Consider the following 57,671-nt stretch of genomic DNA (forward strand, 5'->3'; position numbering starts at 1 on the left):
GTTCAGACGCATCACTCATTGATAGAGGCATCGCCGCAGCTTCGATAATTCCGGTTGGGAAGGTATTAAAGCTAAGGAAAGTAGATGATATACTTAAGGTAGATGCGGATGGAGTAAAGGCGAAGAAGGTTGGTAAGGTTGAAGGTAAGGGTACGGATAAGGATATACAGATTCCTTCAGTTAGAAATAATGAACTTAATAAGTGGTTTGATAATTTATCAACTGATAAATTTGAGGAAATGTGGAGTGTTCCACATTTGAGAAGTAAGATTGAAGATAGGATAAGACGTCCAGGAGGATATCATGAATGGCATCTCGTAGCAAGAACACCCAAATTTAAGCAGTGGGGTGTAAGCATGGATGATATAAAAGAAATGAGAACCCTAACTAAAGATGTTGAATTTGTAAATCCTCCCGGACGTCATGGGAGACGTGGCTCTACAAAAGCACATAATGAGATTTGGAAAATTATTGATTCTGCTCCTGATTATGAAAGCTTTGTTAGAGAGTTAAATGAATGGGATAGTAAAAGAATGAAAAATGGAGTTCTGAATTTACCAGAAGGTCTAAGGAGGTAAATACATTGAAAAATGATGTTTCTTTGTGGTTAGGAAACTTCAACAATTTTGATGAGGTCGAAAAATACACTGAAATAATTTATGATGAAGATGGAGATAGTACTCCTTCTGTTTTTGAGAGAGAATTTAAATTGGGTTATTATGACAGAGACTTAATTGAAAAGGATTGGATACCGGATACTGAAGATGATATAAAAGAGCTTTTAGTGGATTTTTCATATGATGATCAGTTAATAAAGCAGTTTATCGATGTTAAGTTAAACTCTAAATATAATACCATTATTTTAATTTATAATTATAATTATGATATAGATGGAAAGTCTGTATCTTCAGTAAATAAGAATGCATACAAATTAGATTTTATAGGTACAGCAGAGTATATAGACTAAATTGTTACAGTGTAGAGTAGGGCACTTGATTGTCAAAAAGGCAACAGGTGCTTTTGTTTTTTGTTAGAAATTTAAACTTTGGATGACATTGATGATACTTAATGGAAATTCATACTTCATGAAGGTTGTACCATCATGAAGTATTGATTTAGCACTTTAAGGAACGGAATAATACGGACAGGTACCCTGTCCATGGGTGTCGGGGCAACTTTCTGTTTATTACAGTTTTGTGAAACTTCTGAAAAACTATTTTTATTTTCCGAGATTAGTAGAATGTTTCGAAGTGGCGACCTGAGTATTGGGGATTATTCTGTTCGCAGCTTAAGAGAGCACGAGTTTCATCAGGACCTTATGGATGCAGTAAAGAGTAAAGCCTGGAATAACACGTTATCACTAGACGTACTACTTGGGACAGCTGGAAAGTATATTCTATCCCAATTTGTGTCATTTCACGTTCTGATTCATTATCTTCAGGAAAAATATGAAATGCGAACCGTGAATTACACCGTTCGCTCCCTTAAAGTCATTTCGGCGGCAAGTGGTGATTCGATAACAGTTCGGGAGTTTGCAACAATCCGCAAGCAAATCGTAAACAGTGTCGAAGTGACACATTACAAAAATGAATGGCAAGGTGAGTATTTCACCTTGCTCGATGGTAGGAAGGCTAGAGAGTTCACCGATGCAGATGGCAATGTGAGTTACGAGTTTGTAAGTGAGATTCCAGAGGATCGGTTTCAGCCAGAGGAGAAAATTTTCTTAAAAAAAATAAAAAAACATGGGACGGTATGAAGGATGTTGGTTCAACCGTAGCCAGCGGAGCCAAAGAAGTAGCAGACTTTATACTTTTAGACGATGTAAATACGCTTACCAGTTCAGATGCTTCTCTTGTTGATAAAGGTATCGCCGCAGCATCGATTTTTCCTTTCGGGAAGGTATTAAAGCTAAGGAAAGTGGATGATATACTTAAGGTAGATGTGGATGGAGTGGCGGCTAAGAAGGAGAAATGATTATGTTAAAAAAGTAACGGAATATAAAGAAAGTCAATCTGTAAATATTGAATATGATGTGTATACACCGATTAATATAGAATTCGGTTCTTGGAATATATCAAAGGAGCCAACGATATATTGGAGAACTGGGGATTTCAAGAAAACTTTAATAGAAATAGGCTTAGGGAAATATACAGGTAATATTCGTTCTATTACACTAACTTTAAGTGAGAATGTACACAACATGGAAAGTTTTAACCTGGATAAGAAGAATATAACTTTGATTAAAGGTGTACCTAATTTTCAGGTTGAAGAATATAATGATAAGACGTATATAGACGAAAATGGTGAATTGAACGTTTATATAGGAATGGATAAGGTGTTCATTTCGTTTTCGAAAAGTGATACTGTGTCTATTGTACAAAATGATAATTTGGGATTTGCTTTAGATAAAAATAAAATGGTTTGTGGAATTATAGTAAGTAGAATGTTAGAACATGAAAAGAAAACATTAGAAGAGGCATTGAAATAAAGTATTATGAATTACAAAAATACTAAACCTTGTTTGGCTAAATGCCTTTCGAGGTTTTTATTTTTAAGGGACGTGGGGTCAGGTTCCTCGTCTATGGGTGTCGAGGTAACTTTCTATTTATAAAAGTTTTGTAGAGAATTTCTGCAAGACTTTTTTTATTTCCGAGATTAGTAGAATGTTTCGAAGTGGCGACCTGAGTATTGGGGATTATTCTGTTCGCAGCTTAAGAAATCACGAGTTTCATCAGGACCTTATGGATGCAGTAGAGTAAAGCCTGGAATAACACGTTATCACTAGACATACTACTTGGGACAGCTGGAAAGTATATTCTATCCCAATTTGTGTCATCTGACGTTCTGATTCATTATCTTCAGGAAAAATATGAAATGCGAACCGTGAATTACACCGTTCGCTCCCTTAAAGCCATTTCGGCGGCAAGTGGTGATTCGATAACAGCTCGGGAGTTTGCAACAATCCGCGGGCAAGTCGTTAACAGTGTCGAAGTGACAGATTACAAAAAATACGCTAACTAGTTCAGACGCATCACTCATTGATAGAGGTATCGCCGCAGCTTCGATAATTCCGGTTGGGAAGGTATTAAAGCTAAGGAAAGTCGATGATATACTGAAGGTAGATGCGGATGGAGTGAAGGTAGATTATTTTACAAGTAAGAAAGATAATGCTTCTGTAATTAATAAAAATAATATATATAGAGGTGATAGTTTACTTAACTCTTCAACCAGACCAAATGGAGTTGGTAAACCCTATATATTAAGTTTAGGTGATTTAGTTCCATCTAATAAACATGGTTTCTATAAAGGGCGGCAAGTGACTGTTACAGAGCATATTCTAGGGGGTACAGAAGAGGGGCTAAATCAAATAGTCCTTATACTAGTTTTACGATTAACAAAAATGTTATTGGACGTTATGGAGAAAATGTTATTGAACTAGATATATCAGCTTTAAGGAAAGATATACAGTCTGGGAAGATAGAGGATGTTGCTATACTTTCTCCAAAACAAGTTAAAAAGTTAATAGAAAGGGATGTTGTTTCTACTGACTTTTGGAAGAAAAGAGCAATGAGTTGGACAAAGAGAGATAATGAATATTTGATTAAAGGGAAAGTTCCGAGTCAATATATTAAAGTTTTGTCTAAGGAGTGATCATTTTGAAATTATACTTTTTAGATGAGTTTTTAGGAGATATACAAAATATTAATGTTGAAGGAATGTGGATAAATGCTGAGTTTACCCCTTCAAAAAATATGGAGAAATTTAACGATTTTTTTGCTGCAATTGTTGACGAAGGAAATAATTTTGACGAAGTATATTATAGTGAAGAATGGTTAGATGATAGCAATTGGTTTGTTATTGATGATGAAAATAGGAAAAAGTCTATATACATACCTGCAATTTATCCTGATGGGGAAATTAACTGGAGGTGGAGATAATTTATTAGCGGGGGTTGCCCACAAAGCTAGAGTGATAGAGAATAGGCAAGAGGGATGGTTCTCCCTTCATGAAAAGAAACATCCTTGGATTCCTTGGCCACGTATATGAAACGTCACACAGTTTATTCCGTGTGGCTTTTTGTTTGTACATCCATTTCCCACATTTTCCTCTTTTCTTGTAATAAAGGACGCATGGACAGGTACCTTGTCAATGGGTGTCAGAGTAACTTTCTATTTAAAAAGTTTTGTAGAAAATTTCTGCAAAACTTTTTTATTTTCCGATATTAGTAGAATGCTTCGAAGTGGCGACCTGAGTATTGGAGATTATTCTGTTCGCAGCTTAAGAGAGCATGAGTTTCATCAGGACCTTAAAGAGTAAAGCCTGGAATAACACGTTATCCCTAGAGGTACTACTTGGGACAGCTGAAAAACATATTCTATCCCAATTTGTGTTATCTGACGTTCTGATTTATTATCTTCAGGAAAAATATGAAATGCGAACCATGGATTACACCGTTCGCCCTTAAAGCCTAGGAACGCCAGTAACCCATAGAACATTTATACCTGGTGGCAAAGTTACAGGAAAAATAAATCAGTGGGGGAAATTGAATATTGTATAAAATTGAAATAGTAGAGAAAATGGATTTAATTGTAACTGGACTACGTTGTTTATTGGTAGACAGTTTAAGTTAATATCTTCCTTAGAAGGAACAAATTCCGCTGTTGAATATCTAAAGAATAATCCTAATGTTAATAATGAGTTCATCCAATAAAATATTTTTTCAATGTTTCATACGCCCCAAAATATGTATGACTTTTTTAGAAAAGTATCGGATGCATTTTATTATCCATCTGATCCAAAACATACAATTAAAGAACTTGTTGAGGAGTTTTTGGATGCTGAGAAGCAATTCATATTAAAATAACTAGAGAGTGTAAAGAGAACGATGGATTAATAAGCCATCGTTTTCTTTTAAGGAAGGTGAGAGAATGATAACGCCAGAGGAATTTATTGATAGGTGGGATGTTAATAAGTATGGGTCACTAAATAAATTGAAAAGACTTAGAATTTATAAAAGAAAATAATGGTGTAGAGGTTGAGGAAGTAACACTTGAGTGTAACAACTCGATGAAAAAACTTATAGATTTAAAGGAAATGAATAAGAAATATTCGGTTGGTACCAAAATACGTTCTAATGCTTATCCTGAGTTAGATGGTAAGCCATTGGAAGGAAAACTGATATTGGAAATTCCAGCGACAAATAAAAATATTTCGGATATTGAAAGATACAAACAAATAGCAAAAGATTCTGGAATAGAATTAAGGTTTATGGAGGAGTAGAAAATGAGCTTTGAGATGAAACCTGAAATAAAGTCAGTTTTAGAAAAAATTGAATTTGTTAATAGGTATAAAGAATTATCTAAACAATTTAGTGGTAATCCTAATGATATAAATGATAGATTAGAAAATTACGATATAGAAAAGGTTAATGAAATATTTACAAAGTTAGGTTATGATGCAGCCTTTGATAACGAGGAGAAATTTTTCAAAGTAGGAGTTGTAGATAATTCACCTAATTATACGATATGGTTTAATATAATTTTAGAATATGGAATGACTGAGTTTATTTGGGTGGTTTATTATAATAATAAGGTAAGATTAGGAAGTCCTTGGAGTGTTTACTCTAGATTATTAATTGATCCAAGTGAAAGAATAAAAAAGCCAGTGTATCGAAGTTATGAAGAATTAGAAAAGATACTAAAAGAGGCCTTTTTAATGTATGAAGATTTTAAATTTAATTTAATTAATTTGTATAGTGAACAATAATAGATAGACCAAATTTGATATAGGATTTTGGGGTCAGATCCCCAAAATTAATGTGCTAAAGTGCACAAAGAGGGAACTGTGTTATTGATGGTTCTGTCGTAATGTGTCGAAGGTTAGTAGATTGTAATAAATATAGTATGTGTATGATAAAATAAAGCCGCAACTGAATATTGTGAGGGTGGTTGGTTGTCGCTCTTCTTTCCGTTTGAGGAAAGGGGGTGATAATTATGGAAACATTTCTTGAAATCATTCGTGAAATTTGGAAGGGTATTGTGCGTGAAGTTGCTGCACACGTCTTTCGAAAAAACGTATTAGATAACAAGAAAACCACCCCGCGCCGTAGGAAGCATAAGGGTGGTTCTCGAAAGAAATAAATTTACTTAGACAACCACCACCCTGACGGTAGAGGTTGCATTGACTGGGCGCTGGTAACGCTCAGTCCTTTTTATTCTACGTTGATTATGTCTATATTATACTTGATTTGCTGTTATTGTTACAAGTGGAGAAGCCCAATATATGGCTATTACGCCATGAATAAAGGTATTAAGATTGATTTTGGTGATGAAGTACCGTGGAAGTATAAATTGTTGGAGAACTGAAAAAGACATTAAGTGAGAATAATGATTTGCAGCCTTTTTTTGAAGAAATAAATAAGTATACGGAAAATGTACATTCACTAAACCCTGGAGTAGATAGTTATTATATTGAACAAATCGAAAAGGAATTAAACATTACATTACCCCAGAACTTATTGAGGAGTTTTTGGATGCAGAGAAGCAAGTAATATTAAAATAACTAGAGAGTGTAAAGAGAACGATGGACTAATAAGACATCGTTTTCTTTTTAGGAAGGTGAGAGAATGATAACGCCAGAGGAATTTATTGAATGGTACCTAACGCTCTCAAAGGAGGGCAACTTAAAGGGGAATTAATATTAAAAGTACCAGTTCAAAATAAACAAATTCCGCAAACAATTCTTGATGAGGCAACAAAAAACAGGATTATTATTAGGGATATTAAGGGGGAAGGTGTATAATTGACTATGAAAGTTTATTATTGTGACGAATGGTCGGACATCAAAAAGAAGCCTTGGAACATTCTTGATGACCGTACTGCATACACACACCATCAAAAACATGAACCATATACGGCGATATTATTAGAAGGTGAGAAACCTAAGTATATTGTAAATGTTACAAATGAATGGGTTTCGGTGGGGTTTTATGATGACCTGATTCGTAAGTATTTAAATTATGATTTTGAAGTTATGAGTGATGGTAAGATTTTTTTAAGAACAGCCATGTATTGGGAATATGATGATGAAACTGACACGGAAGTAAGCAGCTTGATTTTGGGCTTCCGAGAAGATGGCTATATAGCAATGGAAAAGAGAGATTTAAAAACCGATTCAGTCGAGGAGCGCGAGACTAGTGATACCCTTGAAAGAAACTGGGATGTATTTCCTGAGTTTGGTCATTACATTCATTTGTGCAGAGAGGAAAGGTAACTAGTATAGAGCGCTATCGAGTGCCTAAACTAGTTATACGAAAGGTTGTTATGTATAGGCACATAAAGCAAGTGAACTAAAATACAATTAAAATATTTGATTTTGACAAACACAACAATGATACGTTTGAAAGTAAAACTCCATGAGGGTATTGCCATCATGGAGTTTTATTTTGTATAGGGATAATAAGAAAAGTACGATAATTAGGTAAGATGGCATCTTACATGGCAGAGATGAACGTTGTCGGGTATATACGAGTCTCTACACAAGTATAAGCGAAAGAAGGATACAGCTTGAATATCAAGAAGATGAAATTAAGGCGTATTGAGAATAGAATAACTTGAAATAGTACTTAGGGGCAGTTGCCTTGTGCAATGAAACCATGAAAGATATGGATGCCTATGCATTTGCCGTAGAAAGAGGACAAACGGAAATTGCTGAATATTTAAAGCGAAAAATGGATGAAAAATAATAAAGGGACGTGGGCAGGTTCCTCGTCCAAGGACGTAGGGATAGGTACCTGTCTATTCGATAATTCTTGTTGGAAAGGTATTAAAGCTCAGGAAAGTGGATGATATACTTAAGGTAGATAAGGATGGCGTGGCGGCGAAAAGGGTAGATAATTTAGTAGAAAATAAAGTGAATGTTAATTCAGATGATATTAGATCTTACCGTGATATAGATATTGAAAAAGTACCAATTGAATACAGGGCCGATCCTAGACTTGTTTCTGAGATGAACTACAAGGGAAAGAAAAAAAGTGGAACTAATGTAGAAGGATGGGAAAGAAATGCTTCGAAACATTTTAATGAATGATTGGATAAGCATCCCGAATTTTTCAGTGAAGCAAATGTTGAAAGAATTGAGAATGGGTTAGTCCCATTAGTTGATGACGAATCTATTAAGCATTTTCCAAATATAAAAATTGTAAGGATAATAAACTAATTCATCACCATATTGGCGGCCGAGGTTAAGCAGCAGTTCCACAATCACTTCATAGAGGATTTGGTGGGATACATAATTTTGAGAAAGAGACAATATTAGGAATAACGATCCTTTGACTGAAATCGGGGAAGTATTTACGTCATCTGAAAAAAAACCATAACTAGAGTAAAAATATAAAGTGGAGGTAAAAATATGATTTCACCACAGGAGTTTTTGGATAGATGGAACAGTGACATTTATGGTTTCGTTCATTATGATGAATCTAGTATTGATTCCTATAACTTATCGGATGAAACGAAGGAATTTTTAATTAAGGCAGGGTTACCAGAATCTGCCCCACCTTTTTTAACCTTTGAGTCTTCAACTGACGGAGGTGGAGTTAGACTAACTGAAAAAAATAATACATTAGGAGAAATGTATAAAAAGTTTATATATATCGGATATAATGGTAGTGGCAATCCAGTGTGTATTGATGAAACTAATTCTAAACTTGTTTATATTGATTATGACAATGAAAATAATAATGTATTCATTAATTCCTCCATTTCAAGTTTTGTAGAGTCTTTACTAGTATACGTAGATTTTATAAAAAAGGTAAAAGCAACGAATGGAAGAAGAGCTTACCTACAAAAAAATGCAACGAAGGAATTGTTAGATTGGATTAAACATTCTCTTTATCAAATTGACGCCATATCTTCTTCACAAGGTAGTTTTTGGAAAGAGGAACTTGATAGCTTTTATGAATAAACACAAAGATTGAATGTTAAATTTATTCTTATTTTTGATTTTACCATGCATACATCCAAACATACTAATTAGAGAATAAATGATGGGTCACAGCAATAGAAGAAGGAAAGCATGTTTCAGTTAACGTAAATATGAATTAAGAGGAGGATAAGGGTAATTTCTCCCTTCCCAATATATAATGACATGTTGATCAAAGAGGCACTGCTCAGAGTTTTTTCTGTTTAGGTGTCTTTTTTTTATTTAATTATTATTAGGTTTCGGGTTCACAGACCCCACTGCCTTAAAGCGCTAAAGTGAAATGTTTAGAAGCGCTGCAAGAATGGAGAGTAGAAAATGAAGTGCAAGATTATGTTTTTAATAACCTTGCACTTATTTAGTTAGGACCAGAAGTGAAAATGACAGTAAAACTTTTAGACGATGTACATACGCTAACTAGTGTAGACGCGTCACTCATTAATAAAGGCATCGCCGCAGCATCAATTTTTCCTGTTGGGAAGGTATTAAAGCTAAGGAAAGTGGATGATATACTCAAGGTAGATAAGGATGGCGTGGCGGCGAAGAGGGTAGATAAGGTAGAGGATGTTGCGAGTAAAAGTAACCCTCTACTACCAGGGGAAAGAAAAGTAGGAACATATGAAGAATTAATAGATGCAGGAACACGTGGAGACAATATAACTCCTCACCATATACCGTCTGCAAAATACATCAAAACAAAAGCAGACGTACATAAAAATGATGGGGTGAGCATGAATATGGAACAACCTCATCCAGGTGGGAGACACCTAAAGTATCCAAATATGTTTGACAAGTAATAGGCGGTCTGGAGATAAGAGAATAAATTCATCAATAGGTAGTCAATAGCGGTATAGGATTGATATTTTTGATAAAAATCAAGGAATCGCAAAAGTATGACACCAGAACAACCAAAGAATACTTATCTGAATGTAAAATTAACACATTAGCGGGAGGAGTTTAAATGGAAAAATATCTAAAGGATTTTAAATTGCATAATAAAGTTCCGAGTGAAATTATTGAAAAATATACGAAACTGGTACCAAATGAAATTATAGATTTATGGAGTAATTATGGATTTGGTACTTTTATGCAAGGGTATTTTAAAAGTGTAAATCCAGAGGAATTTAAAGAGATTTTGGGGGAGAGTAGCCAAAGATACAAGGATTCCGTTGTGTTGTTTGCTACAGGTATGGGTGACCTAGTTATTTGGTCAGATGGATATGTTAGATTACTAAATTACAGGTATGGTGTGGTAAAGACAATTATGTTTACATTTGAATTTTTCTTTCAAAATATTAATGATTTGGAATTTAAAGATGAAGATTTGTCTTGGCAACCTTATCCTGAAGCCCTTAAACAATACGGTGAGTTGGATTATGATGAGTGTTTCGGCTATACCCCACTATTAGGTTTAGGTGGAACAGAAAAGGTTGAGAACCTCAAGAAAGTAAAATTGAAGGAACATATTCTTATTATTACTGAATTTATGGGACCAATTCAGTAATGTTCCTATTTAATGGATCAATTCTCCCACTGATTTGATAGAAGTCTTCAATGATTAGAAGGATACACTTCCAAAAAAGATAATTCCATTTGCCTTTGATCCGTCTGGAAACTTAATATGCTTTGAAGGGTTAACGAAAGAACAGGTTGAAGAACGTGCAAGAGAAAATATATTTTACGTTGCAGCAACATTTACGGAATTTCTTGATAAGTTACATGACTAAGGAATTAAAGCGCTTGATTGCCTGATGAGGAGGGTATAAAAAATGGAACAATTTAAAAAAAGGTTAGAAACAATAATTGATTTCGATGTAAAAGAGATTAACATTAGATGGACTGAAGACCATTTAAATTATCTAGAAAGAAAATATAATATAAAGTTACCTCAAGATTATACATTTTATCTGCAACATTATGGTAATGATTATATCAAGGAAGATTATCACTTTATTCCTCCAGAAGGTTTATCAAATAAAATTAAGCTTACACCATTTGGAGTAGACTCATTTTATGGATTATATAACGATGAAAATAATATGGAGGACAAGATAAACTTTTATAAAGATTTATTACCAGCTGATTTAATTCCTATTGCAGATTTACCAGGAGGAGATTTAGTTTGCATTGGAATAAAAGATGACACACAAAATAAAATTTATATTTGGTTTCACGAAATGGATGGAGAGAATTTATATTTAGTATCTGACTCTTTCAAAAGCTTTATTATGAACTTTAAAAGAATAAATGTCGAAGGAAATAATCTAGAAAATGTTAATTTAAATATGAGTGATAAGTTAAATGCATTTCTAACTAATGCATCAAAAAAAATGAAATGATGATAAGTTGCTTAAGTATCATATCCAGAAACCTTGGTCGGCTTATGCCTCTCAAGGTTTCTTTTTGGCGGAGCTGCCTAGTGCCGAATAAACTGCATTTTACCTACAAGTAAGAGATAACCCATATAAGCCCTCTGTAATGTATCCATCAGGTAAACTATTTCCAAGGAGGTAAAATAGCATATGGCTGATTTTGATTTTATTAATGAACTAGAAAATAAAACTTATAAGGTACCTGAAGATGATATTTTAAAAGCTGAACAAAGAATGGACATCAGTTTTCCAAATGATTTAAAACAGCTATATTCAGAAGTTGGTTATGGTTTTATTAAAGGTCAAAGTGCTAATGCAATAAATAGAATATTGGGACCAGGGGCTGTAGCAGATATTAGATTAAGAGAAGGTATTTTTGAATCTGACCCAGATATAGAAGAACTTTTTGATGATGAAGATAAACTTATTTTTTTTGAAGTAAACGAAGGTGTTTATATTTCATTAGATTTACAATTAGTTAATAATCCAATATATTATTTCGATATTCAAATAGCTGAATCGTTAGAGGATTTTTTTAGAAAGTTTCTCGATAATAATGAATATTATATAGATTTAATTGAGGATTAGGCTTAATTGGTAGAAGAAGTAAAAATCAATTGACCTTGATTGGGTATGAACTGCCTTTCAAGGTTTTTTACCTTGCCTTATATTAAACAGTGATATTTGAGTTGGAGAAAAAGAAAATGACTAAAAGTATTTTACGTTACTCGATGGTAGGAAGGCTAGAGAGTTTACGGGTGTAGATGGCATTGTGAGTTACGGATTTGTAAGTGAGATTCCAGAGTATCGGTTTCAGCCAGAGGAGAAGAGCTTCCTAGAAAAAGCATGGGATGGCGTGAAGGATGTAGGTTCAACCGTAGCCAGCGGAGCCAAAGAAGTAGCCGACTTTATGCTTTTAGACGATGTAAATACACTTACCAGTTTAGATGCTTCTCTTGTTGATAAAGGCATCGCCGCAGTTTCGATAATTCCGGTTGGGAAGGTATTTTAAAGCTTAGGAAAGTGGATGATATACTTAAGGTAGATGCGGATGGGGTGGTTGCTAAGAAGGTAGATAATGGTGTGGGGTTAAGGACAAGGGGGGATTACATGAAGGAATTTGAAGATTACTTTTCAGAATTACAAGCAGACATGGTCGCTATTTGTTTAGAATATGTTGAAAATGAAGTAGAGGATATTTACATTTACTGTTCCTATGAGCCAGAAATGTATGTTTTTGACGTATTTTTTAAGATAAATAATCAATTTGTTTTTAAGCATAACTTAAATGATGCAGTAACTAGCAGAAGCAAGATTGGTAAGAAAGAATTGATTTATGACACCTCTGAACAAAGGCAAGAAGCTGTTTTAGATATTGGACTTGAAAATTTAGAAAAGATACATGAAAAATGTAAAGAATATGAGAAAGAAATGCCTACAGAGATAAAGTTACATTATAATGTGAAGAAAAATAGTTTAAAAGGAAAATATAGATATGATTTAGTTTATTCAAATGACGAAGAGCTTTTACCAGATGATATCTTTAATTTATGGCTTGATGAAGTAAAAAACGGAAATTACTGAATCGGAAATGTCGTAGGGTCAGGTTCCTTGTCCATAGGTATCGAAGTAACTTTAAAAAGTTTTGTAGAGAAATTTCTGCAAGACTTTTTTATTTTCCGAGATTAGTAGGATGTTTGCGAATAGGGGTGGAAAAAACGTCATGATAAATCATCTCAGTTAATTCTTTCTCAAAGAACCAAGAGGAAATTAAAGAGCATTATAAAGAAAGAGGAAAAGAGTATATACTACCAGGAGAAGGGATTTAAAAAGGAGGAATAGTAAGTGACAAGAGATGAGATTGCTCATTTATTAGATGGAATATTAGATAAAGAATTAGGAGATTTAGATATTCCTTAGGGACAAAGGAACCTTATTACGACAAGATTTATTTTTGGGATCATGAACAAGAACCGGAAGACCCTAACGATATGAGTAACATGTACTTTTTAGTAAACGGTATGGATGAATTCTTAAATCATCTATACGAGAAGAAGTATGAACCATTGCGAGGAGATAAAGATTAATGAGTTATCATTCTATAAACATAAACCAAGGTAATAGTTTTTATCCAGTGACTGAAAACGAAATAAAAGAGGTTGAAATGGAACTTGATTTAACACTTCCTAAGGAGTTAGTTCATTTTTATATGGAGGTTGGCTACGGATTTATGAAAGGTTCAGCGTTTAATATTAATCGTATTATGGACCCATATTCAGTAAGAGATTTTCGATTAAGAGTTAATGATTTTGAGTTTTATCCCGACATAGAAATCTATGATGAATTTGAGAATAACAAACTAATATTTTTTGAAGGCAGTGAATCAGCCTTCATGTCAATCGAATTAAATGAAAATAATAGAAGTCCAGTTTACTATTATGATATTCAAATTGCCACTTCTCTTGAAGAATTTTTAAGGAAGGTAGAGAAAAATGATAAATATTACTTGGAGTTACTAGCTGATTAAATATTGATAAAACATACCTTGAATGATTACGCCTTTCAAGGTTTTTTCAAATTTATTATTTAAAGGAGGAAAGTAATTTATGAGATTTGATTTTATTAAAAATCAAGTTGGTAATCAGTTTTTCCCTGTAAGTGAAAAAGAAATAGAGAAAGTTGAATCAACCTTAGGATTAAAATTTCCTTATGATTTAAGGGAATTCCTTATAGAAGTTGGTTATGGTTTTCTTAGGAGGTCTGAATATAACGTCAATCGGATTATGGGACCTACTTCTATAAGAGATGCCAGATTAAAAGGTAATGATTTTGAATTTTATCCCGATATAGAGGTATATGAAGAACTTGAAGAGGATAAATTAATATTTTTTGAAGCAAATGAGAGTGCATTGTTACTAATTGATCTGAGTGAGGAAAAAAATAATTCTATTTATTATGACGAGATAAAAATAGCTGATTCTTTAGAAGAATTCTTAAGGAAAGTAATGGACGACGACAACTATTATATTGATATAGAATAAAATATAGCTAAACTAAGGCTGATTACTTTTAAGGAGTAGATTCGTTGCAAAGTATAGATAAATCGAAAAGGAATATGGTTATGGAGAGATGTTGTCAAGCTGAAGAACGTACAAGAGAAAATATAGTTTACGTTGCAGCATTCTCATCACATTTATTACAATAGATAAAGAGGTCATTGTAATGTCATATGAAAATGAAAAAATACTAAAGAAAATAGCATGGATGAATGCTAAAAAAACTTTAACTCAATTATCATATATAGAGTTAATTTTCTAAAATATTTTAATAGATTTACTGAGTGAAAATTGATAATATATTAATGACAACTACATAAAGCGGATGGGCGGTTGGCACTCCCTAAAGGAAGGGGGTGTTAAATATGGTGACATACGATGCAATATATATGCTCTTTCAATTCGGAATTTTCCTACTATCAGGATTAACAACTGTAGTGGCAATTATCGCTCTTGTCACCAATAGAAAAAAGAAGTAATCTCCCTCCGCTCTTGGCCAGAGTAGGGTAATTACTTCTTTTGACAAACATAAATTTAATTGGTCAGCCGCTTTTCTTGCGGCATGTATGTTGCTTAGGTCAGGTGTTCGCAGCACTTGACCTTTATTTTTATTATAATTACTTTTATTAATTATTATACATAACTTATGCCAGTTTTTCCAATATTAAAGTGTCCATTTTAGTTCAGGGTCAAGAAGGGACGGTATGGGAGGATGATAGGGGAAGACTTAATATCTTTCGCAAAATCATCACTCGTGTACCGGGAACCTAAATCCGAATGGAAGATTAATCCCCCCTTTGGCTGTTGCGGTCAAAAGCATTTTTTAAAGCCTTTGAAATCAAATCTGTTGTTATAAAACGTGAGAAAGAATATCCAACTATTTTTTTCGTGTGTAAATCCATAACGGATGCCAGATAGCACCAACCATCTTTTAACGTATTGATATAAGTAATGTCACCAACCCACTTTTCATTAACAGTAGTTGTCGAAAAGTCTCTTTTTAATAGGTTTTCTCGTTCAATTACTTTTTCTTTAGATCGAATATTTTCCTGTTTCATCAAGCGTTGAACACGCTTTATACTAACTCGGTAACCTTCTTTTTCAAGAACTTTATGGATTTTAGGTGCACCGTAACGCTGTTTACTTTCTGCATGAATCCGTTTAATTTGTTGGAATAACTCTTTATTTTCCCGTTCACGATTCGATTCTGTTTTATTTAATGTATCGTAATACGTACTCCTTGGAATATCTAAAACATTACAAAGCATTTGGATAGAGTGGTGATCTGTATTCTTTTCTATAACAGCAGTTAGCTCAGTAAGACTTACTTTTTCGCGAATATGGCCATAGCCTTTTTTAAGATTTCATTTTCCTCCTGAAGACGGAGCATTTGCTTTTTCATTTTAGCAATTTCGTCAGCAGTTACAGTTGACCCATCCTCCGTGTTAATTGGAGAAAATCTCTTAACCCAAGCATAAATAGTAACTTCAGAAACACCATATTCGTTGCTTAAATCTCTAGCTGAGCTACCAGAGTTATAAAGATTAACTATCATCTTTTTAAAGTCTTCATTGTATTTTTTGCTATTATTTTTGTTTCCCATATGGACACAACCTTTCATTATTAGTGTTGTCAATTTCCCGAAAAACTTAACTAAATTGTGTCCATGAAAATATGCTAGTTAATCGGATTGATTCTAGTAGCTTCTATTTTTCATAAATAAGGCGACTGTCATTCAATCTTTGTCATTATTTGTCGAAAACTAGTAGAAAATAAGGATTTAACCATATGGTAAAATGAAGTAGCAACTGAATAAATCGTGAGGGTGGTTGGTTGTCACTCTTCTTTCCTTTTTGGAAAGGAGGTGATAATTATGGAAACGTTTCTTGAATTTCTTCGTGTAGTTTTGAAAGGAATCATGCGTGAGATAAGCGCTTATTTCTTTCGCAAAAACTTTTTAGAAAGCTAGAAAACCACCCTGCGCCGTCGCAATCAGAAGGGTGGTTCGCGAAAAACTATCGAGTAATTTGACAACCACCACCCTGACGGTAGAGGCTGTAGGGAGAAGTGTAGTAACGCTTCTCTCTTTATCTATATCCATTATACATAAGATTATTCCAAACTTCTAGGTAAAAGTAATAATTGAAGGCTAGTGTATCAGGCCCCAATCGCATTAAGCAGGACATGAGGTTAGTGAACCCCTACCCTTAAAATGGGCATTATAAAAATGGGACTTATGCAGCTAGTAAATGACTCTGGTATTGAACCGGGGTCATTTCGTTTAAGCCCCATTGATAACGTCGAAAATTGTATTCTTCGATATACGAATCAACAACTTGCTGTAATTCATTAAAATTCACACAATCTTTGTACTCTACTTCATCTTTAAAATGACTCCATTGGTGCGTTATCCCAACAATTTCTTTTTCGTGACATGGATTGTGTTAATTGTAATTCTTTAACTTTTTTCTGAAAGTCTGGATGAGTGAAATGTACACCTTGATCGGAGTGTAATATATTTTGGTTCAATATTACCCATGTTTTGTTTGAGAATCGAGAGCTTGTGAAGGTTGACCATCAAGGAGTTTCGGTTTGATACTTTACATAGAGCGGCATTTCAAAAAAAATACGAGGAGAAGAAGCTTTAGGAGGAAAATAATATGAGTATTTTACCTGAGAGACTAGATGAAGTTCTGGGAGAAGAAATATATAAACGTGAAGATAGCAATCTAGTACAGGAGGCTTTAATAAGGCTAGGAGTAAACGCATCAGATACTTTCCAAGAATTTTATATCCAATATGCAGGACCTTTTTGGGAAGAACATGTACCCTATGAATTACTAGATATAGCAGATGAAGAAAATAATATTGAATCATGCACACTCATTTCTAGAAAAGAACATGGTTTCCCGAAGTAATATCTTGTTTTAAGTGAAATGTCAGCAAATGCTGTATTAGTGCTGGGTAACAGATAAAGTTTATATCGTTCATTTTGAGGGTGGAGATGAATTGCTTTTAAAAGGAGAGTTACAAGAAACTTGGTCATCGTTTTTTGATTTTTTGAAGGCATATTTTAATTGTTAATTATTGTTCAATAAAAGATATTCATAGATACTTAAGTGCTTGTTCTTTCGTCCTTCCAAATGTTTATTGATAAAAAGTCAGGTAAAATAATCTCAGCTTTCCCTGTATATTAATTAATAATGTTACAAAGGTGATGTAAATGGCAGAAATCATTGGGTATAAATTTGATGAAATGGTATTTAAAAGTGGTAATAAGTCATTAATTATAAAAATGGAGGATCCAGATAAGTATTTAGTTGCAACTTTTCTAATGTCGGATATTCAGGGAGGGGATCCTTCCTATGCAATTAATGAAATGGATGAGGTGATAAAGGGTAAAAAGGAATACGGTGAACTTCATGGTAATGTATGTGGGCTAGAAATTCAGAAGGAAAAAACCAGGGTTTATGATAACGTAGCTGATGATGGTATTGGGGATTGGTGCGAAATAGATACACAGGAACTCAGAGATTTGATTATTATATGGTCGAATAAGTTAAAAGAATTTAGACAAAAGCACCCTTATGGTTAGGTTTAAAAGGAGGTTGTGAACCCCTGTATGGAAAAGAGAAAGAGGGGCAACAGCTGACCTTTGGGAAAGGGGGATAATAAGTAATGGACTTTGGTGTATTTAATAATTTAGTTGAAGAGGTAATTCAGTTCTCGAAAAGTTTCCAGAGCGAACTTACTAATAATATTTCTGATAAATTTGTTATTATTAATGATATAAAAAAAGCGGAGCATTTAGCTTATGATGAGACTTTTGGCGAGGATGAGTATAATTGGAAAGATATAAAAGAATTGGAAATGAGTGAAGTTTGAAGTATTTATTACGCAACGAGAATGGATGGAAGTTTTACATTACAGAATTTTAAATCATGAACAAGTAAGAAAAATATACGGTAGTGTACTATCTAAGCTAGATAACAAGACAAAAAAGATAATTAGAAGCTTATTAGAAAACATAAAAAGAGAAGACCCAAATATGTTTAGCCATTCTGTAGATGAAGTATTAAAAGCAATATAGTTCAACCCACCTTAATTTTTAGAACCCTATGATACAAAATGACGCGGGGACAGTTTCATCGTCCAAGTTACCCATATCCTGACCCATTGAATGGTATAACACATCGAAGGTTTATAAAGGGAGTTTGAATAACTGGTAAGCCAAATTCAAGGCTAAAAAGGTGATAGACTATGAATGATTTAAAAATTTTTGAAAGATATAAGGTAGACTATAATTGGGCTACATTGTTAGTTGGATTAGAGTTAGAACGGTTGAATGTAAAAGAAGTAGCTAAATATGCTGAAATGCTGATTTGTAGTAATCCACAAATAACGAATGAGAACATGATAGAGCTTGCGTGGACAAAGACTGACAGAAAAGAGGTTGTAGGACTACTACAGCAACTACTGAAGAATATTAATGTTGAATATGATTTTCAGAATGAGAAGAGAAAATGGAGATATTGTTTATTAATGAAATTGAAAGAAGTGGAAGAAGATAAAAAGATTCTTTTAGAAAAAGTTGCTCAAATTTATAGTGATTTTCATTATCCAGAGGACATGGAAGGTTTTATATATTATCTTGAACCTAAGGAAGAACTCTCCCAGGAAAAGAAAGCACAGACGGAATATCTTGAAAACTTGATAGAGAATCTACATAAATTTCTTGAAAATGAACAGATATTTATTAACCATTTGAAATAACCCTTTATTAAACTAGAATCAGGTGTTGGTCCAAGGGGATCTGTGTCGCCCAAGCTATGAAAGTATGGAGCGATGGGAACAGTTCCAATGATAGAAAGATTCGTAGTGATAGTCGTTCAAGGGATTGAAATTTAAAATGGAAAAAATAAGTTTTGCTATTAAGTATAATGGGAGGAAGAGCATTGGAACATTGGGAAAGATGGATACCGATAAACGGATTACCTTTAAAGTTATACAATGATACGTTTATAGATAATAAAGAAGGTATAATAGTAGGGTTTAGCGATGAAAAAGAAAAATTAAAAGTTGTAGTTAAGTTTGAAGAAGGTGTATTATCCTATAGAAATACAGATGAAGGCTCATTATTGAAAAGACTAAATGATATAGACCAACAATACGGTACAGCTTTTATAGCGAGTGGTCCTTATTTAAAGTAAAAAACTCTGAGAATATAAATTGGTTTCTTGAAGAAAGTTCAGGTATCTATGATCCACATGAATTAGAGCATTACGTGTTTTTAACACCAAATGATGTAATTGAAATACTAACAACATATACTCCAAGTTTCGTCATAAAGTAGCGGCTGCTTATAAATATAGATAAAACGACCAGAAAGTTAAACCTTGCTAAAAAGAGCATTAAAGGCCCAAAACCTTAATGCTTTTTTAATATTTTGAGTTCCTTCATCATAATCATTTCCGTTTAAATATTGGAAGTGGAGAGCAAAAGAAATGGATAATCAATAAAATGGTGGAAAGGTGATGAAACCATTGTGTAAAGATGATTTAGAAAAACTAATTACTGATAATATGGAAACAGGATATTTTACTGGTGGTATAGAAAAGAAACTTGTAGATAAAATAGAAGAAGATTTGGATATTTTACTTCCAAATAGTTATAAACATTTCCTAATGAAATATGGAAGTGGTGGAATTTTTGGTGTCGATATTCTAGGTGCCGGTAAGACTGACCAACCCTTTGTAGTAACTGAAACGGAAAAATATAGACAAAAAGGTTTAGAAAAGGATTTAGTACTAATTGAAGACTGTGATGAATTTCTCTATTGTTTAGATACTAGTGAAATGGTTAACGAAGAATGCCCAGTAGTTTCATGGGATCAACATGAGGGGATAGATAGTATTGAATCGGCTAATTTTTGTAAGTTCTTATTAGAGAGATTTATAGACTCAAAGGAAGCTTGGGAAGAAGACTTTTAATCACTTGAAGAAGGAATTTTGATGACTTTGAAACCTATCCTACCTTTGGACGTAGGGATAGGTTTCTTGTATACCATATTGGCCATTGTGCTAGTCCCCTCACTGCTTTAAGGCGCTAAAGTGAAATGTTTAGAAACCACAAGAATGGAGAGTAGAAAATGAAGTGCAAGGTTAGAGGGACGTGGGGGCAGGTTTATCTTCCAAGGGTGTCGGGATAACTTTCTATTTATAAAAGTTTTGTAGAGAAATTTCTGCAAGACTTTTTTTGTTTTCCGAGATTAGTAGAATGTTTAGAAATGGTGAACCCATCAGGAATTTACGACAATCAAGGGGCAAGTCGTTAACAGTGTCGAAGTGAAAAATGACAAAAATGAATGGCAAGGTAAGTATTTCACTCTGCTCGATGGTAAGAAGGATAGAGAGTTCACCGATTCAGATGGCAATGTGAGTTACGAGTTTGTGAGTGAGATACCTGAGGATCGGTTTCAGCCAGGGGAGAAGAGCTTCCTAGAAAAAACATGTGATGGCGTGGCGATCATCGCACTTGTCACCAAAAGAAAAAAGAAGTAAACTGCCCTGTCCCTTCCAAAGATTTGAGTAGCTAACTTCTTTAATCAAGACATCTGTACTTTGACCATCCGCAATGGGAGCGGCATGTATGTTGCTTAGGTCAGGTGTTCAAAGCACTTGACTTTTGTTTTATTGTATTTACTTTTATTAATTATTATATATAATACATACTAGTTTTTCCAATATTAAAGTATTATGCAGTCCTATTATAAATTGCCAAAAGACGCGGGGACAGGTTCCTTGTCCACAGAAAAGTGGTCAGTTTCCCACCGCATTAATGCGCTACATACACATATTCATCAGTAGGATTTTCCTCTACAATTTAATAATCTACAGCATAACCTCTCAGAACATGTATAAATAAGCTAACTAGGCACTTAGAAGAGTCTATGATGACATACCGAATTCTGCTTTAAAAGATTGTTCATTAAAACCTAAGTTACTGCTCGATTCTATTGATACGGAAGGAGAACTACAGGATTCGTTTTTAGAATTCATAGAAGAAAGAGATAGTAACAGCTAATTGGATTTTTTATCACAGAGGTTTTCATAAAGCACAGTTAAATATATAAATAATTTAAATGAATTCGATTACCTTGATTGGCTATGCCTTTCAAGTTTTCTTTTTTATGAGGGACTACCTAGTTTCTATAAGATTCTAGTTGATAGGGATAAGACAACGTCGTCATGGATTGGGAGTATCTTTATGTTTCCCACAGAAGCGAAAAACCGCATAGCTAAGTACTTTTTCATATTTATTTATCTGATGAAGTGATGATTGAATCTGAAGGTGGACTATTACCCTCATGCATATGGACCGTGGAAAAGAATTTAGATCATGAGGTACTTGTTCTCTTGGTAATTGAAGTTACTGATAGGCAATTAGAGAATAAAAGATTTAGATAAAACAAACAGCCATAAGAACAACCCCTGTTCTAGTGGCTCTCTTTTCCGCACTTACTGGGTCAATCATCTGCAGCACTTATGAACTTCGGTTCCTTTCAAAATGAATTCCATATATTGGAGAAATTAAAAATCGATTTAATATATATTTTTTTGCAAAAAGTACTTTTATTCTGAAAATTTATATGATAATATATAACTTGTATACAACATATATATATCTAAGGGAGGAAGTTATTTATGCAAATTTTAAATCGTATTGGGAATAGGCAATTAAGTCCAAAAATGAAGGAACGCTTTAATAAGGTAGAACCAGCTACTATTGGTCATCATTTACATTATGGTTTCATGGATCCACGAGTTAAATCGATGTTACAAAATGTGAACGTTGTCGGTACCGCTTTTACTGTGAGAACAAATGTAAACGATTCCACGATGGTTCATAAAGCAGTTAGTTTAGCGGAAGAAGGCGATGTAATTGTTATCGATAGAACAGGTGATAACAAACATGCTCCTGTAGGTGAAATAGTAGCATATGCAGCGAATTCTCGTAAAATTGCTGGGATTATTATTGATGGTCCATGTACAGATATTCAAGCAATTCGAGAAATTGGTCTCCCTGTTTTTGCCACTGGGCTATCTCCGATTACAACAAAGCTTTATGGTGACAGCGGAGAGATTAATACGACTGTTCAATGTGGAGGGGTCACAGTAAATCCTGGAGACCTCATAGTGGCAGATGATAACGGCGTCTTAGTTCTTTCTCAAGATTTGGATTATGAAAAGGTATTAGAAAAAGCAGAAGCAAGTGAAAGAAGAGAGCCCGAAACGAAGAAACTTTTAGATAGTGGTAGAACTTTGAGTAGCATATCAAGGGCTGATCAACTAATAGAGGAATTTTACGCTAAACAATAGGGGGGGAGTATCTGTGAAGAAGCTAATTTTATTGACGGTAGGTTTATTGATGCTAGCAATTGTAAGTGCTTGTTCAAGTTCTAGCTCAAGCTCTAATAGTGGAGATGGTCCGATTGAACTTAAGTTAGGTACAAAAATGCCAAATGAATCATCTGAAGGAGAGGCGTTTAACCGCTTTGCAGAAATCGTTGAAGAAAAGAGTGGGGGAGAACTTATTGTTAACGTTTTTCCCGCTGAACAATTAGGAAAAGGAACGACCCAGATTGACAATATGTTACTAGGTACACAGGATATGTATGCGGAATCAATTACTTATTTTAGTGACTACGATCCCAGGGCTGAGATAGGTACGGTTCCGTTCCTTTTCAGGGACTTTGAACATTTCCAGAAGTTTAATACCGGTGAAATGGGACAAGAAATTTACGATACATTGGTTTCTGAAGGTATTCGTATTCTAAACACAGAAAGGAATTTTAGAAGAGGGCCTTATCGTGTACTTGTATCTAATACACCAGTTAAAACAGTTGAAGACCTCGAAGGATTAAAAATTCGTTCATTCGAATCTGAATTTTATTCTGGTGCATATGAGTCTGTAGGTGCTAATCCGACTGTTATTGCTTGGACAGAAACATATTTGGGAATCAATCAGAACTTAGTAAATGCAGCCACTTCCCCAATTTCATTAGTATGGCCAATGAAGTTTACAGAAGTCGCACCACATGTAACGCTTATCGATGAATATCCACAAGAGGTGGTAATTGCGATGAACGAAGAAAAGTTTTCCTCATTATCAGAAGAACATCAACAAATATTAATGGATGCGGCTAACCAAGCTGGTGAAGAGGCAACAAAAAAACTTGATGAAGAGGTAGAAGAACATCTTCAATTGATGAAAGATGAGCATGAAATCAAGATTCATGAAATTGATAAAGAAGTTTGGATAGAAGCATTTTCTGATTACCATTATCAGTTAGAGGAAGAAGGAAGAATTCCTGAAGGCTATATCGATCAGATTAAATCTATTGAGTAAGGAAGGTGATGATATATGAAAAAATTAATTCATAGAATCGCTAATATTTACTTAGTCATCTCCCTTTTAGGATTACTGGTCTTTATCAGCATATTATCTGTTGAAATCGTATTACGATACTTTTTTAGTAATTCGATTATTTGGTCACAGGAGTTCTTTTCTATATTAATTTGTTGGATTACATTCTTAGGGTTTGGCAAGATTTTAGTTGATCAGGAAGACATTATGATTACGTTTCTGATGAAAAAGATTTCTGAATCCAAACAAAGAATAGTATCTATTTTTAATAGCATTTTAATGGTATTTACCTCAAGTGTATTACTCTATTATTCTACCATGCTAACTATTAGACATATGGAAAACACAACAACCATTATGAAATGGCCATCAGCTCTTTTTTATATACCTATTGTGTTATTGATGATACTAGTCGTTTTAACTTCCATTTATAATACGTACTTGGCTTATAAATCTGAGCTTAATCTATTTACTGGGGAAGAGGAGGAATAGATATGATACTTGGTATTACATTGTTCCTCGTATTCTTACTATTACTAGCTATTGGTTTTCCTGTTTCTTTTGCAATGATTTTATCAACTCTTGTTGCATTAGTAATGGGTGGGTATACGCTAGAAGTTTTGACCCTACAGATAGTAGAAGGAATCAAAGGATATACACTACTTGCTATTCCACTATTCATACTAGCTGGTAATTTAATGAATTCTGCAGGGATTACCCAACGGATTTTTGATTTTGCAACAGCTCTTGTTGGTCACGTACGAGGCGGCCTAGCTCAAGTAAATATCTTTGCAAGTGTTATCTTCTCCGGTATTTCAGGGACAGCCGTCGGGGACCAGGCAGGCCTTGGAGCTATTGAAATGAAGGCAATGGTTGAAAAAGGCTATAAGAAACCCTTTAGTGCAGCACTTACCCTAGCATCATCTGTTATTGGTGCGATTATTCCACCAAGTGTACCGTTCATTATTTATGCCTATTTAGCAGAAGTTTCAGTTGAAAAGTTATTTATAGCTGGTGTATTACCAGGATTATTAATTGCGACGATACTATCCGTTTATGTCTACTTTGGAGTATCTCGTGGCATTATTACAGCTCCACCTGCTGAACCGTTTGAAATGAAGTCTTTACTGCAAACTATTAAAGATGGTTTTTTTGCCTTACTTGCACCTTTAGTTATATTAGGTGGAATGCTTGGGGGAATTGTAACACCTACAGAAGCAGGGGCAATAGCTGTTGTTTATTCACTATTCTGTGCAGTCATTTATAAAGAATTTAACTGGGAAAATTTAAAGAGTGGCTTTATTGCAAGCTTAGGTTCAACAGCCTTAATTATGTTCCTAATTGGTGTTGGAACAGCAATGGGGTGGATTATCTCTGCTGAGCAATTACCAATTCTATTATCAGATTTCTTATTGGATTTAACGGAGAATAAATATGTAATGTTGCTGATTATTAACTTCTTACTTTTATTCTTGGGAAGTATCATGGAAGGTATACCAATCAAGTTAATTATGATTCCAATTTTATTACCAATTATGGATAGCCTTGGAATTGATCGAATTCACTTTGGAGTTGTTATGTCGTATAACCTATTATTAGGTATGATTACACCACCAGTAGGATTAGGTTTATACGTAATAAGTCGCGTTGGGAAGGTATCGTTTGAAAAGGTTGTTAGGAATGTACTTCCATTATATATACCATTAATACTAGCGTTAATTATTTTGACGTACTTCCCACAAATTTCATTATGGTTACCGAATTTGTTAACAAAATAGTAGTGAGGACTTGAATTTATTACGAGGAGGAATTAAATATGAAAATTGCTGCGATTCAATTAAATTCAAAATCTAATAAACAAGAAAACTTGGATAAAGCAAGAAGCTTTATTACGAAGGCCGCTGTAGATGGAGCAGAACTTGTATCCTTACCAGAGTATTTTAATTTCATGGGTCAAGATACGAAAAAGAGAGAGAACGCAGAAAATATCCCAAATGGGGAAACAACAGAATTACTTTCACAACTAGCAAAAAAATATTCTATTTTTATCCATGCTGGTAGTATTGTAGAAAAATATAACGATGAAAAGTCTTATAACTCAAGTTTCGTTATTAATCCAGAGGGAAATATCATAGCAAAGTACCATAAGATTCACTTGTTTGATATTGGAATTGAAGGAATGCCAACTTATAAAGAGTCCGATAGAATTCAAGGTGGAAATGAGCCTGTAATGGTAGATTTACCATTTGGAAAAGCGGGTTTAAGTATTTGTTATGATTTGCGATTCCCTGAACTATTTAGAAGTTACGCACTAAATGGGGCAAAAATCCTATTTATTCCAGCAGCATTTACTAGATATACTGGTATGCTACATTGGGAAGCACTTCTTAGAGCACGTGCGATTGAAAACCAATGCTATGTAGTTGCTGCTGCTCAATTTGGTAGTCACTTGCCAGGAAAAGAATGCTATGGAAACAGTTTAATTATTGATCCGTGGGGTACGGTGATTGCTAGGGCTTCTGAAGGTGAAGGTGTTATTATGGCAGAAATTGATGATGAACTCGTGAAAGGTGCAAGAGAAAGTATTCCTTGCTTAAATCATCGAAAACCAGAAGTTTATCAGAATAACTCAGTCGTAAAAAGTATGTATTAGTAAGCTTTAAAAGTACGTGTTGACAGGTAGAGGGCGATGGAATGGAACTTTCAGACATTTTTCAATCAATCATAATGATTACCTTTATGATTGCAATCGGTGCAATTATTTCAAGGACATTTATTTTTAATCATGATACTCAAAAGCTCTTTATTACCCTTATTGTGAATGTTGCCATGCCATGTATTATACTATCTAGTATTTTTCATGTTAATATGGAAGATGATATCTTCAAAAAAATACTAATAGTATTTTTACTTTCAATATTAATTAATCTTTTGGGTATCCTGATTGGTTGGATTTTAGCACGTATTTTCTTTAAAGACAACAAAGTAAAAAGTGAATTAGCCATCATGTCTGGACTGGGAAATACAGCGTTTATTGGGATTCCTTTATGCGCTGTACTTTTCGGTACAGAAGGTGCTTTATATGCGGCAATTTTCGACGCTGGGGTTGATTTTGTTATTTGGACGATTTGTGTTTTACTTCTCCAAAAGGATATGAACTTTTCTTTTCAGATGTTTAAATCAATGATAAATACCCCAATTATTGCTATCGTTGCCGGATTAACATTGGCATACTTCAATCTAAAACCGCCAACACTCTTTATAGATTTAACAGATCAGCTTTCGGTTTTAGCTGCACCTTTAGCTATGTTTTATATTGGAGTTTTACTAATGAATATTTACCGACGGAAGAAGTTCCATGGTGCAAAACCAATTATTTTACTTCCGATTACGGTGAAATTAATTATTTTACCGATTATAGTTGCTCTGGTTATTCCTATTTTTCCGGTAGATAAGGTCATAAGTCAAGTTATCATTGTTCAATCCATGATGCCAACATTACACTTGGCTTCAATCCTATTCGCGAAATACTCAGCAGACGAGGAATTGGGCGCTACAACAACAGTGGTTTCTACCATTGTTAGCTTTTCTACCATTCCCCTAATTATATTGCTGGTGAATACATTTTTTTAAGTTAGGTAAAAGAGGGAGAGGTACCGTGTACTTCCCGCATTTTATCAAATGATCAGGATAAATTATCATTTTATGCATGAAAGTAGGTGAAACGATTGTACTTAAAAGATATTGCCTACGAGAAGATAAAAAAAATGATTATTCTAGAAGAGATTACAGGCCCTACAGTTTCAGAGCAAGAATTAGTGAAGAAATTAGGAATGAGTAGAACTCCAATACGAGAAGCTTTACAAAGACTTCAAAATGATGATAAATTCCTTGAAATATCTCCCAAAAGAGGTATTTATATAAGAGAAATTACGATAAGTGAAGTTAGGGATTTGATGGATATCAGGCTGGCAATTGAATTATATTCAATGAATCATATATCGGATCTTTTCACAGATGAACACTTATCCATTTTAGAAGAACATGTAAAGTATCAAGAAGAAATGGAAAAAAAGTGGGATATCTATGAATTTTTGAAGTCAGACTTAGAATATCATGAAGCACTATTAAATGTTTTTGGTAATGAAGAATTCATTAAGGTACTAAATAATATTAGTGACCGCTTGCTTCGAAATGGTATGAAAGTATTTACAAGGGAAAAGGAAAGAATTCGAAAATCTTTTGAAGCTCATAAATTGATTAATAACTATCTACGAGATAAAAATTTCGAAGCAGCTGCAAAGGCAATGGAGGAGCATATTATTATGGGGAAGAGAATGCATTTGTCCTAGGTTATGAAATTATTACTAGTGTTACATACGGGTTTAGGCCAATGGCTCACAGCCCCCACTCGTTAATGTGCTAAAGTTCACAGTTTAAAGAGGGGAAGTTTCACTTTTCTCCATATTCTATGAAATACTAATTTAAGAGGCCCTACCCAGAGTTCCTTTCTGTGGGGGTCTCTTTTTTACGCTATATGATTTAATAGAATTGGAGAACGAGTTCGGAATAAAATTTCACAACTCGATAGTTGAGTATTTTAATTCTTATTGGTTTGCAGAGTTGGACGGGTTTATCAAAAACTATTATGTCAAATTAGAACCTGTTTTACCAGATTATGAATTAAATTCATTTAGTGATCTATTAAATGGATATAGGAATAATCATCAGAATAAATTAAATTATATTCCTTTAGGTATGGAGGGGAACGGTTTATTGGTAGTAATCGACAATAGCTCTGGTAAGGTTTATTTAGAGGATTTTGAAAGGAAAAACTTTGAATATATGATAGATGACATAGCTGCATTAATAAATAATCTTAGGCTATGGAAGGGGAACCTGGATTCTTAGTGACGCACACTTATAATCGGGTGTAAGAAACTGTTCTTCAAACTATAATAATTGAACAGGTAGTAACAGCTATCATTATGACAAAAGGAGCATAGGGACAGCATAGGTACCCCGTTCGGTATAACATATCTACTTTTCAATGAAGCTTTGAAAAGTAGATACGTATAATGAGGGAAACCTATAAGGACGGTTCTTTAACGGGGGACATCGACCGCTTTGTTGCAAAAGTTGAGGTGCTGAAATCCCTTATATTTTCATTGCTTTGAAAGTCACCATGTTATGAACCCCCACTCTGACAAGGGTATCTACTTTATAATTCACATAGTAGATCTATGAATCAGAATATCTAAATAGTTTCGAAGAGCCAATCAGTAAAAACGGATGGTGTACCTGTTCCCCCCTGTTCTGTAGTATAATTATAAATATGAATATAAAAATAAATCTGAACAAACCTAGAAGGAGTGAAGCATCGTGAAATTAGTGATGAACTGGAATGAATGGTCTAGGCTTGATGCGATAGGCCTTGCCGAATTAGTACATAATGGTGAAATTACCCCGCAAGAAGTGGCTCAACAGGCAGCGAGTGGCATCAACGCCTTAAATCCTGAAATCAATTCCGTAATTGAGGTTTTTGATGATGTAGTCGATGACCCAACCAAGGATGGGATGAACACTGAGGGAGTCTTTGCAGGGGTGCCATATTTAATGAAGGACTTAGGACCTACCCTCAAAGGGCGTCTACAAGAAATGGGTTCTCTATTGATGAAGGGAAATCGTTCTACATCTGATAGTTTCCTAACAAAAAAGATTCGGAATTCTGGCCTTAATATCATCGGTCGGACGACAACACCAGAGTTTGGGCTCTGTAGTTCTGCTGAAAATCCGGACGTTTACATTACACGAAATCCGTGGGATCTTGACTATACAACTTGTGGTTCCTCAGCTGGAACGGCAGCTTCGGTTGCAGCCGGGATCGTTCCTATCTCGCATGCAACGGATGGCGGTGGTTCCATTCGAATTCCTGCAGGTGTCAACGGCAACATTGGCCTGAAACCGTCTCGGGGCGTTTTTTCACCAGCTCCCAACAGTTCGGACTTGATGAATGTGGTTTCTGCACAGGGGTGCCACACTCGAACTATTCGTGATACAGCTGCCTTTGTAGATAGTTGTAGAGGTGGAGCATCTGGTGAGTTCATGCCTTATTGGATGCCGAAGCAACCATACTCAGAGCTAATCCAACGTGATCCAGGAAAGCTTCGTATTGCTGTCTCACACGAATGGGGTGATTACCGTGCCACTCCGCATATTGTTTCAGAATTGGAAAAGGCAGCAAGGTTCCTTGAGGGACTTGGCCATCATGTTGAGTGGGTAATTCCGGATGTTAATTTACATGCATCCTATGAAGCACAAACCGCAGCCTATATCATGAAATTTGCGCAAACGATTTCTACTATACTAGAGCAAAAAGGATTGGAACAGCCGCCTGCTGACCTTATTGAACCGATGTGTATTCGCGTCTGGGAGGAAGGGCGTGATGCCTCCTATACGGAGCGTGCCAAGATGCAAGCACTGTTTAACGAAACTTCTCGTCAGCTTGGAACCTTCTTTCAGGATTGGGATATTATCCTTACCCCGACAATGGCCAAACCTACGCCATTGATTGGTACGAAGGAGTACTTGACTATAAGTGATAACCCATCAGTTTTAGACTGGTTCGAAAACCTTTGGAGCATATTCTCTTATACGCCGATTGCTAATCTGTGTGGCCTTCCAGGCATTTCATTGCCAATGGCTGAGCTGGAGAATGGGATGCCACTTGGAATTCATGCGCTAACCCGGCAAGGAGACGATGGATTGCTTCTTCAACTCGGTGCCCAGATTGAGCGCGCACTAAACGGAAAATGGAATCACGGCAAGAAACCTGCTGTACATGTATCAAATATTTAATTCATAATTTGAATCTATTTGTTGGAAAGGTATTAGCTAACGAAGCGGACACCTTATTTCAATCATTTATATCTTATCGTATAAAAAACAGATTGTTGATAAATTGTCGACAATCTGTTTTTATTTTGGAGGAAAAGGGGTGAAAACCGCGTATCACCTAAGAATGATACACCGCTTTTTATTACTAATGTTCACAGTTTTTACAAAACTTATAATTCTATTAATGTCCCTTTTAATGAAATGATAACAGGAGCCATAGCCGCTGTAGGATTGATGATTAAGATGCCCGTTGCCCAATACTGCTTGTGATAAAGTGGTAGTGAGGAACGGACATCTTTTTAGAACGAGAAAATGTAAAAAGATAAAGCTATGAATGAAAGTAGGTGTATGATGATAGAAGTGGGAAATCTTATGAATAGTATATGGTTTGGAGAAAAACCAACGCATTCCCAATTTGAAATGAAAGAAAATATTTTGAAGGCAAGCTCAGAGAAAGAGGTTTTATTGGATTTAATAGAAATATATAAAACAGGGGACTTTTCGCAAAAAGACGTATTGATGTAACCGTCAAGTATAATTAAACAATTTTCCACAATTAAGGTTCAACAGTTTCCCACAATTAAGATTCAACACCTGTTTCTTCAAATAAGGCTCGTCTGTATTTCATTCTAATACTGTCTTGATTTTCATCGAATGTAATGATTTCACTTCTATGAAGGAGGCGATCTAAGATCGCCGTTGTTAATGTTGTATCTCCCAAAAATTTCCCCCATTCACTTGGACCTTTATTAGACGTTAAAATGAACGCTGTCTTGTCATACATATCATAGATAAATTGAAAGAATAGTTGGGCATCCTGTGCCTCATAAGCCATATACATGACGTCGTCAATGATAATTAAATCCGATGCAGTAATCCGTTTGTACCTTGTTCTTGATTTGCTTATATACTCTCTTGTCTTTAATATATAGATTAAGTGATCCATAGATACAAAAGAAACTTGATACCCTTGGTTAACCGCGTAGATGCCTAACCCTGTTGATAAATGGGTTTTACCAACCCCAGGTGGCCCCATCATGATTAATGTGAAATTTTCTTCTACCCATGATAGTTCTTTAAGTACATTTAACTGTTTGTCACCAATTGCCGATTGCTCTTCCAAATTAAATTGTTCTAGTGTTAATGGTTGTGGAAATTCTGCCCATTTCATTAACTTACTACGATTTTTCTCTTCACGACAAGAAAGTTCATATCCTAGTAACTGATTAATGAATTCATAGTAGGTCCACCCCTTCGATTCAGCTTCCCTAAGCATATTTGGGAGTTCCTTTGCGGTTTCTGCTAGTCTAAGCGTTCTGCACTTTTGTTGAAGTTCGTTATAAGAATCTGTCATTTTATTTACCTCCTTGCAGTACTTGAAGGTAGATATCCTGATTACGCTCAGGGGCTGTGATATCTTTATACTTCTCATTGATTAGTTCTTTTTTGGGCAATTGCTTACTATTTTGAATCTCCAATGAAATTGCGATATCCCTTAAGTCATTGGCACTAGTTAGTCCTAGTCTTTTCATTTCTTTTACGGCATTATCGATATGAAGTGGGTATTGTTCTACAGCTTTAAGGACTACTTTTAATTGATCAATCGTGTGCCTTGGATATTGCTTATGCAAAGTCTTGATGAGCCAATTTGAATCTTCCATATCAGCTAACTTTTTCATCACCTGTTCCGCTAATTTTTCTCTTTTTGTTTGAGATCTCTGTCGATGCGTAGGGTCTGTAATGACTTTTCCTTTTTCCTTAGACAATTTATGTGTGCCAATGGGATTACCATTGGGGTGGAGGGAGATGCTTAAAGCCTCTCCAGCTAAAGATACGTAAGCAATATTTTCTCCACCATTTTGAAATGTTCCGAGCGGAACACTATACCTATTTCCTTCAAAACGGATAACATTGTCTTTATGAATCTTTCTTGTTATATTAATAGATGAGATATTTTCAAAAATATAATTTCCATTGACCTTTTGGAGATGCTGCTTTTCGAGGGCGTGCACTTCGAAAGGTCTTTTCTTTATATTATGATGGACCTTATAGTTTCCCGTTCTTTTCAACCATTTCAAGGATGATTGCTGCCACGATATTAAATCTTTGTAAATGCGGTGCTTCGCAAAATTGTTCTTCACATATTTTATGACTTGTTCAATTTTCCCTTTTGACTCCGGGTCGCTTTTCCTACACAGATATATCTTAAACCTTCTAGTTTCATGATATTTAGTAAAAGATTCCGTAAGGATTAAATCTCCGGCATTCTCACTGATTGCTAATAAACGATCTTGGTCATAAACAATTTCTTCAGTCATCCCTCCAAAATACTGAAATGCATTTTCCTGCATTTTAATTAAGTCAGCTGTACGTAGGGGGCGATCTAACCACTCTACATATTTAAATCTTGAATGCGATAATATAAATCCAGCTAAATAAAGTTTCTTTCTTTGCCCTGAATCCATGTATACAAAAGTTTCTCCAAAGTCCACTTGCATTTGTTTTCCCATTGGAAGTTCTTCAACCGTCCCATACATTCGAGCCACCGTTTCCTTCGGTATATGATATTTTTCTCTTAAGTCATTGACGTAGTTACGTACTGTATTCTCAGCCACTGACTTCACATCCAATTTGTCTTGCAGCCAATCGTAAATTTGAGAACTCGACATATCTGGATGTTCCTTTAACCAAATCATTATGTCATCCTTGTAGGGATCTAGCTTTTTTGTTCTGTTTTGTAGTGATGCAATAAATTCAGTGAACTCTTCTGGTGTCATACTTAAATACTCTATTACTCTGTTTCTAGAAATCTTTAACTTCTTTGCTATCTTACTGTTTGAGAATCCCAAATTCTTTAAACGATGTATCTCTTGGTAAACCATCCACTTTTCCACTCCCTGTTTCTCTCCCTTTCGACATACTCTACTAAAGTATACCGAAAGGTAGGTAAAATTAGTAAACTGTTTAGTCTTAATTGTAGAATACTGTTTACCCTTATTTGTGGAAAAGTGTTGAGTCTAGTTTAGCAGTTACAATTGATTCAATTAATGAATAATACGAAAGATGAGGCTGATTTAAATTTATGTATTAGAGTATTTTTAGCTGTCGGGACACATGATGACTTTAGGGATACAAATAATTTACGATTTCTTAGTGAGGGTACCGAAGAAACGATAAATACTTTTTCATCAGCAGCTAGCCTTACTTGAAGAGTGGGATGAAATTAATGATACATCTTTTATTTTAAGAGACTCTATTGACTTTTTCCTTGATTTTGAAGAACAAATTGGGGAATAAACAATCAGAAAATTACGCTATACAGTAAATAATAAAGTACGGATGGAAGAGGCTCTATGCAGGATTTTTCTGTGTAGGGTCTCTCTTTTACGTGCTCATTTTATAAAATCTTGTATCTCGGTATCATAGACATCGTATGGAAGCATTTTGTTGATAATATTAGAAATGTAAGAGATGCTGGAGGAAGCAGAGTGGATATGGTTGGAAAACTCGGTGATCTGGCCAAAAGGTGGAGGTGGTGAGGAGATGTTGAAAAAGAATAACCCTGTTATTATATTATCTAAATTCAGGCAGATTCGTTATAACAATATATGAGAATTGATTCGTTTTTTAAGTTAATAAGTATAAGAGATTGGAGTAGGTGATGCTGGTGACTTTCCCTACTCTTTTTTGGTATTCCATTGTAATCTCCAAATCTATAACGAATGATATTTTTAAAATAAAATAATCCACTTTATAGGTATCTATAATAAATTTTTAAAAAATTTAAATTATAATATTGATTTATAATTTTCAATCATTTAAAATAGTAAATGAATTACCAGATAATGATAAGTAATACCGATATACGGTAAAATGATGGTGAGAGGTGAAGGAATGAATAAACTTGAATTACCAGTAGTTGAATTTACAACGGAACAAATGGAATTCAGAAAAGAAGTTCGCACATTCTTAGAAAATGAAAGAGCCAAAGGTACTTTCGAATCAAAATGTGATTCATGGCTTAGTGGGTATGATACAGAGTTTTCTAAGAAAATTGGAAGTAAGGGCTGGATAGGAATGACTTGGCCTAGGAAATATGGTGGTTCTGAAAAAAGCGCGATTGAACGTTATATCGTCATTGAAGAATTACTTGCAATTGGTGCCCCTGTCGCAGCTCATTGGTTTGCAGACAGACAAACGGGTCCATTGTTCCTAAGGTTTGGTACAGAGAAACAAAAACAATTCTTCCTACCAAAAATAACAGAAGGCTCCTGTTATTTTTCTATAGGTTTAAGTGAACCGAATTCAGGTTCTGATTTAGCATCTATTAGCTCGAAAGCGGAGAAGACAGAAGGTGGATGGATTCTCAATGGTGCTAAGACTTGGACTAGTGGTGCACAACATTCCCATTATATGGTTGTATTATGCAGGACTTCACCAAAAGACACGAATAATAGACATGATGGAATGAGTCAGTTAATTGTGGATCTAAAAAGTCCAGGAGTTAGCATTCGACCGATTCAGTTTTTAACGGGTGAAGAGCATTTCAATGAAGTGTTCTTTGAAAACGTTTTCGTACCAGAAGGAAATCTTGTAGGAAAAGAAGGTAATGGTTGGAAACAAAGCATGGCGGAACTTGCTTATGAGCGTAGTGGACCTGAAAGGATACTAAGCACATATCCATTACTGGAAGAATTGGTAAAAATAGTAAGAGAAAATAAGGACATTCAGGGTATGAAGGAAGCTATGAAACTAGTAGCACGTTTGAATAGTTATCGACTCATGTCTATAGGAATAGCACAGTACCTAGAAGAGGGAAGAGATGTAGCAATTGCGGCTGCACTGGTTAAAGATTTAGGTACTAAATTTGAAAAAAGTATTGCTGAAACTGCAAGATTGATCATTTCAAGTACACCATCAGTTCATTCAGTGAAACAATTTGAAAAGTATTTAGCACAGTCTATTCTACATTCTCCAGGCTTTACGCTTCGTGGTGGCACAACAGAAATTCTTCGTGGAATTGTAACGAAAGGAATGATTGCAGGATGAGTGAAATGCATGAATTGATTATGGATTCAACCACCAAAATTTTTAAAGATATTTGTACAAAAGAATTGGTAGATCAAGCGGAAAAAGGGAGTTGGGCAGAAGAATTATGGAATGTTTTAGTGGATTCAGGGATAACGTCAGTTGGAGTACCTGAGTCTATAGGTGGAACTGGTGGAGATTATGTGGATGCCTTTCATATTCTTCGTCTTGCTGGGGAATTCGCAGTTCCACTCCCATTGTCCGAAACCTTAATTGTAAATTGGTTGTTAGCTGAACAAGGTGTAGGACCACAGAAGGAGCCGCTTACTTTTGGATTAGATTTAAATAGTAAGTTTAAACTTGAAAAAGAAAATGATGGGCTAATTGTTAATGGGAGCATAAATAATGTTCCATGGGCAAGGAATGCAAGTAAAGTTTTAGTACTTGGTGAATTAGATAGCCACTCTGTTCTAATGTTATTACCTTTGGATCAAGCAACTTTTATTTATGAAAAAAGTAATTTAGCTGGTGAACCAAGGGATACTGTCGTATTTAATCATACTATAATAAAAGATTTAGAAANTGTTGATAAATGGGTTTTACCAACCCCAGGTGGCCCCATCATGATTAATGTGAAATTTTCTTCTACCCATGATAGTTCTTTAAGTACATTTAACTGTTTGTCACCAATTGCCGATTGCTCTTCCAAATTAAATTGTTCTAGTGTTAATGGTTGTGGAAATTCTGCCCATTTCATTAACTTACTACGATTTTTCTCTTCACGACAAGAAAGTTCATATCCTAGTAACTGATTAATGAATTCATAGTAGGTCCACCCCTTCGATTCAGCTTCCCTAAGCATATTTGGGAGTTCCTTTGCGGTTTCTGCTAGTCTAAGCGTTCTGCACTTTTGTTGAAGTTCGTTATAAGAATCTGTCATTTTATTTACCTCCTTGCAGTACTTGAAGGTAGATATCCTGATTACGCTCAGGGGCTGTGATATCTTTATACTTCTCATTGATTAGTTCTTTTTTGGGCAATTGCTTACTATTTTGAATCTCCAATGAAATTGCGATATCCCTTAAGTCATTGGCACTAGTTAGTCCTAGTCTTTTCATTTCTTTTACGGCATTATCGATATGAAGTGGGTATTGTTCTACAGCTTTAAGGACTACTTTTAATTGATCAATCGTGTGCCTTGGATATTGCTTATGCAAAGTCTTGATGAGCCAATTTGAATCTTCCATATCAGCTAACTTTTTCATCACCTGTTCCGCTAATTTTTCTCTTTTTGTTTGAGATCTCTGTCGATGCGTAGGGTCTGTAATGACTTTTCCTTTTTCCTTAGACAATTTATGTGTGCCAATGGGATTACCATTGGGGTGGAGGGAGATGCTTAAAGCCTCTCCAGCTAAAGATACGTAAGCAATATTTTCTCCACCATTTTGAAATGTTCCGAGCGGAACACTATACCTATTTCCTTCAAAACGGATAACATTGTCTTTATGAATCTTTCTTGTTATATTAATAGATGAGATATTTTCAAAAATATAATTTCCATTGACCTTTTGGAGATGCTGCTTTTCGAGGGCGTGCACTTCGAAAGGTCTTTTCTTTATATTATGATGGACCTTATAGTTTCCCGTTCTTTTCAACCATTTCAAGGATGATTGCTGCCACGATATTAAATCTTTGTAAATGCGGTGCTTCGCAAAATTGTTCTTCACATATTTTATGACTTGTTCAATTTTCCCTTTTGACTCCGGGTCGCTTTTCCTACACAGATATATCTTAAACCTTCTAGTTTCATGATATTTAGTAAAAGATTCCGTAAGGATTAAATCTCCGGCATTCTCACTGATTGCTAATAAACGATCTTGGTCATAAACAATTTCTTCAGTCATCCCTCCAAAATACTGAAATGCATTTTCCTGCATTTTAATTAAGTCAGCTGTACGTAGGGGGCGATCTAACCACTCTACATATTTAAATCTTGAATGCGATAATATAAATCCAGCTAAATAAAGTTTCTTTCTTTGCCCTGAATCCATGTATACAAAAGTTTCTCCAAAGTCCACTTGCATTTGTTTTCCCATTGGAAGTTCTTCAACCGTCCCATACATTCGAGCCACCGTTTCCTTCGGTATATGATATTTTTCTCTTAAGTCATTGACGTAGTTACGTACTGTATTCTCAGCCACTGACTTCACATCCAATTTGTCTTGCAGCCAATCGTAAATTTGAGAACTCGACATATCTGGATGTTCCTTTAACCAAATCATTATGTCATCCTTGTAGGGATCTAGCTTTTTTGTTCTGTTTTGTAGTGATGCAATAAATTCAGTGAACTCTTCTGGTGTCATACTTAAATACTCTATTACTCTGTTTCTAGAAATCTTTAACTTCTTTGCTATCTTACTGTTTGAGAATCCCAAATTCTTTAAACGATGTATCTCTTGGTAAACCATCCACTTTTCCACTCCCTGTTTCTCTCCCTTTCGACATACTCTACTAAAGTATACCGAAAGGTAGGTAAAATTAGTAAACTGTTTAGTCTTAATTGTAGAATACTGTTTACCCTTATTTGTGGAAAAGTGTTGAGTCTAGTTTAGCAGTTACAATTGATTCAATTAATGAATAATACGAAAGATGAGGCTGATTTAAATTTATGTATTAGAGTATTTTTAGCTGTCGGGACACATGATGACTTTAGGGATACAAATAATTTACGATTTCTTAGTGAGGGTACCGAAGAAACGATAAATACTTTTTCATCAGCAGCTAGCCTTACTTGAAGAGTGGGATGAAATTAATGATACATCTTTTATTTTAAGAGACTCTATTGACTTTTTCCTTGATTTTGAAGAACAAATTGGGGAATAAACAATCAGAAAATTACGCTATACAGTAAATAATAAAGTACGGATGGAAGAGGCTCTATGCAGGATTTTTCTGTGTAGGGTCTCTCTTTTACGTGCTCATTTTATAAAATCTTGTATCTCGGTATCATAGACATCGTATGGAAGCATTTTGTTGATAATATTAGAAATGTAAGAGATGCTGGAGGAAGCAGAGTGGATATGGTTGGAAAACTCGGTGATCTGGCCAAAAGGTGGAGGTGGTGAGGAGATGTTGAAAAAGAATAACCCTGTTATTATATTATCTAAATTCAGGCAGATTCGTTATAACAATATATGAGAATTGATTCGTTTTTTAAGTTAATAAGTATAAGAGATTGGAGTAGGTGATGCTGGTGACTTTCCCTACTCTTTTTTGGTATTCCATTGTAATCTCCAAATCTATAACGAATGATATTTTTAAAATAAAATAATCCACTTTATAGGTATCTATAATAAATTTTTAAAAAATTTAAATTATAATATTGATTTATAATTTTCAATCATTTAAAATAGTAAATGAATTACCAGATAATGATAAGTAATACCGATATACGGTAAAATGATGGTGAGAGGTGAAGGAATGAATAAACTTGAATTACCAGTAGTTGAATTTACAACGGAACAAATGGAATTCAGAAAAGAAGTTCGCACATTCTTAGAAAATGAAAGAGCCAAAGGTACTTTCGAATCAAAATGTGATTCATGGCTTAGTGGGTATGATACAGAGTTTTCTAAGAAAATTGGAAGTAAGGGCTGGATAGGAATGACTTGGCCTAGGAAATATGGTGGTTCTGAAAAAAGCGCGATTGAACGTTATATCGTCATTGAAGAATTACTTGCAATTGGTGCCCCTGTCGCAGCTCATTGGTTTGCAGACAGACAAACGGGTCCATTGTTCCTAAGGTTTGGTACAGAGAAACAAAAACAATTCTTCCTACCAAAAATAACAGAAGGCTCCTGTTATTTTTCTATAGGTTTAAGTGAACCGAATTCAGGTTCTGATTTAGCATCTATTAGCTCGAAAGCGGAGAAGACAGAAGGTGGATGGATTCTCAATGGTGCTAAGACTTGGACTAGTGGTGCACAACATTCCCATTATATGGTTGTATTATGCAGGACTTCACCAAAAGACACGAATAATAGACATGATGGAATGAGTCAGTTAATTGTGGATCTAAAAAGTCCAGGAGTTAGCATTCGACCGATTCAGTTTTTAACGGGTGAAGAGCATTTCAATGAAGTGTTCTTTGAAAACGTTTTCGTACCAGAAGGAAATCTTGTAGGAAAAGAAGGTAATGGTTGGAAACAAAGCATGGCGGAACTTGCTTATGAGCGTAGTGGACCTGAAAGGATACTAAGCACATATCCATTACTGGAAGAATTGGTAAAAATAGTAAGAGAAAATAAGGACATTCAGGGTATGAAGGAAGCTATGAAACTAGTAGCACGTTTGAATAGTTATCGACTCATGTCTATAGGAATAGCACAGTACCTAGAAGAGGGAAGAGATGTAGCAATTGCGGCTGCACTGGTTAAAGATTTAGGTACTAAATTTGAAAAAAGTATTGCTGAAACTGCAAGATTGATCATTTCAAGTACACCATCAGTTCATTCAGTGAAACAATTTGAAAAGTATTTAGCACAGTCTATTCTACATTCTCCAGGCTTTACGCTTCGTGGTGGCACAACAGAAATTCTTCGTGGAATTGTAACGAAAGGAATGATTGCAGGATGAGTGAAATGCATGAATTGATTATGGATTCAACCACCAAAATTTTTAAAGATATTTGTACAAAAGAATTGGTAGATCAAGCGGAAAAAGGGAGTTGGGCAGAAGAATTATGGAATGTTTTAGTGGATTCAGGGATAACGTCAGTTGGAGTACCTGAGTCTATAGGTGGAACTGGTGGAGATTATGTGGATGCCTTTCATATTCTTCGTCTTGCTGGGGAATTCGCAGTTCCACTCCCATTGTCCGAAACCTTAATTGTAAATTGGTTGTTAGCTGAACAAGGTGTAGGACCACAGAAGGAGCCGCTTACTTTTGGATTAGATTTAAATAGTAAGTTTAAACTTGAAAAAGAAAATGATGGGCTAATTGTTAATGGGAGCATAAATAATGTTCCATGGGCAAGGAATGCAAGTAAAGTTTTAGTACTTGGTGAATTAGATAGCCACTCTGTTCTAATGTTATTACCTTTGGATCAAGCAACTTTTATTTATGAAAAAAGTAATTTAGCTGGTGAACCAAGGGATACTGTCGTATTTAATCATACTATAATAAAAGATTTAGAAACATATGTAATAGAAGAAAAGGAATTAATGGAAAAGGCTTTGGAACTAGGCGGCTTATCAAAAGCTGCGATGATGAGTGGGGCAATAAACAGGGTGCTGGATTTAAGTGTACAGTATGTCAAAGAACGTGAACAATTTGGTCGACCACTCCATCGATTACAAGCTATTCAGCAACATATTGCTGTGTTATCTGGAGAAGCTGTTGCATCATTAACAATTACAAATAAAGCGATCGATATTTATGACAAGGAACTTAACGTTAATGAAATAGCAGATGCTAAATTAAAGGTCAATGAATCAGCTGGTATTATTACAGAAATATCTCATCAAATTCATGGTGCAATCGGTGCTACTCATGAACATCAACTTCATCAATTAACAAGACGTCTTTGGGCATGGAGAGATGAATTTGGAAATGAAAATTTCTGGGCGGAGAGATTAGCTGAAAATGTTATACATTCGAATGTAGATACCTTATGGGAAATGATTACAGATCATAAAGTAAAAGAAACCATTAAATAGGAGGGATTTGTATGGAAGACTTATTATTTACAGTTGAAAATAACATAGCAAAGATTACATTAAATAGACCGGAAAGCTTAAATGCGTTTAGTGAGGAAATGATAAACAAATGGATAGAAGCTCTTGAAACGGTGAGAGACTCAGATGAGATTAGAGCAGTCATTGTTTCANCCTTATTTGTGGAAAAGTGTTGAGTCTAGTTTAGCAGTTACAATTGATTCAATTAATGAATAATACGAAAGATGAGGCTGATTTAAATTTATGTATTAGAGTATTTTTAGCTGTCGGGACACATGATGACTTTAGGGATACAAATAATTTACGATTTCTTAGTGAGGGTACCGAAGAAACGATAAATACTTTTTCATCAGCAGCTAGCCTTACTTGAAGAGTGGGATGAAATTAATGATACATCTTTTATTTTAAGAGACTCTATTGACTTTTTCCTTGATTTTGAAGAACAAATTGGGGAATAAACAATCAGAAAATTACGCTATACAGTAAATAATAAAGTACGGATGGAAGAGGCTCTATGCAGGATTTTTCTGTGTAGGGTCTCTCTTTTACGTGCTCATTTTATAAAATCTTGTATCTCGGTATCATAGACATCGTATGGAAGCATTTTGTTGATAATATTAGAAATGTAAGAGATGCTGGAGGAAGCAGAGTGGATATGGTTGGAAAACTCGGTGATCTGGCCAAAAGGTGGAGGTGGTGAGGAGATGTTGAAAAAGAATAACCCTGTTATTATATTATCTAAATTCAGGCAGATTCGTTATAACAATATATGAGAATTGATTCGTTTTTTAAGTTAATAAGTATAAGAGATTGGAGTAGGTGATGCTGGTGACTTTCCCTACTCTTTTTTGGTATTCCATTGTAATCTCCAAATCTATAACGAATGATATTTTTAAAATAAAATAATCCACTTTATAGGTATCTATAATAAATTTTTAAAAAATTTAAATTATAATATTGATTTATAATTTTCAATCATTTAAAATAGTAAATGAATTACCAGATAATGATAAGTAATACCGATATACGGTAAAATGATGGTGAGAGGTGAAGGAATGAATAAACTTGAATTACCAGTAGTTGAATTTACAACGGAACAAATGGAATTCAGAAAAGAAGTTCGCACATTCTTAGAAAATGAAAGAGCCAAAGGTACTTTCGAATCAAAATGTGATTCATGGCTTAGTGGGTATGATACAGAGTTTTCTAAGAAAATTGGAAGTAAGGGCTGGATAGGAATGACTTGGCCTAGGAAATATGGTGGTTCTGAAAAAAGCGCGATTGAACGTTATATCGTCATTGAAGAATTACTTGCAATTGGTGCCCCTGTCGCAGCTCATTGGTTTGCAGACAGACAAACGGGTCCATTGTTCCTAAGGTTTGGTACAGAGAAACAAAAACAATTCTTCCTACCAAAAATAACAGAAGGCTCCTGTTATTTTTCTATAGGTTTAAGTGAACCGAATTCAGGTTCTGATTTAGCATCTATTAGCTCGAAAGCGGAGAAGACAGAAGGTGGATGGATTCTCAATGGTGCTAAGACTTGGACTAGTGGTGCACAACATTCCCATTATATGGTTGTATTATGCAGGACTTCACCAAAAGACACGAATAATAGACATGATGGAATGAGTCAGTTAATTGTGGATCTAAAAAGTCCAGGAGTTAGCATTCGACCGATTCAGTTTTTAACGGGTGAAGAGCATTTCAATGAAGTGTTCTTTGAAAACGTTTTCGTACCAGAAGGAAATCTTGTAGGAAAAGAAGGTAATGGTTGGAAACAAAGCATGGCGGAACTTGCTTATGAGCGTAGTGGACCTGAAAGGATACTAAGCACATATCCATTACTGGAAGAATTGGTAAAAATAGTAAGAGAAAATAAGGACATTCAGGGTATGAAGGAAGCTATGAAACTAGTAGCACGTTTGAATAGTTATCGACTCATGTCTATAGGAATAGCACAGTACCTAGAAGAGGGAAGAGATGTAGCAATTGCGGCTGCACTGGTTAAAGATTTAGGTACTAAATTTGAAAAAAGTATTGCTGAAACTGCAAGATTGATCATTTCAAGTACACCATCAGTTCATTCAGTGAAACAATTTGAAAAGTATTTAGCACAGTCTATTCTACATTCTCCAGGCTTTACGCTTCGTGGTGGCACAACAGAAATTCTTCGTGGAATTGTAACGAAAGGAATGATTGCAGGATGAGTGAAATGCATGAATTGATTATGGATTCAACCACCAAAATTTTTAAAGATATTTGTACAAAAGAATTGGTAGATCAAGCGGAAAAAGGGAGTTGGGCAGAAGAATTATGGAATGTTTTAGTGGATTCAGGGATAACGTCAGTTGGAGTACCTGAGTCTATAGGTGGAACTGGTGGAGATTATGTGGATGCCTTTCATATTCTTCGTCTTGCTGGGGAATTCGCAGTTCCACTCCCATTGTCCGAAACCTTAATTGTAAATTGGTTGTTAGCTGAACAAGGTGTAGGACCACAGAAGGAGCCGCTTACTTTTGGATTAGATTTAAATAGTAAGTTTAAACTTGAAAAAGAAAATGATGGGCTAATTGTTAATGGGAGCATAAATAATGTTCCATGGGCAAGGAATGCAAGTAAAGTTTTAGTACTTGGTGAATTAGATAGCCACTCTGTTCTAATGTTATTACCTTTGGATCAAGCAACTTTTATTTATGAAAAAAGTAATTTAGCTGGTGAACCAAGGGATACTGTCGTATTTAATCATACTATAATAAAAGATTTAGAAACATATGTAATAGAAGAAAAGGAATTAATGGAAAAGGCTTTGGAACTAGGCGGCTTATCAAAAGCTGCGATGATGAGTGGGGCAATAAACAGGGTGCTGGATTTAAGTGTACAGTATGTCAAAGAACGTGAACAATTTGGTCGACCACTCCATCGATTACAAGCTATTCAGCAACATATTGCTGTGTTATCTGGAGAAGCTGTTGCATCATTAACAATTACAAATAAAGCGATCGATATTTATGACAAGGAACTTAACGTTAATGAAATAGCAGATGCTAAATTAAAGGTCAATGAATCAGCTGGTATTATTACAGAAATATCTCATCAAATTCATGGTGCAATCGGTGCTACTCATGAACATCAACTTCATCAATTAACAAGACGTCTTTGGGCATGGAGAGATGAATTTGGAAATGAAAATTTCTGGGCGGAGAGATTAGCTGAAAATGTTATACATTCGAATGTAGATACCTTATGGGAAATGATTACAGATCATAAAGTAAAAGAAACCATTAAATAGGAGGGATTTGTATGGAAGACTTATTATTTACAGTTGAAAATAACATAGCAAAGATTACATTAAATAGACCGGAAAGCTTAAATGCGTTTAGTGAGGAAATGATAAACAAATGGATAGAAGCTCTTGAAACGGTGAGAGACTCAGATGAGATTAGAGCAGTCATTGTTTCAGGAAATGGAAGAGCGTTTTGTTCTGGCGGAGATATAAAGGAAATGATTAAAGGTAACGGTTTTTATAAAAGCGAAACAGATATTTCTAGTACAGCGCTTGCAAGAAAGAATTCTTTATGGAAAAAAGTACAGCGAGTTCCTCTATTACTAGAAGAAATTGATAAGCCAGTTATTGCTAAAGTACATGGTATTGCCTTTGGTGCTGGACTTGATATGGCCCTCATGTGTGATATTCGCATTGTTGCAGAAGGCACAAAGCTATCGGAAAGCTATGTGAATGTTGGGCTTGTTCCTGGAGACGGAGCTGCTTACTTTCTCCCTAAACTAGTTGGAATGGATAAAGCACTAGATATGTTATGGACTGGAAAGGTAATAGAAGCAAAAGAGGCTAAGGAACTAGGATTAGTAACGTTTGTAGTTTCTGAAGATGAACTGGATTCATTTACAGAAGATTATGTACAAAAAATTGCAAATGGACCACAGCAGGCAATTAGATTAATTAAACGGGCTGTATATCAAAGTAGAGAGATGAGTTTACGATCTTCTCTTGATATGATTTCGTCCTCTATGGGGCTAGTGACTGAATTAGAAGATTATAAGATTGGTGTTGAGGCAGTTAAGGAGAAGCGCAAAGCCAAATTTAATTAAACCAAGAGAAGGGAGACTTCGCATGAAAAATAGATTAAAAGTAATATTCATTACATTTATTGCTATTTTACTAGTAAGCGGTTGCAGTGGGGACGGAACAGGAGCGTCCTCTGAAAAAGAACGTGGGCAAATACTATCAACTGGTACAACAACTGGTGTGTTTTATCAATTAGGAGCCTTGTTAAGTACTATGTGGACGAATGAACTGGATCAACAAGTATTATCACAAGGATCAAATGGTAGTGTCGATAACTTAAATTTAATGCGACAAGGCGAAGTGACAATGGGTTTCTCTACTGTTAATGTAATTTATGAAGCTTATAACGGAGTAGGTAGCTTTGAAGGGAATAAATATGAAGATATAAGAATTCTCGCTAACTTATATCCTAATGTAAGTCATGTAATTGCTCTAGAGAATGCTGGGATTGATTCGATTGAAGATATTAGCGGAAAATCATTTGTATTTGGTGCTCCAGGTAGTGCTACTGAAATTGAATCTGGTTTACTACTAGAATCCCATGGGGTTAATTTAGACAACGTAGATTCAAACTATGTAGGTTTTACGGAAGCGGTTGATTTATTAAGGAATAATCAAGTTGATGCAGTTAATATCTATACGGGAGTTCCGTCATCAGCAGCAACTGAATTAATTTCAACGGTAGATTCAAAGATTATTAATTTTTCTGAAGAAGGGATTAATAAGTTGACAGATGAATCGAAATATCCTTGGAATCTTAAACATGTAATAGAAGCAGGAACCTATGATAATCAAGAAAAGGATGTTGTTACTGTTGGTCAATTTGCGGGTATTGCAGTTGATGCTAACGTATCCGAAGAAGTGGTTTATGAGCTTACTAAAGCACTTTGGGAGAATGTAGATGAATTGGAAGACGGTCATGCCATTGCCCAACAGTTTGATCCTGCTCTTGCAGTAGAAGGAACTGCAGATGTACCATTACATCCTGGTGCGGAGAAATATTATAAAGAAATTGGTGTTCTTGAATAAGGTTTCAGTTAAGAATCCGGTTTAAAGGAGGGAAAACATGAAAATATTTAAAAGGAAACCAGAAAATGAAGACTTAGCTGCTGTATCAGAAGAAGAGGGAGGTTCATTGCAAGTTAATTATATAGGTGTCTTTGCGAAAGTGGTATTGGCACTATGCGTGATATGGACCTTTTTTCAGGTATACATCAGTGGGTTTGGTGCGATGGATGCTATTAAATTTAGGGCATGGCACTTAGGGTTTTTACTGCTTTTAACTTTCTTACTTTATCCCGCTACAAAAAAAAGTAGCGGGAATAGAGTAAGACCAACTGTTTGGGATATCCTTTGTATTTTGATAACTGTAATATCCCTAGGATACCTAATATTTACCTACGATGCATTTATTAGGGAACGAAGTGGAATTAATACAACATTAGACTATTGGATTGGTGGATTAGCCATTCTAATGTTGTTTGAAGCGAGCAGACGTGTGGTTGGAAAGGGATTAACAATCATTGCAGCAATTTTCCTTTTGTACAATTTCTTCGGAGTTTATATTCCAGGAATACTAGGTCACTACGGATTTAGTTTGGAGCGTGTGATTAATGTTATGTATTGGGGAGGCCAAGGAATTTTTGGAATTGCCCTAGGGGTCTCAGCAACATATATTTTTGTCTTTGTTCTTTTTGGGGCATTTCTTAAAAATAGTGGCTTTACAGATTTTATTAATGATTTAGCATTAACCATTGCAGGTAGAAGTGCAGGAGGTCCAGCTAAGGTTGCAATTTTTGGAAGCGGATTCATGGGGATGATGAGTGGTAGTGCTGTTGGTAATGTGGTTACCACAGGTGCAGTGACAATTCCTCTAATGAAAAAAACAGGTTTTAAACGAAAATTTGCTGGTGCGGTGGAAGCTGTTGCATCAACTGGTGGGTTAATGGCACCACCCGTGATGGGGGCTGCTGGGTTTATTATGGCACAATTTTTAGGTGTACCTTATACGGTTGTGGCCATTGCAGCAATCATACCTGCTTTGCTTTACTATACTACATTATTTATGGTCGTTCATTTTGAAGCAAAGAATATGGGATTATCAGGTATTTCTAAGGAAAATATCCCGAATGCATTAGAAGTATTTAAAGAGCGGGGACACTTAATTATTCCATTAATTGTTTTAATTGGTGCATTATTTTCCGGAGTGACACCTCTTTTTGCTGCTATATGGGCATTAGCATCTACGGTAATAGCTAGTTGGTTTAGAAGCGCAACAAGAATGAATTTGAAAAAAATCCTATTATCTATCGAAGAAGGCGCAAAAGGTGCCGTTAATGTAGGGATAGCCTGTGCAATAGTTGGTATCGTAATTGGGACGATTTCGTTAACTAGTATAGGACTAGTAATTGGTAATAATGTTATTAGTATTGCCGGAGACAGTGTCTTCCTAGCAGCTTTATTAACTATGGGTATAAGTATTGTTTTGGGAATGGGAATACCAGTTACAGCTGCGTATATCATCGTTGCAGCTATCGGTGTTCCAATCCTTATTACAATGGGAGTATCCCCGTTATCTGCGCATATGTTTGCATTTTATTACGCTGCATTGTCCAGTATCACACCTCCAGTTGCCTTGGCTTCTTATGCAGCGGCAGGTATTGCAGGTACAGATTCCATGAAAGTTTCAATAGAGTCGTTAAAAATCGGGATTACTGGTTTCATTATCCCATTTTTCTTTTTATACAATCCTGTACTCTTGTTTGATGGAGGTACGGTATGGGAAGGAATTTTAGCTGGAATTTCTGCAATTATAGGTGGGGTAATTCTTGCATCTGCGGTTAAAGGAAGAATATTAGCGAAAGTAAATGTACTTCAACGGTTATTCCTATTCGTTGCTGCATTTTTAATGATAAAACCAGGATTAATTGATGATCTTGTAGGAGTAGTAATAATTCTTACTTTGATTGCCATACAACGCAATCAAATGAAAAGAGAATATTCTTCTGAAGAAACGGAAGTTGTGTAAAATTTATATGGATTGGGAGAGGTAGATAATGAAAAGACCTTTAGAGGATATTAGAGTTCTAGATTTATCACGTGTATATGCTGCTCCAGCTGGAACGATGATTTTAGGAGACTTAGGTGCAGAAGTAATTCGGATTGAGTCCTTGAAGGGATCAGACAGTATGCGGGAGTGGGGGCCATTTGTTAATGGGGAAAGTACGTATTATTTTTCAGCAAATCGTAATAAACGATCTATTACATTAGATTTAAAAACGGAAAAGGGAAAAGAAGTATTTTTATATTTGGTAAAGAAAGCGGATGTAATAGTAGAAAATTTTAAAACCGGTACAATGGAACGGCTAGGTTTAGAATATGATTACTTGAAAACGATAAATGATCAAATCATTATGTGCTCCGTCACAGGATTTGGTCAGACCGGGCCATATAAGACTTACCCTGGTTTTGATCCAGTTATTCAAGCGATGAGTGGACTAATGGATGTGACAGGTCCTAAAGATGGAGAAGCAACTAAAGTTGGTGTACCAATTGCAGATATTTTAACATCCAACTATGTAGCATTAAGTATTCTAGCTGCTATCCGCATGAGAGATTTTAATCAAGTAGGCCAACACATCGATTTGTCGTTACTCGATGTTCAATTAAGTAATCTAGCAAATGTCTCCAGTAGTTTTTTAAATACTGGGGTTCTCGCAAAGAGATTAGGAAATAGTCATAACAACGTAGTACCATATCAAGTTTTCTATTGTAAAGATCACCCTATTATGTTGTGTGCTGGAAACAATGGTCTTTTTATGAAGCTATGTGATGTCTTAGGTCACTCAGAGTGGAAGACTGATCCAAGGTATGTCACGAATGAAAAAAGAATGGATAATGAAGATGAACTGGTTGAGAAAATTGGAGAAATTATAAAAAGGAAAACGGCAGATGAATGGTTAGCTTTATTTTCTGACGCAAAAATACCAGCGGGCAAAGTAAACACAGTAGATCAGGCCTTCGATGACCCTCAAGTAAAAGCGAGAGAAGGTGTAGAAATATTACAACATCCTACAATTGGTGAAATAAAAATGACAAAAAGCCCGTTAAGGTTCTCTGGCTTAAACATTCAGAGTGAATATGCCCCACCATTATTAGGGGAACATACCGAAGAAGTTCTACTCGAGATTGGCTACAGTGAAGAAGAAGTTATGGAATTAAAAGAAAATGATATAATAGGTGGGAAGGTAGATAAAATATTAGATAGGTGATATTTCATGAATGAAAAAACGTTTAAAAAAAATTATTCTATGCAGACGGTCCACCGTGCCGTACAAATTCTTCGTGCATTCTCAAGAGATAACAAAAGGCTTACTCTAACCGAATTAAATAGAATAACGGGAATCGGTAAATCGAGTTTACAACGATTACTATCTACCTTAACCATGGAGGGTTTGTTGCAAAAAAATGAAGATGATAAGCGATATCAACTTGGTTTAGATTTTATCTTTTTTGCTGAATTAGTTGAAAAGAATACGAGCCTATTGTCTATGTCCCATCCTGTTATGGAGAGAATTAATCATGAAACAACAGAGAGTATTAGTTTGAGTGTGATTGAAAAGAATCAAAGAAAATGTATTCATCATATTGAAAGTAAGCATGAATTAACCGCTTTAACATATGTTGGTCAAACTTCTCCATTATATGCGGGTGCGTCAGCTAAAGTTTTACTAGCACATTTTACTGATCAGGATCTAGAGGGATATATGAATAACGTAGAATTAGAGCCATTAACAGAAAATACAATTATCTCAAAAGAATCACTTCTTCATGATTTAGAAACTATTAAGAAAAATGGTTATGCATTAAGTAAAGGGGAGAGAGTTAAAGGTGCCATGTCTGTGAGTGTTCCAATTTTTGACCCTTTTTCAAAGATTTTTGCTTCGATAACTACTATTATTCCTTATGCTAGGATGGATGAGTATGATATGAACGATGTTATTTCATTGATGGTGGAAGGATCAAAAGAAATAACGAGAAAACTAGCAATGTAATAATGATTTTGTATCGGAACCAGTGAGTTGTTGGGGCTTACTGGTTTTTTTGTGTAAGGATTTTTAGTATATCATATTAGTTTTGTTCCAGAGTAGAGACTTGAATTTGTGAACTCTGTGGGTAAGGATTCCGACATATTTCTGCTATTAAATGGTAGTGGAGTTAACGTAACATACAAAGGAAATGGAAAAAATAGTGGATGAAGATCATTCAACTAAGTGATAATTCGGTAGTAGTTTTTAATTATGTCGAAATGTGAAGTAGAATCTTAATTTAAAAGTTATATAAAAATAGCAGCGTTTGTTTAAAGTTCCCATTTATTATTATATTGTATTATCAAAAAACTGATGATATACTAATAATGATAATAGTACCAATAATTGGAATAGTGTATCATTAATTAGTATAAAATATAAATCAGAATCATAATTATTTATTAGATAATATTATTAATTTGGGTTATTGTGGGGAATTTGATTTAAAAAACCAATGATTCTTTTGAAGTTGCTATAACCTATGTTTATGACGATTTCTTGGGATGGATATTTTGCAAAAGACTCGGAAGAAAATACTAATTTACTTAATGCAGCATGTAACGATATTAAGAATTAATTATTACTAATAGCTTAAAAGCATTTTCATTGTAATCTTACGGAAAGCTGCTAATTTAAAAATGGTATATAAATATAGAATGTGTTGATAGACTGGAGAGATTATTATTGAAACCTGATTCTATGCAAACAATCGATAGGGCTATGCTAATAATAAGGTCTTTCTCTGCTAAAGATAATGAGTTATCTCTAGCAGAATTACACCGTAAGTTAGGTTTGTCAAAATCTAGCCTACAAAGAATATTGAATTCCCTAGTATTTCATGGACTCTTAGAGAAAGATGAAAAGAGAAAGGTGTATAAACTGGGTATAGAATTATATTTTCTTGGTCAACTTGTAGAAAGAAATTCTCATCTGTTGTCCATTTCTAAACCATTTATGGAAGAATTACGTGATGAGTTGGGTGAATCTATAGCATTAAATATTCTTCATCAAAATGAAAGAAAGTGTATTGCTTATTTAGAAGGGAAACATGAACTTACAACCTTATCTTATGTAGGTCAAACTTCACCATTATATGCAGGTGCATCTGCTAAAGTCTTGTTAGCATTTTTGCCAACTGAAGAAGTAAATGGCATATTAGATGAAATAGTGTTTTCTCCTATCTCTAAAAATACAATTTTATCCAAAGAAAGATTAAAGAAGGAATTAAATAAAATAAAGGAAGAAGGATATTCTGTAAGTTTTGAAGAAAGGGTTGCAGGCGCATTTTCTATAAGTGCACCTATCTTTAATCGTTTTAATGAAATTATAGCAGCAGTCACTATTAGTGCACCCACAGTAAGGATAGACAATGAGAAGATTAAAGTATATATTAATCACGTTAAGATGACCGCAAACCTAATATCTAATCAATTAGATTATTAAAAAGGCTGGGACAAAACCCAGTAATTACAAAGAGGTACCCTTTAATAACTTAGCGAGTACCTCTTTTTACATACAAAAGGACAACTATCACTGCAATTTGATAGAAAAGTCGAAGCATACAACAAGCAAATACTAGAAAATGATGTTGGAAGTGAGCGAAAATATTTAAGTTCGAAGCGTAAAGCACCAAAGCAATATTGGAAGCAGTTCCAAGATTTTATCCTGCGCAAACAAAAATATCAAAATATATGGAGATTTTCGGAGATTGTAACAACTATTCAAAAACGGACACCGATGCCACTATTTTGGCAGTTCCGGGTTACGAAGGCAAAAGAAGGGACAACCGAGAAGTCTATATTAACGAAAAGTGGGAGTTTCAAAAAGAATATTTACGTACGAAGCTTTCAGACGAGAAACTGGTGAAAGTTACGGGAAGCGTAAAATAGATGTAGAACCAGTTTTTGGATTTTTGAAGGCTAATTTGTGCCACTTGCGTTTTTCCGTAAGAGGTAAATAGAAAGTTAAAAATGAATTAGGATTTGCGCTTCTGACGGTACTTAAGGAAGTATATCGCCAGAAACAATAATCCAATAATAGAAGAAGGAAAAATTCTACAAAAAATGGTTCCAAGCAAATTTTAGTGCTTGGGACCATTTTTTTTGGCTAGTTATGTCCCCATTCCCTTTTATAACTAAACGGAATAGTTAAAAGACTGATTTTATAAAAGAGTCAGAAAATACTGTTGATTTTTTTAGTATTCTGAGTTAGTATTTAACTGTAATGTTATTAATTAGTATATCGTTCCATTTATCGGTATGATATGCTGCAGATTTCTAATGAAGAGAAGTGACCTACTAAAAGGGAGGAATGTTTATGAAGAAGTTTAGTTTTACAATTTTTAGTTTGTTTTTTATTTTAATGGTTTTAGTTGCATGTAGTGATAGCTCTTCAGGAGAAAATGAAAGCGCAAACAATGGGTCGGGAACCGGAGCTGCTGGTGAAGTGTATGAATTGGATATTAATAATTGGCAGTCATCATCTCACCATTATGCTTACAATGTATGGGAGCCGTGGAAAGAACTTGTGGAAGAAAAAACAAATGGTCGTATTAATGTTAATATCCATCATGGTAGTGCCTTAGGAAAATCTTCTTCGGTATATCAAGATGTTAGTGGTGGGTTGTATGATGTTAGTTTAGTCGTTGCAAACTATTTTTACGATACAAATTTTTTCCCTTATACAATTGGAAATCTACCTTTTGCTTTTGAAGGACCGGAAGTAGCAGCAGATGTTTTAAAGGAATTTGGTGAAAAGTACGCAAATGAGGACTTGTCACAAGATATTATTGTTATGCCTCCGACTTCTACAGACGGATATGATTTGTTTTCAACTGAACCGATAAGAAGCATTGAAGACTTGGAAGATTTAAAAATGCGAGTGAATGGTAAAAGTGAAAATGCTTTTGTTGAAGCATTAGACGGTGTTCCTGTTTCTCTATCAACAGAGGACACATACGAGGGGCTTGAGAGAGGTATGATTGATACTGCATTTTATACCCCAATTGGAGCTGTTGGAATTCAGTATTATGAACCTGCACCTTACATTACGCAACTTGCAGTTTCAGTTACACCGGTAGTCCCTATTATGAACAAGGAATTTTATGAAAGTTTACCAGAAGACTTACAGCAAATATTCGATGAAGAGTTAAATCCAGCATTAACAGATCTTTTCACTGAAAGTTATGTTACAGAATTAGAATCCTCTCATGAAGAGTTGAAAGAAGTAGTTGAGGGGCGTGGTGAGTTTATAACACTGGATGATACTGAATTTGATAGATTTAGAGAATTAGGTAAGTCCGCTTGGGAAGCATGGATAGAAGATGCAAATAGTAAAGGATACGATGGGCAAGCAATGGTAGATGATTTTTTTAATATATTGGAGGAATCTGATTATCCATTACCGTTTTAAAATTATCATAAAAGGTTGTAGTTTTAGATTAGTTGCTTTGAATCGGTTAGGAGGTGATTGACCTGTACTTGCTAAATAAAGTTATTCATGGTTTAACAACTCTAACAAGATATATAGCTTTAACAACAATGACCTTAATGATGCTGTTTATCACTGTAGCTGTTGTTAGTAGATTATTTTTCTCACCTGTAATAGGTGATGTAGAAATTGTTCAATTAGGTATGGTTGTTCTTATAATGTGTGGATTAGCATACACCCAACAAGTTGGTGGCCACATATCTATTGAATTGGTGGTAAATAAATTTCCTGAAAAAGTACAACAATTTTGTGATATTGTAGCAAATTTATTTTCTTTAGTTGTAACTTTGATGATTGCTTATATATATTTAGAAGTTGCATTTAACCATAAAGATCATATGCAATTAAGTACAAATTTACTTGAAATTCCATATTATCCGTTTGATTTTATTATCGTTCTAGGATTTTTAATGTGGGGATTAGAATCTTTGTTAAAACTTATCAAGTCAATTATAGTAATATTTTCCTCACAAAACGAGTAGAGAAGGAGGTTAGATATGGTGTCTGTTGAAATAGTAGGTCTGCTTGGGATAATTTTAATGTTCTTGCTTATGTTTTTACGGATTCCTATTGCTATTTCCATGGCAGTTCCGGCAGTTATAGGAATTCTTTATTTAAAAGATTGGAATACTTTAGCAACTGCAGTTGAGACAATAATCTGGGATCATAGCTTTAGTTATACGCTTAGCACTATTCCGATGTTCGTCTTAATGGGTGAATTATTATACATTTGTGGGATCAGTACAGAGTTGTTTACAACATTCCGACTATGGTTAAGCCGGATAAGAGGCGGGCTAGGAATGGCAACTATCGGATCATCTGCTGTTTTCGCAGCTGCATCTGGGTCTAGTTTGGCTAACACAGCAACAATGGGAGTTATTGCTTCTAAGGAAATGTTAAATGCTGGGTATAATAAGTCTATTACGGGTGGTTCAATAGTAGCTGGTGGAACGTTAGGTGTTCTAATTCCACCAAGTACACTATTTATAGTTTATGGAATGATGACCGAACAATCTATTGGACAATTGCTAGTTGCAGGTATTATACCTGGAATACTACTTATGATATTTTACATGTTAACGGTTTATGTAGTGATATTAATTAAACCAGGATGGGCTCCTGCCGCAAGTACAAAAGTAACTTGGAAAGAAAAATTTAACTCCTTAAAATCCACAATATGGGTTATATTGTTATTTCTAATAGTAATAGGTGGGATGTATTTAGGATGGTTTAATCCTACAGAAGCAGCTGGAATTGGTGCTTTTACAACATTTGTAATTGCGTTAGTTAGAAGGAAACTTAACGTAAGGACATTTATTCAAGCACTGTCCGAGACCTTGAGAACAACTGGTTTTTTATTTGCCATTATTATTATGGCATTTATTCTTAATTATTTTTTAACTGTTACTAGAGTTCCACTTTTATTAGCTGATTTTCTTAATGGATTAACATTACCGTCGTTTGCTATATTTGCGATTATAATTCTAATGTATATTTTATTAGGGGCTGTTATGGATGCGTTAGCTATGGTTGTCGTTACGCTTCCAATTATATTACCACTAATAAATATGATGGGATTAGACTTAATATGGTTTGGTGTCATTATTGTTTTAGTGATGGAAATGGCAATGATTACACCTCCTGTTGGAATGAATTGCTTTGTGTTAAAGGGTGCAGCACCTGATTTATCTTTAGAGGATATATTTAAAGGTACAATAATATTCACTATTCCAATACTTATTATGATTGCCATTCTATATTTGTTTCCACAATTAGCTTTATTCTTACCGCAAGGAATGTATTAAAGTTAGTTTGATTGAATAAGAGAAGAAATATTGTATTGTATCGTTCTACTATGGACATAATGAAGCATTTTGACTATGTTTTTTCGAATCAAACCTATAGGTAAATACTCGATATAGCAAATGAGGTGTATAAAATGAATTTGTAATCTTCAAATAAATTTGAAATGAATTGGAGGACTACAGATTGAGTGTTCGGAAATGGTTGAAAGAAAATTTACCAGTTGGTGGCATGATTATAGAAATAGAAAGATTGATTTGGAAAAGTATGGTGGAAAAGGTGAATACTCAATTCTTTGGTTTCTTCTACTGAAATCACTGTATCGTCAACATAAGTTCTTTAGCTTTCCAAGGTTTAAAGGTGATTAAATCAGAAAAGGAGAGAGTGTATGGGAAATAGAGAAGCTGTAATTGTAGAGGCTGCACGTTTGCCAGTGGGTAGAAGGAAAGGGGTTTATGCAGAGACAAGATCTGAGTATTTGTTGTCAACTGTTTTACAAGGGTTAGTAGAACGTTCTGGTATTGACCCAAAGGAGATTGAAGATGTTGTTGTTGGTTGCGTTACTCAGAACGAAGAACAGGGAAATAACGTTTCCCGAATAGCAACCCTGATGGCTGGGTTACCTAAGGAAATTCCAGCCATGACAATAAACAGAAAATGTGGGTCCTCACAGCACGCTGTGAATATCGCAGCTCAGGGAATTATTAGTGGTGATTACGATGTGGTTATCGCTGCTGGTATTGAAAATATGACACGGCATCCAATGGGTTCGGATAAAGTTCCTGAGCCAGAAGAATTACATGATTTATATGAAATTATACCCCAAGGAGAATCGGCTGATCGAATCGCTTCTAAGTGGGAAATTTCTCGGGAAGAACTGGATGAATATTCAGTTAGAAGCCATCAGTTGGCTGATAAAGCAACTAAAAAAGGTGATTTCAAGCGAGAAATCATTCCTATTGAAATTAAAAAAGAAGGTAAAAAAATAGAAGTAACTGAAGATGAGGGAATTCGTCCAACCTCATCCGTGGAAAATTTAGCATTATTAAAGCCAGCTTTTTCTGAAAATGGAAAAATAACAGCAGGTAATTCGAGCCAAATAAGTGATGGATCTGCAGGTGTATTAATTATGTCTAGAGAAAAAGCAGATTCTTTAGGATTAAAACCACGTGCGAAAATTATAGCTAGGGATGTTATTGGGTCAGATCCTACTATGATGCTTACAGGAACAATTCCAATAACACAACGAATATTAAAGAAAGCTAGTTTAACAGTTGAAGATATCGATGTATTTGAATGCAATGAAGCGTTTGCATCCGTTGTTCTTGCCTGGATGAAAGAAATAAAACCAAATATTGAGAAAGTAAATCCACGAGGTAGTGCAATTGCGCTGGGTCATCCGACGGGTGCGAGTGGGGCGAGGATTATGACCACACTTATTCATGAATTAGAGGATATGGATAAGAAATATGGCTTACAGGTGATGTGTTGTGGTGGTGGAATGGCAACCGCAACGATTATTGAAAGAATATAGTTGGGAGTAATTGTATGTTATTAGAAGGAAGTGGTAATTGTAACAGGTTCTGGAAGAGGTACTGGTCGTTGTACTAAGTATGGCTAAAAAGGTACAAAGCTTATAATTAATGATGTAGATGAAGATGTAGCAAATTCAGTAGTAAATGAGATTGTGAAAGATGGAGTGAGGGCAG

The 57,671-nt window shown here is 34.9% G+C and carries 63 protein-coding genes and 11 pseudogenes (1 of these 74 running past the window's edge); 67 read left to right on the forward strand and 7 right to left on the reverse strand.

Annotation, left to right across the window (positions count from 1 at the left end; genetic code table 11):
• The 27 genes and pseudogenes from CAO17_RS21530 to CAO17_RS21540 all read left to right on the forward strand — a co-directional run.
• A protein-coding gene (locus tag CAO17_RS21530) for a hypothetical protein (protein WP_245831714.1) crosses the window boundary here: on the forward strand, positions 1-578 show its 3' portion. 259 nt of this gene lie to the left of the window's left edge; 578 of the gene's 837 nt are visible here — the last part of the coding sequence; its start codon lies off the left edge, out of view; the stop codon is at positions 576-578.
• A 5-nt stretch (positions 579-583) separates the two neighbouring features.
• A complete protein-coding gene (locus tag CAO17_RS00455) occupies positions 584-967 on the forward strand; it encodes an immunity 22 family protein (RefSeq protein WP_085990914.1) in 384 nt (127 codons plus the stop codon).
• 192 nt (positions 968-1,159) lie between these two features.
• The gene (locus tag CAO17_RS00460) at positions 1,160-1,756 is read left to right on the forward strand and encodes a hypothetical protein (protein WP_085990915.1); all 597 of its coding nucleotides are present in this window, start codon (positions 1,160-1,162) and stop codon (positions 1,754-1,756) included.
• Complete coding sequence (locus tag CAO17_RS00465) at positions 1,753-1,974, forward strand: hypothetical protein (protein WP_085990916.1); 222 nt, start codon at positions 1,753-1,755, stop codon at positions 1,972-1,974. Before CAO17_RS00460 ends, CAO17_RS00465 begins: the two co-directional genes overlap by 4 nt.
• Positions 1,946-2,488 (forward strand): hypothetical protein, encoded by a 543-nt coding sequence (locus tag CAO17_RS00470; protein WP_085990917.1) that lies wholly within the window; start codon positions 1,946-1,948, stop codon positions 2,486-2,488. The genes CAO17_RS00465 and CAO17_RS00470 overlap by 29 nt, the downstream gene beginning before the upstream one ends.
• Before the next feature lie 341 nt (positions 2,489-2,829).
• Positions 2,830-3,021: a hypothetical protein gene (locus CAO17_RS20885; RefSeq protein ID WP_218775511.1), complete on the forward strand. Its 192-nt coding sequence runs from the start codon at positions 2,830-2,832 to the stop codon at positions 3,019-3,021.
• A gap of 112 nt (positions 3,022-3,133) precedes the next feature.
• Entirely contained in the window at positions 3,134-3,439 is a 306-nt protein-coding gene (locus CAO17_RS21535; protein WP_245831715.1) for a hypothetical protein, read from the forward strand.
• 208 nt (positions 3,440-3,647) lie between these two features.
• Positions 3,648-3,938 carry a hypothetical protein gene (locus CAO17_RS00480; RefSeq protein WP_245831716.1) on the forward strand — a complete coding sequence of 97 codons (291 nt, stop codon included), beginning with the start codon at positions 3,648-3,650 and terminating at the stop codon, positions 3,936-3,938.
• 350 nt (positions 3,939-4,288) lie between these two features.
• Positions 4,289-4,465 carry a hypothetical protein gene (locus CAO17_RS21255; RefSeq protein ID WP_218775512.1) on the forward strand — a complete coding sequence of 59 codons (177 nt, stop codon included), beginning with the start codon at positions 4,289-4,291 and terminating at the stop codon, positions 4,463-4,465.
• A 602-nt stretch (positions 4,466-5,067) separates the two neighbouring features.
• Positions 5,068-5,280 carry a hypothetical protein gene (locus CAO17_RS00490; protein WP_085990919.1) on the forward strand — a complete coding sequence of 71 codons (213 nt, stop codon included), beginning with the start codon at positions 5,068-5,070 and terminating at the stop codon, positions 5,278-5,280.
• A gap of 3 nt (positions 5,281-5,283) precedes the next feature.
• Positions 5,284-5,766 carry a hypothetical protein gene (locus tag CAO17_RS00495; RefSeq protein ID WP_085990920.1) on the forward strand — a complete coding sequence of 161 codons (483 nt, stop codon included), beginning with the start codon at positions 5,284-5,286 and terminating at the stop codon, positions 5,764-5,766.
• A 227-nt stretch (positions 5,767-5,993) separates the two neighbouring features.
• Positions 5,994-6,140, forward strand: coding sequence for a hypothetical protein (locus CAO17_RS20890; protein ID WP_179151844.1), 147 nt, complete (start codon positions 5,994-5,996; stop codon positions 6,138-6,140).
• A gap of 667 nt (positions 6,141-6,807) precedes the next feature.
• Positions 6,808-7,272, forward strand: a complete 465-nt coding sequence (locus CAO17_RS00500) for a hypothetical protein (protein ID WP_085994339.1) — start codon at positions 6,808-6,810, stop codon at positions 7,270-7,272.
• A gap of 376 nt (positions 7,273-7,648) precedes the next feature.
• Positions 7,649-7,744: pseudogene (locus CAO17_RS20630) on the forward strand (ankyrin repeat domain-containing protein); the annotation flags it as partial.
• Between the two features lie 95 nt (positions 7,745-7,839).
• Positions 7,840-8,088: a hypothetical protein gene (locus CAO17_RS00505; RefSeq protein WP_085990921.1), complete on the forward strand. Its 249-nt coding sequence runs from the start codon at positions 7,840-7,842 to the stop codon at positions 8,086-8,088.
• Positions 8,089-8,217, forward strand: coding sequence for a hypothetical protein (locus CAO17_RS22045; protein ID WP_179151845.1), 129 nt, complete (start codon positions 8,089-8,091; stop codon positions 8,215-8,217).
• 192 nt (positions 8,218-8,409) lie between these two features.
• The gene (locus tag CAO17_RS00510; RefSeq protein WP_085990922.1) at positions 8,410-8,964 is read left to right on the forward strand and encodes an SUKH-4 family immunity protein; all 555 of its coding nucleotides are present in this window, start codon (positions 8,410-8,412) and stop codon (positions 8,962-8,964) included.
• Between the two features lie 395 nt (positions 8,965-9,359).
• Positions 9,360-9,776 carry a hypothetical protein gene (locus CAO17_RS00515; RefSeq protein ID WP_085990923.1) on the forward strand — a complete coding sequence of 139 codons (417 nt, stop codon included), beginning with the start codon at positions 9,360-9,362 and terminating at the stop codon, positions 9,774-9,776.
• A 164-nt stretch (positions 9,777-9,940) separates the two neighbouring features.
• Positions 9,941-10,483, forward strand: coding sequence for a T6SS immunity protein Tdi1 domain-containing protein (locus tag CAO17_RS00520; protein WP_085990924.1), 543 nt, complete (start codon positions 9,941-9,943; stop codon positions 10,481-10,483).
• A gap of 31 nt (positions 10,484-10,514) precedes the next feature.
• A pseudogene (locus tag CAO17_RS00525) lies at positions 10,515-10,706 on the forward strand (SMI1/KNR4 family protein); the annotation flags it as partial.
• Between the two features lie 42 nt (positions 10,707-10,748).
• The gene (locus CAO17_RS00530) at positions 10,749-11,318 is read left to right on the forward strand and encodes an SMI1/KNR4 family protein (RefSeq protein WP_085990925.1); all 570 of its coding nucleotides are present in this window, start codon (positions 10,749-10,751) and stop codon (positions 11,316-11,318) included.
• 183 nt (positions 11,319-11,501) lie between these two features.
• Positions 11,502-11,939, forward strand: coding sequence for an SMI1/KNR4 family protein (locus CAO17_RS00535; RefSeq protein WP_085990926.1), 438 nt, complete (start codon positions 11,502-11,504; stop codon positions 11,937-11,939).
• 184 nt (positions 11,940-12,123) lie between these two features.
• Complete coding sequence (locus CAO17_RS00540; RefSeq protein ID WP_085990927.1) at positions 12,124-12,363, forward strand: hypothetical protein; 240 nt, start codon at positions 12,124-12,126, stop codon at positions 12,361-12,363.
• A 98-nt stretch (positions 12,364-12,461) separates the two neighbouring features.
• Positions 12,462-12,935, forward strand: coding sequence for a DUF600 domain-containing protein (locus tag CAO17_RS00545; RefSeq protein ID WP_085990928.1), 474 nt, complete (start codon positions 12,462-12,464; stop codon positions 12,933-12,935).
• A 502-nt stretch (positions 12,936-13,437) separates the two neighbouring features.
• A complete protein-coding gene (locus CAO17_RS00550; RefSeq protein ID WP_085990929.1) occupies positions 13,438-13,878 on the forward strand; it encodes an SMI1/KNR4 family protein in 441 nt (146 codons plus the stop codon).
• 79 nt (positions 13,879-13,957) lie between these two features.
• A complete protein-coding gene (locus CAO17_RS00555) occupies positions 13,958-14,392 on the forward strand; it encodes an SMI1/KNR4 family protein (RefSeq protein ID WP_085990930.1) in 435 nt (144 codons plus the stop codon).
• A 380-nt stretch (positions 14,393-14,772) separates the two neighbouring features.
• Positions 14,773-14,886 (forward strand): putative holin-like toxin, encoded by a 114-nt coding sequence (locus tag CAO17_RS21540; protein WP_245831717.1) that lies wholly within the window; start codon positions 14,773-14,775, stop codon positions 14,884-14,886.
• Positions 14,887-15,148: 262 nt separating this feature from the next.
• Here the strand turns inward: CAO17_RS21540 and CAO17_RS21545 are convergent.
• The 3 genes and pseudogenes from CAO17_RS21545 to CAO17_RS22055 form a co-directional block, all read right to left on the reverse strand.
• Positions 15,149-16,010: pseudogene (locus CAO17_RS21545) on the reverse strand (IS3 family transposase); the annotation flags it as partial.
• A 631-nt stretch (positions 16,011-16,641) separates the two neighbouring features.
• Positions 16,642-16,767, reverse strand: a complete 126-nt coding sequence (locus tag CAO17_RS22050; RefSeq protein WP_179151846.1) for an IS3 family transposase — start codon at positions 16,765-16,767, stop codon at positions 16,642-16,644.
• Between the two features lie 28 nt (positions 16,768-16,795).
• Positions 16,796-16,924: pseudogene (locus CAO17_RS22055) on the reverse strand (IS3 family transposase); the annotation flags it as partial.
• A 143-nt stretch (positions 16,925-17,067) separates the two neighbouring features.
• Here CAO17_RS22055 and CAO17_RS22000 point away from each other — a divergent pair.
• The 18 genes and pseudogenes from CAO17_RS22000 (at position 17,068) to imm47 (CAO17_RS20645) (ending at position 31,255) form a co-directional block, all read left to right on the forward strand.
• Positions 17,068-17,491 (forward strand): annotated as a pseudogene (locus CAO17_RS22000) (SMI1/KNR4 family protein).
• Positions 17,492-17,630: 139 nt separating this feature from the next.
• Positions 17,631-18,002, forward strand: a complete 372-nt coding sequence (locus CAO17_RS00585; RefSeq protein ID WP_245831719.1) for a hypothetical protein — start codon at positions 17,631-17,633, stop codon at positions 18,000-18,002.
• Positions 18,003-18,085: 83 nt separating this feature from the next.
• A pseudogene (locus CAO17_RS00590) lies at positions 18,086-18,289 on the forward strand (hypothetical protein); the annotation flags it as partial.
• On the forward strand, positions 18,282-18,497 hold the full coding sequence (locus CAO17_RS21260) for a hypothetical protein (protein WP_245831721.1): 216 nt from the start codon (positions 18,282-18,284) through the stop codon (positions 18,495-18,497). The pseudogene CAO17_RS00590 and the gene CAO17_RS21260, both read left to right, overlap by 8 nt.
• 170 nt (positions 18,498-18,667) lie before the next feature.
• Positions 18,668-19,180, forward strand: coding sequence for a DUF2247 family protein (locus CAO17_RS00600; RefSeq protein ID WP_085990935.1), 513 nt, complete (start codon positions 18,668-18,670; stop codon positions 19,178-19,180).
• A 182-nt stretch (positions 19,181-19,362) separates the two neighbouring features.
• Positions 19,363-19,617, forward strand: a complete 255-nt coding sequence (locus tag CAO17_RS21560; protein WP_245831722.1) for a hypothetical protein — start codon at positions 19,363-19,365, stop codon at positions 19,615-19,617.
• Between the two features lie 324 nt (positions 19,618-19,941).
• Positions 19,942-20,397 carry an SMI1/KNR4 family protein gene (locus tag CAO17_RS00610; protein ID WP_342744166.1) on the forward strand — a complete coding sequence of 152 codons (456 nt, stop codon included), beginning with the start codon at positions 19,942-19,944 and terminating at the stop codon, positions 20,395-20,397.
• 354 nt (positions 20,398-20,751) lie between these two features.
• A complete protein-coding gene (locus tag CAO17_RS00615; protein WP_085990936.1) occupies positions 20,752-20,967 on the forward strand; it encodes a hypothetical protein in 216 nt (71 codons plus the stop codon).
• Positions 20,968-22,110: 1,143 nt separating this feature from the next.
• Complete coding sequence (locus CAO17_RS20900; RefSeq protein ID WP_085990937.1) at positions 22,111-22,785, forward strand: RraA family protein; 675 nt, start codon at positions 22,111-22,113, stop codon at positions 22,783-22,785.
• 13 nt (positions 22,786-22,798) lie between these two features.
• Positions 22,799-23,815, forward strand: a complete 1,017-nt coding sequence (locus tag CAO17_RS00635; RefSeq protein WP_085990938.1) for a TRAP transporter substrate-binding protein — start codon at positions 22,799-22,801, stop codon at positions 23,813-23,815.
• Positions 23,816-23,830: 15 nt separating this feature from the next.
• Positions 23,831-24,325 carry a TRAP transporter small permease gene (locus CAO17_RS00640; RefSeq protein ID WP_085990939.1) on the forward strand — a complete coding sequence of 165 codons (495 nt, stop codon included), beginning with the start codon at positions 23,831-23,833 and terminating at the stop codon, positions 24,323-24,325.
• A gap of 2 nt (positions 24,326-24,327) precedes the next feature.
• Complete coding sequence (locus tag CAO17_RS00645) at positions 24,328-25,611, forward strand: TRAP transporter large permease (protein WP_085990940.1); 1,284 nt, start codon at positions 24,328-24,330, stop codon at positions 25,609-25,611.
• Positions 25,612-25,649: 38 nt separating this feature from the next.
• On the forward strand, positions 25,650-26,486 hold the full coding sequence (locus tag CAO17_RS00650) for a carbon-nitrogen hydrolase family protein (protein WP_085990941.1): 837 nt from the start codon (positions 25,650-25,652) through the stop codon (positions 26,484-26,486).
• A 41-nt stretch (positions 26,487-26,527) separates the two neighbouring features.
• A complete protein-coding gene (locus tag CAO17_RS00655; RefSeq protein WP_085990942.1) occupies positions 26,528-27,466 on the forward strand; it encodes an AEC family transporter in 939 nt (312 codons plus the stop codon).
• A 95-nt stretch (positions 27,467-27,561) separates the two neighbouring features.
• Positions 27,562-28,185 carry a GntR family transcriptional regulator gene (locus CAO17_RS00660; RefSeq protein WP_085990943.1) on the forward strand — a complete coding sequence of 208 codons (624 nt, stop codon included), beginning with the start codon at positions 27,562-27,564 and terminating at the stop codon, positions 28,183-28,185.
• 199 nt (positions 28,186-28,384) lie between these two features.
• Entirely contained in the window at positions 28,385-28,744 is a 360-nt protein-coding gene (locus CAO17_RS00665) for a SecY-interacting protein Syd (RefSeq protein WP_245831723.1), read from the forward strand.
• 471 nt (positions 28,745-29,215) lie between these two features.
• A complete protein-coding gene (locus CAO17_RS00670; protein ID WP_143833687.1) occupies positions 29,216-30,691 on the forward strand; it encodes an amidase in 1,476 nt (491 codons plus the stop codon).
• Between the two features lie 411 nt (positions 30,692-31,102).
• Complete coding sequence (imm47, locus tag CAO17_RS20645; protein ID WP_245831724.1) at positions 31,103-31,255, forward strand: Imm47 family immunity protein; 153 nt, start codon at positions 31,103-31,105, stop codon at positions 31,253-31,255.
• Between the two features lie 55 nt (positions 31,256-31,310).
• On the opposite strand, the gene istB is transcribed toward imm47 (CAO17_RS20645), so the two are convergent.
• Both istB and istA (CAO17_RS00680) read right to left on the reverse strand, forming a co-directional pair.
• Entirely contained in the window at positions 31,311-32,084 is a 774-nt protein-coding gene (istB, locus tag CAO17_RS00675; RefSeq protein WP_085990945.1) for an IS21-like element helper ATPase IstB, read from the reverse strand.
• A 1-nt stretch (position 32,085) separates the two neighbouring features.
• Positions 32,086-33,624, reverse strand: coding sequence for an IS21 family transposase (gene istA / locus CAO17_RS00680; protein WP_245831725.1), 1,539 nt, complete (start codon positions 33,622-33,624; stop codon positions 32,086-32,088).
• Positions 33,625-33,765: 141 nt separating this feature from the next.
• Here istA (CAO17_RS00680) and imm47 (CAO17_RS00685) point away from each other — a divergent pair.
• From imm47 (CAO17_RS00685) to CAO17_RS22005, 3 genes and pseudogenes are all read left to right on the forward strand, one after another.
• Positions 33,766-34,024: pseudogene (imm47, locus tag CAO17_RS00685) on the forward strand (Imm47 family immunity protein); the annotation flags it as partial.
• A 600-nt stretch (positions 34,025-34,624) separates the two neighbouring features.
• The gene (locus CAO17_RS00690) at positions 34,625-35,779 is read left to right on the forward strand and encodes an acyl-CoA dehydrogenase family protein (protein WP_085990946.1); all 1,155 of its coding nucleotides are present in this window, start codon (positions 34,625-34,627) and stop codon (positions 35,777-35,779) included.
• A 5-nt stretch (positions 35,780-35,784) separates the two neighbouring features.
• Positions 35,785-36,063 (forward strand): annotated as a pseudogene (locus tag CAO17_RS22005) (acyl-CoA dehydrogenase family protein); the annotation flags it as partial.
• 251 nt (positions 36,064-36,314) lie between these two features.
• Here the strand turns inward: CAO17_RS22005 and CAO17_RS00695 are convergent.
• A complete protein-coding gene (locus CAO17_RS00695) occupies positions 36,315-36,776 on the reverse strand; it encodes an ATP-binding protein (protein WP_342744167.1) in 462 nt (153 codons plus the stop codon).
• Positions 36,700-38,238: an IS21 family transposase gene (gene istA / locus CAO17_RS00700; protein WP_245831725.1), complete on the reverse strand. Its 1,539-nt coding sequence runs from the start codon at positions 38,236-38,238 to the stop codon at positions 36,700-36,702. The genes CAO17_RS00695 and istA (CAO17_RS00700) overlap by 77 nt, the downstream gene beginning before the upstream one ends.
• 141 nt (positions 38,239-38,379) lie before the next feature.
• Between istA (CAO17_RS00700) and imm47 (CAO17_RS00705) the strand changes: the two are divergent.
• The 19 genes and pseudogenes from imm47 (CAO17_RS00705) to CAO17_RS00785 all read left to right on the forward strand — a co-directional run.
• Positions 38,380-38,638 (forward strand): annotated as a pseudogene (gene imm47 / locus CAO17_RS00705) (Imm47 family immunity protein); the annotation flags it as partial.
• A gap of 600 nt (positions 38,639-39,238) precedes the next feature.
• The gene (locus CAO17_RS00710) at positions 39,239-40,393 is read left to right on the forward strand and encodes an acyl-CoA dehydrogenase family protein (protein WP_085990946.1); all 1,155 of its coding nucleotides are present in this window, start codon (positions 39,239-39,241) and stop codon (positions 40,391-40,393) included.
• A gap of 5 nt (positions 40,394-40,398) precedes the next feature.
• On the forward strand, positions 40,399-41,475 hold the full coding sequence (locus CAO17_RS00715) for an acyl-CoA dehydrogenase family protein (protein WP_179151848.1): 1,077 nt from the start codon (positions 40,399-40,401) through the stop codon (positions 41,473-41,475).
• Positions 41,476-41,486: 11 nt separating this feature from the next.
• Positions 41,487-41,669: an enoyl-CoA hydratase-related protein gene (locus CAO17_RS00720; protein ID WP_085990949.1), complete on the forward strand. Its 183-nt coding sequence runs from the start codon at positions 41,487-41,489 to the stop codon at positions 41,667-41,669.
• A 20-nt stretch (positions 41,670-41,689) separates the two neighbouring features.
• A pseudogene (gene imm47 / locus CAO17_RS00725) lies at positions 41,690-41,948 on the forward strand (Imm47 family immunity protein); the annotation flags it as partial.
• Positions 41,949-42,548: 600 nt separating this feature from the next.
• Positions 42,549-43,703, forward strand: coding sequence for an acyl-CoA dehydrogenase family protein (locus CAO17_RS00730; RefSeq protein ID WP_085990946.1), 1,155 nt, complete (start codon positions 42,549-42,551; stop codon positions 43,701-43,703).
• 5 nt (positions 43,704-43,708) lie between these two features.
• Positions 43,709-44,785: an acyl-CoA dehydrogenase family protein gene (locus CAO17_RS00735; protein ID WP_179151848.1), complete on the forward strand. Its 1,077-nt coding sequence runs from the start codon at positions 43,709-43,711 to the stop codon at positions 44,783-44,785.
• Between the two features lie 11 nt (positions 44,786-44,796).
• The gene (locus tag CAO17_RS00740; protein WP_085990950.1) at positions 44,797-45,603 is read left to right on the forward strand and encodes an enoyl-CoA hydratase/isomerase family protein; all 807 of its coding nucleotides are present in this window, start codon (positions 44,797-44,799) and stop codon (positions 45,601-45,603) included.
• A 22-nt stretch (positions 45,604-45,625) separates the two neighbouring features.
• Positions 45,626-46,609, forward strand: a complete 984-nt coding sequence (locus CAO17_RS00745) for a TAXI family TRAP transporter solute-binding subunit (RefSeq protein ID WP_085990951.1) — start codon at positions 45,626-45,628, stop codon at positions 46,607-46,609.
• Positions 46,610-46,646: 37 nt separating this feature from the next.
• A complete protein-coding gene (locus CAO17_RS00750) occupies positions 46,647-48,608 on the forward strand; it encodes a TRAP transporter permease (protein ID WP_143833690.1) in 1,962 nt (653 codons plus the stop codon).
• A gap of 28 nt (positions 48,609-48,636) precedes the next feature.
• The gene (locus CAO17_RS00755) at positions 48,637-49,851 is read left to right on the forward strand and encodes a CaiB/BaiF CoA transferase family protein (RefSeq protein WP_085990952.1); all 1,215 of its coding nucleotides are present in this window, start codon (positions 48,637-48,639) and stop codon (positions 49,849-49,851) included.
• Between the two features lie 6 nt (positions 49,852-49,857).
• On the forward strand, positions 49,858-50,634 hold the full coding sequence (locus CAO17_RS00760; RefSeq protein ID WP_085990953.1) for an IclR family transcriptional regulator: 777 nt from the start codon (positions 49,858-49,860) through the stop codon (positions 50,632-50,634).
• A 720-nt stretch (positions 50,635-51,354) separates the two neighbouring features.
• Positions 51,355-52,113, forward strand: coding sequence for an IclR family transcriptional regulator (locus CAO17_RS00765; protein ID WP_245831726.1), 759 nt, complete (start codon positions 51,355-51,357; stop codon positions 52,111-52,113).
• 315 nt (positions 52,114-52,428) lie between these two features.
• Positions 52,429-52,754: pseudogene (locus CAO17_RS22060) on the forward strand (transposase); the annotation flags it as partial.
• A 232-nt stretch (positions 52,755-52,986) separates the two neighbouring features.
• The gene (locus CAO17_RS00770; RefSeq protein WP_245831727.1) at positions 52,987-54,081 is read left to right on the forward strand and encodes a TRAP transporter substrate-binding protein; all 1,095 of its coding nucleotides are present in this window, start codon (positions 52,987-52,989) and stop codon (positions 54,079-54,081) included.
• Positions 54,082-54,149: 68 nt separating this feature from the next.
• Positions 54,150-54,641: a TRAP transporter small permease gene (locus tag CAO17_RS00775; RefSeq protein WP_245831728.1), complete on the forward strand. Its 492-nt coding sequence runs from the start codon at positions 54,150-54,152 to the stop codon at positions 54,639-54,641.
• 15 nt (positions 54,642-54,656) lie between these two features.
• Positions 54,657-55,964: a TRAP transporter large permease gene (locus CAO17_RS00780; protein ID WP_245831729.1), complete on the forward strand. Its 1,308-nt coding sequence runs from the start codon at positions 54,657-54,659 to the stop codon at positions 55,962-55,964.
• 184 nt (positions 55,965-56,148) lie between these two features.
• A complete protein-coding gene (locus CAO17_RS21795) occupies positions 56,149-56,274 on the forward strand; it encodes a hypothetical protein (RefSeq protein WP_281252898.1) in 126 nt (41 codons plus the stop codon).
• A gap of 76 nt (positions 56,275-56,350) precedes the next feature.
• Positions 56,351-57,496: a thiolase family protein gene (locus CAO17_RS00785; protein WP_085990955.1), complete on the forward strand. Its 1,146-nt coding sequence runs from the start codon at positions 56,351-56,353 to the stop codon at positions 57,494-57,496.
• Positions 57,497-57,671 lie beyond the last annotated feature (175 nt).

Origin of the sequence: Oceanobacillus senegalensis, assembly GCF_900176885.1 — a bacterium.
GTDB classification, from domain to species: domain Bacteria; phylum Bacillota; class Bacilli; order Bacillales; family Amphibacillaceae; genus Oceanobacillus; species Oceanobacillus senegalensis.

Excerpts from the sequence above, each read along its gene's own strand:
- CAO17_RS00460 (WP_085990915.1), top strand. The coding sequence starts at position 1,160 with ATGGGTGTCGGGGCAACTTTCTGTTTATTACAGTTTTGTGAAACTTCT.
- CAO17_RS00465 (WP_085990916.1), top strand. The coding sequence starts at position 1,753 with ATGAAGGATGTTGGTTCAACCGTAGCCAGCGGAGCCAAAGAAGTAGCA.
- CAO17_RS00470 (WP_085990917.1), top strand. The coding sequence starts at position 1,946 with ATGGAGTGGCGGCTAAGAAGGAGAAATGATTATGTTAAAAAAGTAACG.
- CAO17_RS21255 (WP_218775512.1), top strand. The coding sequence starts at position 4,289 with ATGAGTTTCATCAGGACCTTAAAGAGTAAAGCCTGGAATAACACGTTA.
- CAO17_RS00490 (WP_085990919.1), top strand. The coding sequence starts at position 5,068 with ATGAAAAAACTTATAGATTTAAAGGAAATGAATAAGAAATATTCGGTT.
- CAO17_RS00495 (WP_085990920.1), top strand. The coding sequence starts at position 5,284 with ATGAGCTTTGAGATGAAACCTGAAATAAAGTCAGTTTTAGAAAAAATT.
- CAO17_RS20890 (WP_179151844.1), top strand. The coding sequence starts at position 5,994 with ATGGAAACATTTCTTGAAATCATTCGTGAAATTTGGAAGGGTATTGTG.
- CAO17_RS00500 (WP_085994339.1), top strand. The coding sequence starts at position 6,808 with ATGAAAGTTTATTATTGTGACGAATGGTCGGACATCAAAAAGAAGCCT.
- CAO17_RS00510 (WP_085990922.1), top strand. The coding sequence starts at position 8,410 with ATGATTTCACCACAGGAGTTTTTGGATAGATGGAACAGTGACATTTAT.
- CAO17_RS00515 (WP_085990923.1), top strand. The coding sequence starts at position 9,360 with ATGACAGTAAAACTTTTAGACGATGTACATACGCTAACTAGTGTAGAC.
- CAO17_RS00520 (WP_085990924.1), top strand. The coding sequence starts at position 9,941 with ATGGAAAAATATCTAAAGGATTTTAAATTGCATAATAAAGTTCCGAGT.
- CAO17_RS00530 (WP_085990925.1), top strand. The coding sequence starts at position 10,749 with ATGGAACAATTTAAAAAAAGGTTAGAAACAATAATTGATTTCGATGTA.
- CAO17_RS00535 (WP_085990926.1), top strand. The coding sequence starts at position 11,502 with ATGGCTGATTTTGATTTTATTAATGAACTAGAAAATAAAACTTATAAG.
- CAO17_RS00545 (WP_085990928.1), top strand. The coding sequence starts at position 12,462 with ATGAAGGAATTTGAAGATTACTTTTCAGAATTACAAGCAGACATGGTC.
- CAO17_RS00550 (WP_085990929.1), top strand. The coding sequence starts at position 13,438 with ATGAGTTATCATTCTATAAACATAAACCAAGGTAATAGTTTTTATCCA.
- CAO17_RS00555 (WP_085990930.1), top strand. The coding sequence starts at position 13,958 with ATGAGATTTGATTTTATTAAAAATCAAGTTGGTAATCAGTTTTTCCCT.
- CAO17_RS21540 (WP_245831717.1), top strand. The coding sequence starts at position 14,773 with ATGGTGACATACGATGCAATATATATGCTCTTTCAATTCGGAATTTTC.
- CAO17_RS00585 (WP_245831719.1), top strand. The coding sequence starts at position 17,631 with ATGGCAGAAATCATTGGGTATAAATTTGATGAAATGGTATTTAAAAGT.
- CAO17_RS00600 (WP_085990935.1), top strand. The coding sequence starts at position 18,668 with ATGAATGATTTAAAAATTTTTGAAAGATATAAGGTAGACTATAATTGG.
- CAO17_RS00610 (WP_342744166.1), top strand. The coding sequence starts at position 19,942 with ATGAAACCATTGTGTAAAGATGATTTAGAAAAACTAATTACTGATAAT.
- CAO17_RS20900 (WP_085990937.1), top strand. The coding sequence starts at position 22,111 with ATGCAAATTTTAAATCGTATTGGGAATAGGCAATTAAGTCCAAAAATG.
- CAO17_RS00640 (WP_085990939.1), top strand. The coding sequence starts at position 23,831 with ATGAAAAAATTAATTCATAGAATCGCTAATATTTACTTAGTCATCTCC.
- CAO17_RS00645 (WP_085990940.1), top strand. The coding sequence starts at position 24,328 with ATGATACTTGGTATTACATTGTTCCTCGTATTCTTACTATTACTAGCT.
- CAO17_RS00650 (WP_085990941.1), top strand. The coding sequence starts at position 25,650 with ATGAAAATTGCTGCGATTCAATTAAATTCAAAATCTAATAAACAAGAA.
- CAO17_RS00655 (WP_085990942.1), top strand. The coding sequence starts at position 26,528 with ATGGAACTTTCAGACATTTTTCAATCAATCATAATGATTACCTTTATG.
- imm47 (WP_245831724.1), top strand. The coding sequence starts at position 31,103 with ATGAATAGTATATGGTTTGGAGAAAAACCAACGCATTCCCAATTTGAA.
- istB (WP_085990945.1), bottom strand. The coding sequence starts at position 32,084 with ATGACAGATTCTTATAACGAACTTCAACAAAAGTGCAGAACGCTTAGA.
- CAO17_RS00690 (WP_085990946.1), top strand. The coding sequence starts at position 34,625 with ATGAATAAACTTGAATTACCAGTAGTTGAATTTACAACGGAACAAATG.
- CAO17_RS00710 (WP_085990946.1), top strand. The coding sequence starts at position 39,239 with ATGAATAAACTTGAATTACCAGTAGTTGAATTTACAACGGAACAAATG.
- CAO17_RS00715 (WP_179151848.1), top strand. The coding sequence starts at position 40,399 with ATGCATGAATTGATTATGGATTCAACCACCAAAATTTTTAAAGATATT.
- CAO17_RS00730 (WP_085990946.1), top strand. The coding sequence starts at position 42,549 with ATGAATAAACTTGAATTACCAGTAGTTGAATTTACAACGGAACAAATG.
- CAO17_RS00735 (WP_179151848.1), top strand. The coding sequence starts at position 43,709 with ATGCATGAATTGATTATGGATTCAACCACCAAAATTTTTAAAGATATT.
- CAO17_RS00740 (WP_085990950.1), top strand. The coding sequence starts at position 44,797 with ATGGAAGACTTATTATTTACAGTTGAAAATAACATAGCAAAGATTACA.
- CAO17_RS00745 (WP_085990951.1), top strand. The coding sequence starts at position 45,626 with ATGAAAAATAGATTAAAAGTAATATTCATTACATTTATTGCTATTTTA.
- CAO17_RS00750 (WP_143833690.1), top strand. The coding sequence starts at position 46,647 with ATGAAAATATTTAAAAGGAAACCAGAAAATGAAGACTTAGCTGCTGTA.
- CAO17_RS00755 (WP_085990952.1), top strand. The coding sequence starts at position 48,637 with ATGAAAAGACCTTTAGAGGATATTAGAGTTCTAGATTTATCACGTGTA.
- CAO17_RS00760 (WP_085990953.1), top strand. The coding sequence starts at position 49,858 with ATGAATGAAAAAACGTTTAAAAAAAATTATTCTATGCAGACGGTCCAC.
- CAO17_RS00770 (WP_245831727.1), top strand. The coding sequence starts at position 52,987 with ATGAAGAAGTTTAGTTTTACAATTTTTAGTTTGTTTTTTATTTTAATG.
- CAO17_RS00780 (WP_245831729.1), top strand. The coding sequence starts at position 54,657 with ATGGTGTCTGTTGAAATAGTAGGTCTGCTTGGGATAATTTTAATGTTC.
- CAO17_RS00785 (WP_085990955.1), top strand. The coding sequence starts at position 56,351 with ATGGGAAATAGAGAAGCTGTAATTGTAGAGGCTGCACGTTTGCCAGTG.